This window comes from Pseudomonas sp. 478, from assembly GCF_003254125.1.
Lineage (GTDB): Bacteria > Pseudomonadota > Gammaproteobacteria > Pseudomonadales > Pseudomonadaceae > Aquipseudomonas.
Genome location: NZ_QKZG01000016.1, coordinates 57175 through 113087 on the forward strand (window position 1 = coordinate 57175; position 55913 = coordinate 113087).

Annotated in this window: 55 protein-coding genes and 1 pseudogene (2 of these 56 only partly in view); 28 read left to right on the plus strand and 28 right to left on the minus strand. The window is 60.4% G+C overall.

The genetic code is table 11. The annotated features are described in order from the left end of the window. The 4 genes in view from DFS28_RS26315 to DFS28_RS26330 are tightly spaced (at most 2 nt apart) and all read right to left on the minus strand, a layout consistent with a single transcriptional unit that may run on beyond the window. Nucleotides 1-622, minus strand: partial view of an N-formylglutamate amidohydrolase gene (locus tag DFS28_RS26315; RefSeq protein ID WP_111452081.1) — the 5' portion only. Its footprint begins 131 nt before the window's first position; only the first 622 of its 753 coding nucleotides appear in the window; it begins with the start codon at nt 620-622; its stop codon lies beyond the left edge, outside the window. Beyond that, nucleotides 606-1937 carry a glutamine synthetase family protein gene (locus DFS28_RS26320; RefSeq protein ID WP_111452082.1) on the minus strand — a complete coding sequence of 444 codons (1332 nt, stop codon included), beginning with the start codon at nt 1935-1937 and terminating at the stop codon, nt 606-608. Before DFS28_RS26320 ends, DFS28_RS26315 begins: the two co-directional genes overlap by 17 nt. Continuing rightward, a complete protein-coding gene (locus tag DFS28_RS26325; RefSeq protein WP_111452083.1) occupies nt 1934-2578 on the minus strand; it encodes an isochorismatase family cysteine hydrolase in 645 nt (214 codons plus the stop codon). Before DFS28_RS26325 ends, DFS28_RS26320 begins: the two co-directional genes overlap by 4 nt. 2 nt (nt 2579-2580) lie before the next feature. Next, the gene (locus tag DFS28_RS26330; protein ID WP_111452084.1) at nt 2581-3435 is read right to left on the minus strand and encodes a MurR/RpiR family transcriptional regulator; all 855 of its coding nucleotides are present in this window, start codon (nt 3433-3435) and stop codon (nt 2581-2583) included. A gap of 341 nt (nt 3436-3776) precedes the next feature. Between DFS28_RS26330 and DFS28_RS26335 the strand changes: the two genes are divergently transcribed. Continuing rightward, on the plus strand, nt 3777-4349 hold the full coding sequence (locus DFS28_RS26335; RefSeq protein WP_111452085.1) for a histidine phosphatase family protein: 573 nt from the start codon (nt 3777-3779) through the stop codon (nt 4347-4349). Beyond that, on the plus strand, nt 4349-5104 hold the full coding sequence (gene cobF / locus DFS28_RS26340) for a precorrin-6A synthase (deacetylating) (protein WP_111452086.1): 756 nt from the start codon (nt 4349-4351) through the stop codon (nt 5102-5104). The genes DFS28_RS26335 and cobF overlap by 1 nt, the downstream gene beginning before the upstream one ends. A gap of 124 nt (nt 5105-5228) precedes the next feature. On the opposite strand, the gene ftrA is transcribed toward cobF, so the two are convergent. Then, nucleotides 5229-6203 carry a transcriptional regulator FtrA gene (gene ftrA / locus DFS28_RS26345; protein WP_111452087.1) on the minus strand — a complete coding sequence of 325 codons (975 nt, stop codon included), beginning with the start codon at nt 6201-6203 and terminating at the stop codon, nt 5229-5231. A gap of 101 nt (nt 6204-6304) precedes the next feature. On the opposite strand from ftrA, the gene DFS28_RS26350 reads away from it, so the two are divergent. Continuing rightward, nucleotides 6305-6739, plus strand: coding sequence for a rhodanese-like domain-containing protein (locus DFS28_RS26350; RefSeq protein WP_111452088.1), 435 nt, complete (start codon nt 6305-6307; stop codon nt 6737-6739). Nucleotides 6740-6848: 109 nt separating this feature from the next. Here DFS28_RS26350 and DFS28_RS26355 read toward each other — a convergent pair whose 3' ends face one another. Beyond that, nucleotides 6849-7481 carry a type 1 glutamine amidotransferase gene (locus DFS28_RS26355; RefSeq protein ID WP_111452089.1) on the minus strand — a complete coding sequence of 211 codons (633 nt, stop codon included), beginning with the start codon at nt 7479-7481 and terminating at the stop codon, nt 6849-6851. A 235-nt stretch (nt 7482-7716) separates the two neighbouring features. On the opposite strand from DFS28_RS26355, the gene DFS28_RS26360 reads away from it, so the two are divergent. The 3 genes from DFS28_RS26360 to DFS28_RS26370 all read left to right on the plus strand — a co-directional run bounded on the left by DFS28_RS26360 (nt 7717) and on the right by DFS28_RS26370 (nt 10734). Further along, on the plus strand, nt 7717-8496 hold the full coding sequence (locus DFS28_RS26360; protein WP_111452090.1) for an ABC transporter substrate-binding protein: 780 nt from the start codon (nt 7717-7719) through the stop codon (nt 8494-8496). Nucleotides 8497-8714: 218 nt separating this feature from the next. Further along, a complete protein-coding gene (locus tag DFS28_RS26365) occupies nt 8715-9827 on the plus strand; it encodes a succinylglutamate desuccinylase/aspartoacylase family protein (RefSeq protein ID WP_111452091.1) in 1113 nt (370 codons plus the stop codon). A gap of 190 nt (nt 9828-10017) precedes the next feature. Next, nucleotides 10018-10734, plus strand: coding sequence for an alpha/beta hydrolase (locus DFS28_RS26370; RefSeq protein ID WP_111452092.1), 717 nt, complete (start codon nt 10018-10020; stop codon nt 10732-10734). Between the two features lie 3 nt (nt 10735-10737). Here the strand turns inward: DFS28_RS26370 and DFS28_RS26375 are convergent, their stop codons facing one another. From DFS28_RS26375 to DFS28_RS26385, 3 genes are all read right to left on the minus strand, one after another. Next, complete coding sequence (locus DFS28_RS26375; protein WP_111452093.1) at nt 10738-11325, minus strand: hypothetical protein; 588 nt, start codon at nt 11323-11325, stop codon at nt 10738-10740. A gap of 137 nt (nt 11326-11462) precedes the next feature. Next, nucleotides 11463-12260, minus strand: a complete 798-nt coding sequence (locus tag DFS28_RS26380; protein ID WP_111452094.1) for a hypothetical protein — start codon at nt 12258-12260, stop codon at nt 11463-11465. A 171-nt stretch (nt 12261-12431) separates the two neighbouring features. Next, complete coding sequence (locus DFS28_RS26385) at nt 12432-13328, minus strand: LysR family transcriptional regulator (RefSeq protein WP_111452095.1); 897 nt, start codon at nt 13326-13328, stop codon at nt 12432-12434. A gap of 111 nt (nt 13329-13439) precedes the next feature. Here DFS28_RS26385 and DFS28_RS26390 point away from each other — a divergent pair, with 111 nt between their 5' ends. Next, on the plus strand, nt 13440-14042 hold the full coding sequence (locus DFS28_RS26390; protein ID WP_111452096.1) for an NADPH-dependent F420 reductase: 603 nt from the start codon (nt 13440-13442) through the stop codon (nt 14040-14042). A 100-nt stretch (nt 14043-14142) separates the two neighbouring features. Here the strand turns inward: DFS28_RS26390 and DFS28_RS26395 are convergent, their stop codons facing one another. Genes DFS28_RS26395 through DFS28_RS26405 form a run of 3 tightly spaced genes read right to left on the minus strand, consistent with a single transcriptional unit; the run spans nt 14143 to nt 16736 of the window. Beyond that, the gene (locus DFS28_RS26395; protein WP_111452097.1) at nt 14143-15324 is read right to left on the minus strand and encodes an acetyl-CoA C-acetyltransferase; all 1182 of its coding nucleotides are present in this window, start codon (nt 15322-15324) and stop codon (nt 14143-14145) included. Nucleotides 15325-15335: 11 nt separating this feature from the next. Then, on the minus strand, nt 15336-16001 hold the full coding sequence (locus DFS28_RS26400) for a CoA transferase subunit B (RefSeq protein ID WP_054051104.1): 666 nt from the start codon (nt 15999-16001) through the stop codon (nt 15336-15338). A gap of 36 nt (nt 16002-16037) precedes the next feature. Further along, nucleotides 16038-16736, minus strand: a complete 699-nt coding sequence (locus tag DFS28_RS26405; RefSeq protein WP_033058258.1) for a CoA transferase subunit A — start codon at nt 16734-16736, stop codon at nt 16038-16040. Nucleotides 16737-16960: 224 nt separating this feature from the next. Between DFS28_RS26405 and DFS28_RS26410 the strand changes: the two genes are divergently transcribed. Then, nucleotides 16961-17875: a LysR family transcriptional regulator gene (locus DFS28_RS26410; protein WP_111452098.1), complete on the plus strand. Its 915-nt coding sequence runs from the start codon at nt 16961-16963 to the stop codon at nt 17873-17875. Nucleotides 17876-18026: 151 nt separating this feature from the next. On the opposite strand, the gene DFS28_RS26415 is transcribed toward DFS28_RS26410, so the two are convergent. Together DFS28_RS26415 and DFS28_RS26420 are read right to left on the minus strand one after the other, a co-directional pair. Continuing rightward, a complete protein-coding gene (locus tag DFS28_RS26415; protein ID WP_111452099.1) occupies nt 18027-18869 on the minus strand; it encodes an NAD-dependent protein deacetylase in 843 nt (280 codons plus the stop codon). Between the two features lie 148 nt (nt 18870-19017). Continuing rightward, nucleotides 19018-20064, minus strand: a complete 1047-nt coding sequence (locus tag DFS28_RS26420) for a class I SAM-dependent methyltransferase (protein WP_111452100.1) — start codon at nt 20062-20064, stop codon at nt 19018-19020. Between the two features lie 436 nt (nt 20065-20500). Here DFS28_RS26420 and DFS28_RS26430 point away from each other — a divergent pair, with 436 nt between their 5' ends. Together DFS28_RS26430 and DFS28_RS26435 are read left to right on the plus strand one after the other, a co-directional pair. After that, on the plus strand, nt 20501-21340 hold the full coding sequence (locus tag DFS28_RS26430; protein WP_111452101.1) for a DUF692 domain-containing protein: 840 nt from the start codon (nt 20501-20503) through the stop codon (nt 21338-21340). After that, complete coding sequence (locus DFS28_RS26435; RefSeq protein WP_111452102.1) at nt 21333-22085, plus strand: DUF2063 domain-containing protein; 753 nt, start codon at nt 21333-21335, stop codon at nt 22083-22085. The genes DFS28_RS26430 and DFS28_RS26435 overlap by 8 nt, the downstream gene beginning before the upstream one ends. Before the next feature lie 147 nt (nt 22086-22232). On the opposite strand, the gene DFS28_RS26440 is transcribed toward DFS28_RS26435, so the two are convergent. Both DFS28_RS26440 and DFS28_RS26445 read right to left on the minus strand, forming a co-directional pair. Further along, a complete protein-coding gene (locus DFS28_RS26440; RefSeq protein WP_111452103.1) occupies nt 22233-23627 on the minus strand; it encodes a HAMP domain-containing sensor histidine kinase in 1395 nt (464 codons plus the stop codon). Then, the gene (locus tag DFS28_RS26445; protein ID WP_008153872.1) at nt 23605-24288 is read right to left on the minus strand and encodes a response regulator transcription factor; all 684 of its coding nucleotides are present in this window, start codon (nt 24286-24288) and stop codon (nt 23605-23607) included. The genes DFS28_RS26440 and DFS28_RS26445 overlap by 23 nt, the downstream gene beginning before the upstream one ends. A 301-nt stretch (nt 24289-24589) precedes the next feature. Between DFS28_RS26445 and DFS28_RS26450 the strand changes: the two genes are divergently transcribed. Next, nucleotides 24590-25528: a hypothetical protein gene (locus DFS28_RS26450; RefSeq protein ID WP_111452104.1), complete on the plus strand. Its 939-nt coding sequence runs from the start codon at nt 24590-24592 to the stop codon at nt 25526-25528. Between the two features lie 309 nt (nt 25529-25837). Here DFS28_RS26450 and DFS28_RS26455 read toward each other — a convergent pair whose 3' ends face one another. Both DFS28_RS26455 and DFS28_RS26460 read right to left on the minus strand, forming a co-directional pair. After that, nucleotides 25838-26449, minus strand: coding sequence for a glutathione S-transferase N-terminal domain-containing protein (locus DFS28_RS26455; protein WP_111452106.1), 612 nt, complete (start codon nt 26447-26449; stop codon nt 25838-25840). Between the two features lie 76 nt (nt 26450-26525). After that, a complete protein-coding gene (locus DFS28_RS26460) occupies nt 26526-27446 on the minus strand; it encodes a MurR/RpiR family transcriptional regulator (RefSeq protein WP_008153867.1) in 921 nt (306 codons plus the stop codon). A 311-nt stretch (nt 27447-27757) separates the two neighbouring features. Here DFS28_RS26460 and iolC point away from each other — a divergent pair, with 311 nt between their 5' ends. The 13 genes from iolC (at nt 27758) to DFS28_RS26525 (ending at nt 44622) form a co-directional block, all read left to right on the plus strand. Then, a complete protein-coding gene (gene iolC, locus DFS28_RS26465) occupies nt 27758-29695 on the plus strand; it encodes a 5-dehydro-2-deoxygluconokinase (protein ID WP_111452107.1) in 1938 nt (645 codons plus the stop codon). A gap of 99 nt (nt 29696-29794) precedes the next feature. Further along, nucleotides 29795-30688 (plus strand): myo-inosose-2 dehydratase, encoded by an 894-nt coding sequence (gene iolE / locus DFS28_RS26470; protein WP_111452108.1) that lies wholly within the window; start codon nt 29795-29797, stop codon nt 30686-30688. Continuing rightward, complete coding sequence (iolB, locus tag DFS28_RS26475; protein ID WP_111452109.1) at nt 30685-31494, plus strand: 5-deoxy-glucuronate isomerase; 810 nt, start codon at nt 30685-30687, stop codon at nt 31492-31494. Before iolE ends, iolB begins: the two co-directional genes overlap by 4 nt. Before the next feature lie 43 nt (nt 31495-31537). Further along, nucleotides 31538-33040 (plus strand): CoA-acylating methylmalonate-semialdehyde dehydrogenase, encoded by a 1503-nt coding sequence (locus tag DFS28_RS26480; protein WP_111452110.1) that lies wholly within the window; start codon nt 31538-31540, stop codon nt 33038-33040. Nucleotides 33041-33064: 24 nt separating this feature from the next. Then, nucleotides 33065-33886, plus strand: coding sequence for a TIM barrel protein (locus DFS28_RS26485; RefSeq protein ID WP_111452111.1), 822 nt, complete (start codon nt 33065-33067; stop codon nt 33884-33886). Nucleotides 33887-34034: 148 nt separating this feature from the next. Then, nucleotides 34035-35966, plus strand: coding sequence for a 3D-(3,5/4)-trihydroxycyclohexane-1,2-dione acylhydrolase (decyclizing) (gene iolD / locus DFS28_RS26490; protein ID WP_111452112.1), 1932 nt, complete (start codon nt 34035-34037; stop codon nt 35964-35966). Nucleotides 35967-35999: 33 nt separating this feature from the next. After that, on the plus strand, nt 36000-37010 hold the full coding sequence (locus DFS28_RS26495) for a Gfo/Idh/MocA family protein (protein ID WP_111452114.1): 1011 nt from the start codon (nt 36000-36002) through the stop codon (nt 37008-37010). A gap of 132 nt (nt 37011-37142) precedes the next feature. Further along, complete coding sequence (locus tag DFS28_RS26500) at nt 37143-38195, plus strand: Gfo/Idh/MocA family protein (protein WP_111452188.1); 1053 nt, start codon at nt 37143-37145, stop codon at nt 38193-38195. Between the two features lie 156 nt (nt 38196-38351). Further along, nucleotides 38352-39278: a sugar ABC transporter substrate-binding protein gene (locus DFS28_RS26505; RefSeq protein WP_111452115.1), complete on the plus strand. Its 927-nt coding sequence runs from the start codon at nt 38352-38354 to the stop codon at nt 39276-39278. A gap of 70 nt (nt 39279-39348) precedes the next feature. Further along, the gene (locus DFS28_RS26510) at nt 39349-40914 is read left to right on the plus strand and encodes a sugar ABC transporter ATP-binding protein (protein WP_111452116.1); all 1566 of its coding nucleotides are present in this window, start codon (nt 39349-39351) and stop codon (nt 40912-40914) included. A gap of 146 nt (nt 40915-41060) precedes the next feature. Beyond that, on the plus strand, nt 41061-42083 hold the full coding sequence (locus tag DFS28_RS26515; RefSeq protein ID WP_008153855.1) for an ABC transporter permease: 1023 nt from the start codon (nt 41061-41063) through the stop codon (nt 42081-42083). 328 nt (nt 42084-42411) lie between these two features. Further along, nucleotides 42412-42816, plus strand: a complete 405-nt coding sequence (locus DFS28_RS26520) for a TraR/DksA family transcriptional regulator (RefSeq protein ID WP_007907888.1) — start codon at nt 42412-42414, stop codon at nt 42814-42816. A 201-nt stretch (nt 42817-43017) separates the two neighbouring features. Further along, nucleotides 43018-44622, plus strand: a complete 1605-nt coding sequence (locus DFS28_RS26525) for a methyl-accepting chemotaxis protein (RefSeq protein WP_111452189.1) — start codon at nt 43018-43020, stop codon at nt 44620-44622. Nucleotides 44623-44761: 139 nt separating this feature from the next. Here the strand turns inward: DFS28_RS26525 and DFS28_RS26530 are convergent, their stop codons facing one another. From DFS28_RS26530 to DFS28_RS26540, 3 genes are all read right to left on the minus strand, one after another. Next, a complete protein-coding gene (locus DFS28_RS26530; RefSeq protein WP_033057641.1) occupies nt 44762-45001 on the minus strand; it encodes a DUF2789 domain-containing protein in 240 nt (79 codons plus the stop codon). Between the two features lie 131 nt (nt 45002-45132). Further along, a complete protein-coding gene (locus DFS28_RS26535) occupies nt 45133-45363 on the minus strand; it encodes a hypothetical protein (RefSeq protein ID WP_008151675.1) in 231 nt (76 codons plus the stop codon). A gap of 158 nt (nt 45364-45521) precedes the next feature. Beyond that, complete coding sequence (locus DFS28_RS26540) at nt 45522-45770, minus strand: hypothetical protein (protein WP_111452117.1); 249 nt, start codon at nt 45768-45770, stop codon at nt 45522-45524. A gap of 411 nt (nt 45771-46181) precedes the next feature. On the opposite strand from DFS28_RS26540, the gene DFS28_RS26545 reads away from it, so the two are divergent. The 4 genes from DFS28_RS26545 to DFS28_RS26560 all read left to right on the plus strand — a co-directional run bounded on the left by DFS28_RS26545 (nt 46182) and on the right by DFS28_RS26560 (nt 48554). Continuing rightward, entirely contained in the window at nt 46182-46652 is a 471-nt protein-coding gene (locus DFS28_RS26545; protein ID WP_076031578.1) for a hypothetical protein, read from the plus strand. Then, complete coding sequence (locus DFS28_RS26550; RefSeq protein ID WP_111452118.1) at nt 46652-46855, plus strand: hypothetical protein; 204 nt, start codon at nt 46652-46654, stop codon at nt 46853-46855. The genes DFS28_RS26545 and DFS28_RS26550 overlap by 1 nt, the downstream gene beginning before the upstream one ends. 115 nt (nt 46856-46970) lie before the next feature. Then, complete coding sequence (locus tag DFS28_RS26555) at nt 46971-47987, plus strand: ABC transporter substrate-binding protein (protein ID WP_111452119.1); 1017 nt, start codon at nt 46971-46973, stop codon at nt 47985-47987. A 129-nt stretch (nt 47988-48116) separates the two neighbouring features. Beyond that, the gene (locus DFS28_RS26560) at nt 48117-48554 is read left to right on the plus strand and encodes a DUF3995 domain-containing protein (protein WP_111452120.1); all 438 of its coding nucleotides are present in this window, start codon (nt 48117-48119) and stop codon (nt 48552-48554) included. Nucleotides 48555-48696: 142 nt separating this feature from the next. On the opposite strand, the gene DFS28_RS26565 is transcribed toward DFS28_RS26560, so the two are convergent. The 7 genes and pseudogenes from DFS28_RS26565 to DFS28_RS26595 form a co-directional block, all read right to left on the minus strand. After that, the gene (locus DFS28_RS26565; RefSeq protein WP_111452121.1) at nt 48697-49059 is read right to left on the minus strand and encodes a Na+/H+ antiporter subunit G; all 363 of its coding nucleotides are present in this window, start codon (nt 49057-49059) and stop codon (nt 48697-48699) included. Then, a complete protein-coding gene (locus DFS28_RS26570; RefSeq protein ID WP_111452122.1) occupies nt 49056-49334 on the minus strand; it encodes a K+/H+ antiporter subunit F in 279 nt (92 codons plus the stop codon). The genes DFS28_RS26565 and DFS28_RS26570 overlap by 4 nt, the downstream gene beginning before the upstream one ends. Next, complete coding sequence (locus DFS28_RS26575) at nt 49331-49819, minus strand: Na+/H+ antiporter subunit E (RefSeq protein WP_111452123.1); 489 nt, start codon at nt 49817-49819, stop codon at nt 49331-49333. Before DFS28_RS26575 ends, DFS28_RS26570 begins: the two co-directional genes overlap by 4 nt. Beyond that, entirely contained in the window at nt 49816-51498 is a 1683-nt protein-coding gene (locus DFS28_RS26580; protein ID WP_111452124.1) for a monovalent cation/H+ antiporter subunit D, read from the minus strand. The genes DFS28_RS26575 and DFS28_RS26580 overlap by 4 nt, the downstream gene beginning before the upstream one ends. Beyond that, entirely contained in the window at nt 51495-51839 is a 345-nt protein-coding gene (locus DFS28_RS26585) for a Na+/H+ antiporter subunit C (RefSeq protein WP_007935994.1), read from the minus strand. Before DFS28_RS26585 ends, DFS28_RS26580 begins: the two co-directional genes overlap by 4 nt. Then, complete coding sequence (locus tag DFS28_RS26590; protein ID WP_111452125.1) at nt 51839-54757, minus strand: monovalent cation/H+ antiporter subunit A; 2919 nt, start codon at nt 54755-54757, stop codon at nt 51839-51841. The genes DFS28_RS26585 and DFS28_RS26590 overlap by 1 nt, the downstream gene beginning before the upstream one ends. A 244-nt stretch (nt 54758-55001) precedes the next feature. After that, nucleotides 55002-55913: pseudogene (locus DFS28_RS26595) on the minus strand (DMT family transporter) (it continues 115 nt past the right edge of the window).

The window sequence follows — 55913 nt, forward strand, 5'->3', positions numbered from 1 at the left end:
CCAGCGGGTTGATTTTGTACGGCTCATTACCGGCAACCTTCAATGGATGCTGGCTCAAGCCATCGATCAAACGCTGGGCATATTTCCCGCCCTCGCCAAACAACACGCCGACTTCCAGTGCCCGGGGCTGGCCGTGATAGATCGGCGTGAAGCTGTGAATCCCCACCACCCGCACCGGCCGGCCTTGAGCGACACGCACGTCGATCAAGTCTGTCAGACGCGAGTGAAACGGTTCGAACAGGGATTGCCGACGGTACTCGCGGGTGGCTTCGTCCAGGTCCCGATTCCCCGGCACCTGATAAATCTCGCTCTGCACCGGAATGCTGTCCGGGGCCTGGCGCGGTCGGTTGAGGTCGACCAACAGGCGCGAATAATTGGCCGCCAACAGGGTTGCGCCCAATGCGCGGGACAAGCCCTCGGCCAGCGCCAGGGCGCCGATGTCCCAGGCGATGTGCTCACGGGCCGCCTCGTGACTCAGGCCCAGGTCATTCAACCTGGCCGGAATAAAACGGCTGGCGTGTTCACACACCAGAATCAACGGGTGATCGGAGTCTTCCCGGCTCAGGGTGTACGCGGGCCCGGTGTAAAGACCGAGCTCAGCCGATTCAGTACAGGCGCGCATAGTGCTCACAGCGTTCGGCGGGCGACAGCTGTTCCGTCAGCGTCAGTTCCTCGGCTTTAAGGGCGAAGTAGGTGTCCAGCAACGCGCTCGGCAGGGCTTCAATCAGTGCCTCGCTGTTGCGCAGGCAATCCAGGGCCTGGGCAAGGGACGCGGGCAGGGCGACGATGCCGCGCGCCTGGCGTTGTTCTTCGTTCAGGGCGTCGGGGACTTCATCGGTGATTGCGTTTAAAGCCAGGCGTTGCTCGATGCCCAGCCGGCCGGCAATCAGCAGCGCGGCCATGGCCAGGTGCGGCGAGGACGTGGCGTCCATGGCGCGAAATTCCAGGTTGTATTGCGACGCCACCGTTTTGCCGCCAAGGCTTGTCGTCGGGCAGATTCGCAGCGCCGCTTCGCGGTTGCGTTGCCCGAGGCACGCGTAGGACGCGCTCCAGTGATGGGGCTGCAAACGCTCGTAGGACACCGGCGTCGGCGCGGTAAACGCACAAAGCGCGGGCAGGTGATGCAGGATGCCGGCGGCCCAGTGCTGGCCGAGGGTCGACAAACCATTGGTGGTGCCGGCGTCGTACATTACTGGCTGGCCAGCCAGGTCCAGCAGGCTGACGTGCAGGTGCACGCCGTTGCACACCGCATGCTCCGAGGTCTTGGGCGCGAAGCTCAACGCCAGGCCCATCTGCCGGGCGATCTCGCGGGTGATTTCACGCACGTTCACCGCGCGGTCGGCAGCCGCCACCCCAAGGGTCGGGCGACAGGTGATTTCGTATTGATGCTTGCCGTACTCGGGCAGGAACATTTCCGGCTCGACGCCAGCGGCACGCAGGGCGCTGAGCAGCCAACCGCCAAATTCGGCACCCTGACGCTGGGCTTGCAGGGAAAACGCCAGGTGTTCAATGTCGCCGGTGTTCAAGTTGAATTCATGCTCGAACGCTGCGTTGACCTGCAAGCCCAACTCGGCGCGATAACGTTCTACCTCATTGCGCAACACCGTACGCGGGCAGGCACCCCACGGGCGGCCATCGGTTTCGCAAATGTCACTGTGCATAAAATCCAGCGCTGGCGCATTGGCATCCGGGCCGTTACTGACCGTCACTCGGCTGTGCAGATCAGGCATCAGCCGCAAATCGCCATAAGCGCCCCACGGGTTAGCGTAGGCGATGATGTCTTGCGGGGTCAGCGCGCTGTTGGCCGGCACCCAGCCACACCCCATCCTTTGATAATGCTCGAGTTCGTCCGTGGGAAAGGAGCGTCCGCGTGTCACGCCGATCAGGTCGGTGGTGACGAGGGTGGTCATGGGAAGTGGTAACAGGCGCTCGCTCATGGCTGCATCTCCTGCAACCGGCCGAGTACCGTCTGGGTGTCGGTAATCCAGCAGTAACCCCTGATTGCATTCAGGCAGGCCTGGTGCCGCTCGGCTGTGTAGGTCGCGCAGGCATCTTCCACCAGCGTCACCAGATAACCGCGGTCGGCGGCATCACGCACGGCCATGTCCACGCACTGGTCGGTGACGATGCCGGCGATGATCAGGTGCCGCGTCCCGAGGTTGCGCAGCACGTAGTCGATGTTGGTGGAGTTGAAGACTCCGGACGAGGTCTTGGGCAGCACGATTTCGTTTTCTGCCGGGGTCAGGTCGTCAATGATCCGCGCAGGCAGGCTGCCTTTGGGCAAGTGCATGTCCGAGAGCTTGTGGTCCAGCGAGCGGTCGCGGCCATCGGCGGTGAGGCTTTCGATGATCGTGTGCAGCACGTTTTGCCGGGCGCTGCGAAAGGCGCTGAGCAGCCGGCGTTGATTGGGCACCACCTGCATGTGGGTGCGGGTCAGGAAGTACTCGGCGTCCGGTCCGTTGAGGTGCGGGTCGAACTGCGGCTCAAGCCAGGCGCGTTGCATGTCCACCAGCAACAGCGCGGTGTGATCGGTGACGAATGGCAAATCCCGAGGTGAGTGGTGGGGGAGCTTGAACATCCTTATTTTTCCTCCAGCAGGTGGGTGTCGAAGTCGGTCCGCAGGGCGTCGATGCCTTCCAGGCGATCGGCCAGGTCCGGACTGCGCAGGGTCAGGCAGGCGATCAGCGCCTCGACCTGGGCCAGCGCCGGAACCAGGGTGTCGAAGGCCGACACCGATTCCACTGGCGCACTGATGATCAGGTCGGCCATTTCCCGCAACGGTGAAGCATAGATGTCGGTAAACAACACCACGCGTGCATAGCGACTTTTCGCCGCATTGGCCACGCGCAGGGCCTGTGACTGATAGCGGCGATAGTCGAACACCAGCACCATGTCCTGACGTTGCACGTCGAACAAACGGTCGGGCAGTTGCGCGTTGTCTTCCAGGGCGAAACAGCCTGGACGCAGCAAGCGCAGGTGATTGAGTAAATAACTGGCGAGGAAACTGCTGAAGCGCCCGCCGAAGCAATGCACCTGATGGCGGGTGTCGAGCAGCCATTCCACCAGAATTCGCACATCTTCGGGTTGGGTCAACGCATGGGTGTCCACCAGTGCTCGATGGCTGTGCGCCAGATATTGGCTCCAGACGTCGCCTTTCTGAAGATTGGAGCGAGGTTGCAACAGGGTGCTGGGGGAGCGGAGGCGGTGGTCCATGTCGCTGAGCAGGGCATCCTGGAAATCGGCATAACCGCTGAAACCCAGTTTTTTGACCAGTCGCACGATGGTGGGATCGCTGACACCGGCATGTTCGGCCAAACGTGACATCGGGCCCAGTCCGTTACGCGGGTACTGGTCCAGCAAGGCACGGGTGACTTTGCGTTCCGACGGCGTAAGGTCCAGGCCGGGATCGGTGATCAGGTCTCTGAGAGAAGGCATCCGGGCTCCTGCTGGATGGATATGTCGGTTTCATTTCATAAATTGCTAAAACAGTATTTATGTAGCGGACTCAACATGTCTAGTGAATTTTTCGATGGTTTTTTAAAGCCCCAAAACAGGGCAAAAACCCCGTGGGCCTTGGGCTACATGGAAGTCGACAGAGCTTGTAGGCCATCGCCCATAGTGGTGTCGGATATCGCTGATTTTTTCAGGTGGGTGTGGATTGGAACCTGTGTTTGCCAGAACAAACGAAACGCCCTGGATCGCGCTTCTTGCGGCACAATTGGCCAATTGTTTGCGGCGTGTTGCCGTTTTCCATTCCATCGACAGAGTGATCCTTCGTGCAGGCAACCCGTTTGACTTTGATGTGCCACGCTCGAACCGTCGCACAAAAATTGGCGTGTTTTCCTACGAATGAGCCAATAGAAATGGATTGGCAATCGGCAAGGGGATCGCGTCGTGCTCAGTTCAAGGGGACGCCGCGACTGGTGTGTGGGCCTGAACTGAGAACCCGGCAAACCGCCGAGTTGTTCGGCAGTGACGTGGAGATTGTCGAGGCATTAAGGGATTGCGATTTCGGGCACTGGAAAGGCGCGCGGATCGACGATCTGCAAAAATCCTCAGCCCACGCGCTACAAATCTGGCTCGATGATCCGAATTCGGCGCCCCACGGTGGCGAGTCGGTGGTGCAACTCGGTGAGCGGGTGACCGCTTGGCTGAAAACGCTGGAGGCCACTCCGGGACACATCGTTGCCATCACCCATCCATTTGTGATTCGCGCCGCGCTGACGCAGGTGCTGCAAGGCACAGCGTTCAACCTGATCGATGTTGAACCGCTGTCGGCCGTTGAGTTGCGCTTTAACGGCCGCTGGCGCTTACGCTTGCTGGGCACGGACCCTGAGGGAACACGTTGATGAAAAAACTTCTGGTCATCGGCATCGGCGCCGGCAACCCCGACTACATCACGATGCAGGCCGTGAAAGCGCTGAACCTTGTCGACGTGTTTTTTCTCATGGACAAGGGGCAGAGCAAGGACAAGCTGATCGACCTGCGCCGCGAGATCTGCGAGCGCTACATCACCGATCGCGACTACCGCTTCGTCGAAGCCCACAGCCCGGAGCGTGAACGCGGTTATGTGGACTACAAGGCCAGCGTGGAAGACCTGAACCTGGCCAAGCAGCGGACGTTCGAACGGTTGATCAGCGAGGAAATGACTGACGAGCAGTGCGCCGGTTTTCTGGTGTGGGGCGATCCGGCGTTGTACGACAGCACCATTCGGATCTTGCAGGCGATTCTGGCCTCGGGCCGGTGTGTCTTCGAATTTGAAGTGATCCCCGGCATCACCAGTGTTCAGGCGCTGGCGGCGCAACATAAGGTGCCGCTGAACCGCATTGGCCGCTCGATTGAAATCACCACTGGCCGACGGCTGGCGGCGGGGCAGGTGAGCGATGCCGACAGCCTGGTGGTGATGCTCGATGCAGAAGATTCCTACCATCGGGTGGCGGATCAGGAGACGGAGATTTACTGGGGGGCTTACCTGGGGACGCCGGATGAGATTTTAATCAGCGGCAAGCTCAGGGAGGTGGCGGATGAGATTGAACGAGTGCGCAAGGCGGCCCGGTTGGCGAATGGGTGGATTATGGATACTTATCTGTTGCGTAAGCCTTGAGAAAACTGGTGTCTGGGCTGGCCTCATCGCGAGCAGGCTCGCTCCCACAGTTGACCGAGTTGTATTGGCGGACACGGTCTAATGTAGGAGCGAGCCTGCTCGCGATGAGGCCCTCAAACACACCTCAAATTATTGCTTTAACCTCCCGCCCAAACCGCTCCCGATACACCGACGGCGGCACCCCGACCACGTTGCGAAACGCCACCCGAAAACTCTCGACCGAGCGATAACCGCAGCGCTGGGCAATCTGGTCGGTGTTCTGGTGGGTGCTCTCAAGCAGCTCGCGGGCCCGGCCCAGTCGCTCATGCTGCAACCAGGCTTTGGGCGGCATGCCGGTGGCTTCAGTGAAGCGGCGCAGAAACGTCCGTTCGCTCATCGCCGCTTCACTCGCCAGCTCACGCACCTCCAGCGGTTCATGCAAACGCTCGCGTGCCCACTGCATGACGCGCGACAAATCGCTACGCGGCGTAGGACTGACCGGTGTCGGAATGAACTGCGCCTGGCCGCCGGTGCGTTGCGGCGACATCACCAGTCGCCGCGCCACCGAGTTGGCCACTTGCGTACCGAAGTCCCGCGCCACCAAGTGCAGGCAGGCATCGATACCGGCAGCGCTGCCGGCCGAGGTGATCAGTTGACCTGAATCGATATAGAGCACGTCCGGGTCCACCAGAATGTTCGGAAAACGCTCGGCCAACTCAGCGGCGTAACGCCAGTGCGTGGTGGCGCCACGACCGTCGAGCAAACCGGTGGCCGCCAGCACGAACACCCCCGAACAGATCGACAGCAGCCGCGCACCCCGTGCATGGGCCTGGCGCAGGGCCGCGATCAATGCCTCAGGCACCGAGGCGCTGCGGTCACGCCAGCCGGGAATGATGATGGTCCGGGCGTCCTCGAGCAGTTCCATGCCGCCATCGGCCAGCACCTGAATACCGCCCATGGCGCGCATCGGGCCCCTATCAACGGCGGCGATTCGGTGTTCGTACCAAGGGAAGTCGAACTCCGGACGGGCCAGGCCGAAGATCTCCACGGCGATGCCGAACTCGAACGTACAGAGGCCGTCGTAGGCCAGAATCGCGACCAATCCAGGGGTGGGCTGCATTTGGCGGAAAGTTCCCGGTGAGTGTCTTGTGCGCCACTGTAGCCGCAAGCGTCGGGCCGATAAAGTCTTCTCACACCCACCGAGACTTTGGAGTACAGCCCATGACCAGCCTGGTCCGCGAGATTCCCGCCGCCCCATCGGCCATCGCCCTGATGCATTTCAGCAACCGTCTGACCTTCGAAACCGACTGTTCCGACGTCCACGGCAGCCAACAGGCCGGCGAAGTGGATTTTGTCCTGGTAGACGTACGCGGCCCGCTCGCGTTCGAGCGTGGCCATGTGCCGGGAGCGATCAATATTCCGGGGCGACTGCTGAACGCTGAAGCTCTGGCGGCCTACCCGAAAACCAGCGTGTTCGTGGTGTATTGCGCCGGGCCCCACTGCAACGGTGCCAACAAGGCTGCCGTGAAACTGGCGGCGCTGGGTTACCCGGTCAAGGAAATGATCGGCGGGGTGACCGGGTGGCTGGATGAGGGGTTTGAGTTGAGTGTTGCTGTGCAACGGCCTGCCAGCACCGTGATCGGTTGCGAGTGTTGATGTAGTCGAAAAGAACGCAGCCTCGTTTCACTCGACAGCTGCTACAGGTCTACGCGATCACCTGTAGCAGCTGTCGAGTGAAACGAGGCTGCGATCTGTTGATCTTGCTCTAAACGGATGCCCACCACCCATCAAGCGTCGCCTGCAACCACTCAAACACGGCTGCATAGGCGACGCTGTCCTGTTGACCCCGGGGCAGCGGTGACTCGTCGCCAAAGTGTTCATTGAGCGTTGCCACCGATTCAGCCGTCCACTCCGGATGGAACTGCAAACCCACCCGCGTCGGCCCGACGCGATACATCTGCTGCTCGCACTGCTCACTGCTGGCCAGCAACTGCGCGTTTGGCGGCAGGTCGATGGCGTCTTCGTGCCATTCCAGCACCTGCAACGTCTGGCCATCGACAAAGGTCACGGGCGTCCAACCGGTTTCGGTTCGATCCATCCGCCGCACATTCCCGCCCAGGCTCAGCGCCAGTAACTGCGCCCCCAGACAAATCGCAAACACCGCCGCGCCTTGATCCAGGCTACCCGCCAACCACTGGCGTTCAACTTCTAGCCAGGCTGGCCCGGCATTGGATTCATAAGGCCCACCCAACAGGATCACGGGTGCGGCACTGACTGGCGGCAACTGGCCGAGGTCGGCGCGAAACACGTTCAGGGTCAAACCTCGGGACGCGGCCCACGTGTCAATGGCGCCGGGACCTTCGGCGGGGTGGTGCTGGATCAGGTTCAACGTGGGCATAGGGGCTCTCTTGTAGTTTTTGCTTGTAGGTTTTGTCTGAAAAAAGGGCTTGTCCTACAGTCTTTGCACCGGCTTGGCGCACGCTTCAAGGGACTTGAATCTGTCGGCTGCTTTTCTATAAGTATTTGTCGCTTAAACACAATTTACCCTCCTTGAGCCGCTCTAGACTGCCGGCCACTTCGGTCTTCACCTACCGAAAGCTGCCAATAAAAGCCTCCGCACACAGGAGTTATAAATGAAGAAGCTAGTGATGTTCGGTGCTCTGGCACTGTCGATGTTGTCTCTGACGGCTGTGGCCGAAGACGCCAAGCCGATCCGTCTCGGTATCGAAGCCGGTTATCCGCCATTCTCGATGAAAACCCCTGAAGGCAAACTCACCGGCTTCGACGTGGACATAGGCGACGCACTGTGCGAGCAGATGAAAGTGAAGTGCACCTGGGTCGAGCAAGAGTTCGACGGCCTGATCCCGGCGCTGAAGGTCAAGAAAATCGACGCGATCCTGTCGTCCATGACCATCACCGACGATCGCAAAAAGAACGTCGACTTCACCATCAAGTATTACCACACCCCGGCGCGCTTCGTGATGAAGGAAGGCACCGACATCAAAGACCCGCTGACCGAACTCAAAGGCAAGAAAGTCGGTGTGCTGCGCGCCAGTACCCACGACCGCTTCGCCACTGAAGTGCTGGTGCCGGCCGGTATCAATCTGGTTCGCTACGGCTCCCAGCAGGAAGCCAACCTGGACATGGTCGCCGGTCGTCTCGACGCGATGCTGGCCGACTCGGTCAACCTGGACGACGGTTTCCTGAAAACCGACGCCGGTAAAGGCTTCGCTTTCGTCGGCCCGACCTACGAAGACGCCAAGTACTTCGGCGGCGGCGCCGGTATTGCTGTGCGCAAGGGCGATACCGCCCTGGCAGAGAAATTCAACACCGCCATCAACGAAATCCGCGCCAACGGCAAGTACAAGCAAGTGCAAGACAAGTACTTCGACTTTGACGTTTACGGCCAGTAATCACGCCGTTCAAAAAAGTGGCAACCGTTGACGCGGTTGCCACTTTTTTTATGCGTTTTCTCTGTTGAAATAAGATCCCTGTGGGAACGGGCTTGCTCGCGAAAGCGGTGTGTCAGGCAAAAAACTTTCCACTGGAAAACCGCTTTCGCGAGCAAGTCGGATCGCCGCACCGCCGCTCCCACAGGTGATTTTCGCCGTTCAAATATTCAGGAGTTTCCATGCAACGCATCGACCATTCACTGCCCTGGAGTCACCTGGGCACCGAACGCACCCTCAGCGTGTTTCGTTATGGCGCGGGCACTCGCAAGGTCTACATCCAGGCCAGCCTGCACGCCGATGAACTGCCGGGCATGCGCACGGCGTGGGAACTGAAAAAGCGCTTGGCCGAACTCGAAACCCAGGGCCAGTTGCAGGGCGTGATTGAACTGGTCCCGGTGGCCAATCCGATTGGCCTCGATCAGCACCTGCAAGGCAGCCACATGGGCCGCTTCGAGCTGGGCAGTGGCAAGAACTTCAACCGCTCCTTCGTCGAACTCAGCGCACCGGTGGCCGAGTTGATCGGCGATCGCTTGGGCAGTGATGCGGCGGCCAACATTGCGCTGATTCGCCAGACCATGGGCCAGGTACTCGACGATTTGCCGGCACCGGCCTCGCAGCTTGAAGCCATGCACCGCTTGCTGCTGCGCCACGCCTGTGAGGCCGACATCACCCTGGATCTGCATTGTGATTTCGACGCGGCGATTCATCTGTATGCCTTGCCGCAACACTGGCCGCAGTGGCAATCCCTGGCGGCGAGTTTGAAGGCTGGGGTGGCGTTGCTTTGCGAAGATTCTGGCGGCAGCTCATTCGATGAGTCGTGTTCAACGCCGTGGTTGCGTCTGGCCAGGGCTTTCCCTGAGGCCGCGATCCCGCTGGCCAATCTGGCGACGACGCTGGAGCTGGGCAGCATGGGTGATACGCGAGTCGATCAGGCTCAAGCCAATTGCGAGGCGATTCTCGGGTTCCTCGCCGAACAGGGTTTCATCAAAGGTACTTGGCCAGCGGCCCCGAGCGAATGCTGTGAAGGCATGCCGTTCGAAGGCACCCAATACCTGTTCGCGCCGCATCACGGGGTCGTCAGTTTCTTGCGCGATTCGGGTGAATGGGTGGAGAAGGGTGATGCGCTGTTTGAAGTGGTCGATCCGCTGAATGATCGGGTCACGACTGTTTGCGCCGGGACCAGTGGGGTGTTGTTTGCCATTGATCGCGGGCGCTATACCCAGCCGGGCACGTGGCAGGCGAAGGTCGCGGGGCGCGAGCCGATTCGGGTCGGAAAACTCATCAACGATTGAGGAATATAGTCGTCTTCGAGGCCGCTTTCGCGAGCAAGTCGAATCGTCGCACCGCCGCTCCCACAGGAGTACGCGATCAACTGTGGGAGCGGGCTTGCTCGCGAAGGCGGCATCAGCAGCACCGAATATGCCCGGGCAGCTTCACAGTGTTAGGCTCTGCCCCGAATCCTGCACTTGTGAAGGAAGGTTTATGTTGAAGTTTCTCGCTCTGCTGACACTCCTGGCGTCCACCGCCGTCCATGCTCAAATCCCGTTGCAAACCGATCTGCCACTCAAGTACCTGCAGCAGGCCAACCCCGAGTCGCGCAATCAGCCCCTGGTGATTTTCCTCCACGGTTTTGGCAGTAACGAGGAGGATCTGTTCGACATCAAGGATGAACTGCCCGCGTCATACAACTACCTGTCGGTACGCGCACCGATGGTGATGGAGGAGGGCAGTTACAAGTGGTTTCGCGAGAAGGGCAACGCGGCCTACAACGGTGAGACCGATGATCTGAAGTCCAGCGGCCAGGTGCTGCAGGATTTCGTCGCACAAGCGGCGAAGAAATATCACACCGAACCGAACAAGGTGTTCCTGGTGGGTTTCAGCCAGGGCGCGATCATGTCCTACGAGGTGGCCCTGCGTCACCCCGAGGCGGTGGGCGGGATCGCGGTGTTGAGCGGGCGGATTCTGCCGGTGCTCAGGTCCGAACTGAAACCGGATGAAAAGCGCCAGGAGCTGGCGATTTTCATCGGTCATGGCACCGCGGACAAACGCCTTCCGTACATTGACGGCACGGACGCCGACAGCCTGTTGCAGAGCCTGTCACTCAAGCCTGAATTTCATGCCTACCCTGGCGTCGGTCACAGCATCAGTGCTGCCGAAATGCAGGACTTGAGCGCCTGGTTGCAGCGTCTCAATCCCTGACGCTCACTTACCGGTGACGATTTGTTTGACCAGCGTCTCGTGGCCAGCATTGTCGCTGAGGCGGGAAATCACCTGAATGATCGCCATGCGCGTGTTGGACGCGGCCATCAGCGTGGTGTCGAGGGTTTTGCCGCCGCCCTGGGTGGCGGTGCTGTCGATCTGCCGCAACCCCAGGCCGGTACCTTTTTGGGTCAGGCTTTTTTCGCTGAGCTTGGTGAAGTCCGGCAGCGCCATGGCTTGTTGGGTGGCGAAGTCAGACGCCACGGAGTCGAGGAACTGACCGTCGTTGTCTTTGACGTTGAGGCCGCCGGGGATGGTGTTTTCGGCGGCGATCACGACGGTTTTAGTCGCCTGATTGGTGTACATGGTGCCCGTTGCCCCGGCGGTGCCGGTGGTCGCGTCGCCGGCAGGCAGCGGGTTGGCGACGAAGCCTTTAGGCAGGCTGAACTTGAACTTGCCGCCGAGCATCGAGACGTTCTGTGCCGGCGCGGCATCGCTGGCAGTGGCCTTGGCGGCCTGCGCATTCAGCGCTCCCAGACTGGCAACCGCCGTCAACAACAGGACAACGGCTTTTTTACTCAACAATGACATTCAGAAACTCCAGTGGATGGTCGCGCGTTCGCCGCAATCATCCCATGGAATCCACTTTCTGGCAGCCCTCAGTCCTGTGGCAGGGACAGCGTTACGCCTGACTCTGAGACAAAAGAGTTCTCTTTAAGACCATGGTGTTACGTGTCGGCCTTCTGCAAGTTCTTTGATACGGTCGAACTGTCTTTTGAACCCATGACCAGTCTCTTCGTCACCAACAACATCCCCAACGAAACCACCATTCCCATCGCGAATCCCCACCAACCAAAATTCGGCAACGTCAGCGCCAACACCAGGCAAAATGCGGCGAACGAATACATCCCGGTCGCGGTGGCCCGCAACAACGCGGCAGTAAACGCCGGGCCGCGGGTTTGCTGGGAGAACACCGCCATCACGCTGCCCAGCACCGGGAACACCGCGAGCAGACCGCTCCAGCGTTCACCGACGGTGCTGGCCAACAACGTGACAGCGAGGGTGAGCAGGGCGCCGGCAATCATGCGCAACAGCAATTTGTCGGACTTCGGCGCCGGGCCCGAAACGATCGGCTGTACCGAGGGAAACAGATACGGCGCCGCCAGCAGAGCGGTCGCGGCAGCGATCACCGAGAACATTAGGGACGGCGGAATCAACGACAGCACAACGGCCGCCGTGGCCCAGACCAACAGCGAAATCACCAGCGCCCACGGCCACTTCGCGCGTTGTGCAACCTGAGCGTAGGTCACGCAAAAGGCAATCATCGCGAACATCGCCGACAGCGCTGCCGTCGCCGATTGAGCGGCGAACACTTGGCCCTGCTCGATGGCGAGAAAGAACAGAATCGGCCCGACCACCACCGGCAACCCCGACAGCCAACCGGCGACACTCGGTCCCCAGCGTTTACCGGCCAGGGAAATCAGCAAGAGAAATCCTGGGATGACCAGCAGTTTGAATAGCAGCACGCACGCACCTCCGACCTGAGTGAGGCGGCAACGTTAGCATTGCGCGGGTGGGATTGCTCTATAGATATCGTGATTTTGTATACAAAAATGAAGGTTTCAATCACGACACGCCTGTGTAGGAGCCGAGCTTGCTCCTACAGAGGGGTGATCGTTCCCACGCCGTGGGAACGATCAGTTGTGCTTAAACGCCTCGACCACAAACTCGATGAACACCCTAGTCTTGGCCGGCATCAACGTCCGGCTCGGGTAATACAGCGAAATCGGCCCCGCGTCGGCGTGCCAGTCGGGCAGCAGGCGGACCAGTTCGCCACGCTGGATATTCGCCAGCACATCCGGCAACACCAGCAGCGTCACGCCCAGGCCGAGTATCGCCGCTTCGCGCATGGCGGCCGGGTCATTGAACACAATGTGTTCATTCAGATTGGCCGGTGCTTCGTTGCCCGCGCCATCGCGCATCAGCCATTGGCGAATCCGCCCGGTGCGGGTGCCGCGCATTACAATGGCGGTGTGTTCGCACAGGTCAGCCGGACCCTCGGGCAGGCTGCGTCCTGCGAGGTAGGCGGGAGAGGCGACCGCCACCACATGCGCCGCCGCCAACGTCCGCGACACCACACCTGGCATTAACTCGAAACCGCCGCCAATGGCCGCGTCATACCCTTCGGCAATCAAATCCACGGGGCGGTTTTCGAAGTGCCATTCCGGGCGAATCAATGGGTAGCGCGCCAGAAACGCTGGCAGCAGCGGCAAGACATGACCGATGCCAAACGTCGGCGCCAGACTGACCTTGAGCACGCCCGTCGGCTCGCCTTGGTCGCTGCTCACCGCGCTGATTGCTGTCTGTAACGCTTCCAGATTGCCGCCGATGCTCGTCAGAAAGCGTTCCCCGGCTTCGGTCAGGGACAGCTTGCGGGTCGAGCGCTGGAACAGCCGCACGCCGATGTTGCGTTCGAGCATCGCCACGTTGCGGCTGACAGCGGCTGGGGTCAGCGCGAGTACCCGTGCGGCGGCGGAAAAACTGCCGGTCTCGGCGCTGCGGACGAAGGATTCGAGGTTGGCGAGGGTTTCCATGGGAATCACCTGCTAGTCATGCTTGAAGATCATTCAAGGCATTACCCGCTAATCAAGCGCTAATGGCAAGCGCAGTATTCACTCCAACGACAACCCTCGGAGTGAACAACCATGAGCACCATCGGAATCATCGGCGCCGGCGCAATCGGCGCAGCCTTTGCCAGAGCACTGTCGCGTCAAGGCATTGAAGTGGTTATCGCCAACAGCCGTGGCCCGCAAAGCCTGGCCTCGCTGGTGGAAGAACTCGGGCCAACGGCGCGTGCCGGAACCCGCGAGGAAGCCGCCGCGCAAGCCATCGTGCTGGTCGCGGTCAATTGGTCGAAGTTGCCGACCGCGCTCGCCGGCCTGCCGAATTTTGACGGACGGATTGTCATCGACGCCAACAACTCAATCGAGGCGCCGTCGTTCAAGGCCGTGGATTTGCAGGGGCGCACATCCAGCGAAGTGTTTGCCGAATGGGTGCCCGGTGCGCGGGTGGTGAAGGCGTTCAATCACCTTCAGGCGCGTTTTCTGGAAAGTGATCCAGCGGCGGAGGGCGGGCGGCGGGTGCTGTTTCTCTCGGGTGATGATGCCGATGCGAAAGCTCAAGTGGCGGCGCTGATCGAGCAGCTGGGCTTCTTCGGGATTGATCTTGGGGAATTGAGTGTCGGGGCGCGGCTGGTGCAGTTTCCAGGCGGTCCGCTGCCGGTGCTGAATCTGGTGAAATTTGCCTGACAGCCAGGCAAAAAGAACCCGGTGCGACGTGAGTCGCACCGGGTGTTTTGCCAGACGGCGAACGGATATTCGTGGGTCCCCGCGCCGTCTGTTGAACGCTTTACGCCCGTTCGATCGCCAGTGCCACGCCCTGACCACCACCGATGCACAGGGTGGCGAGGCCTTTCTTGGCGTCGCGCTTGATCATTTCATGCAGCAAAGTCACCAGCACTCGGCAACCCGACGCACCGATCGGGTGGCCCAAGGCGATAGCGCCGCCGTTGACGTTGACCTTGTTCAGGTCCCATTCCAGGTCCTTGGCCACCGCCAGCGATTGCGCAGCGAAGGCTTCGTTGGCTTCGATCAGGTCAAGTTGGTCAATGGACCAGCCGGCCTTGTCCAGGCAACGACGAGTCGCGCTGACCGGGCCGATGCCCATGATCGCCGGGTCTACGCCCGCGTTGGCGTAAGCCGCGATTTTCGCCAGCACGGGCAGGCCGAGGGCCTTGGCCTTTTCCGCGCTCATCAGGATCACGGCGGCAGCACCGTCGTTCAGGGACGAGGCGTTACCAGCGGTCACCGAACCGTCCTTTTTGAAGGCCGGTTTCAGTTTGCCCAGTGCTTCAGCGGTGGTGCCTGCTCGAGGTTGTTCGTCAACCTGGAAGGCGACCGGGTCGCCCTTGCGCTGAGGAATCAGGATCGGCGTGATCTCATCGGCAAAACGTCCGGCTTCGATGGCGGCCGTGGCTTTCTGCTGCGAGGCTGCGGCGAAGGCGTCTTGTTGCTCGCGAGTCAGGCTGTACTTCTCGGCCAGGTTCTCGGCGGTGATGCCCATGTGGTAATCGTTGAACGCATCCCACAGGCCGTCGCTGATCATGGTGTCGACGATTTGCGCGTGACCCATGCGCAGACCGGTGCGCGCACCGGGCATGACGTAATTGGACAGGCTCATGTTTTCCTGGCCGCCGGCAATGATCACATCGGCATCGCCGCAGCGAATCGCCTGAGTGGCCAGGTGCAGGGCTTTGAGGCCCGAGCCGCAGACCTTGTTCAGGGTCATCGCAGGCACGGTGAAGGGCAGGCCGGCCTTGATTGCCGACTGGCGCGCAGGGTTTTGTCCGGCGCCGGCGGTCAGCACCTGGCCCATGATCACTTCATCGACTTCAGCAACGTCCAGACCGGTTTGCGCCAGCAGCTGACGGATTACCGCAGCACCGAGATCAACCGCGGACACGTTGGCCAGGGCACCCTGGAAACTGCCGATGGCGGTGCGGGTGGCGGCGACAATGACGACTTCTTGCATGGAATGATTCCTCACTGGGCAGCGAACTGCATTTCCGGAACGTGATCCGGCACGATCAGTTTACCGGCGGTCTTGGCGACAATCTCCTCAACGCTGACGCCCGGTGCGCGTTCTTTGAGAATGAACGCGCCGTTTTCGATTTCCAGGTAAGCCAGGTCAGTCAGCACACGCTTGATGCACCCGGCACCGGTCAGCGGCAGGCTGCATTTGGACAGGAGCTTGGACTCACCGTCCTTGGACGCGTGGGTCATGATGACGATGATGTTGTCTGCGCCGGCCACCAGGTCCATGGCGCCGCCCATGCCCTTGACCAGTTTGCCGGGGATCATCCACGAGGCGATGTTGCCTTCCACGTCCACTTCAAACGCACCGAGTACGGTCAGGTCGACATGACCACCGCGGATCATCGCGAAGGACTCGGCGGAAGAAAAGATTGACGCGCCGATACGCGCAGTCACCGTTTGTTTGCCGGCGTTGATCATGTCGGCATCGATGGTTTCTTCAGTAGGAAATGGACCCATGCCCAGCAAGCCGTTTTCCGACTGCAGCATGACTTCCATGCCTTCAGGGATGTAGTTGGCGACCAGGGTCGGAATGCCGATGCCCAGGTTCACGTAGAAGCCGTCCTGCATTTCGCGGGCGACGCGTTGAGCCATTTGTTCGCGGGAAAGTGCCATTGTTGTTATTCCTTCATTCGGTCCGGGGGCAGGGGATCACTTACGCACGGTGCGCTGTTCGATGCGCTTCTCGAACGTGCCGCAAATGACCCGGTCGACGTAGATGCCAGGGGTGTGGATCTGCGCCGGGTCCAGCTCGCCGGGTTCGACGATTTCTTCGACTTCGACCACGGTGATCTTGCCCGCGGTGGCGGCCAGCGGGTTGAAGTTCTGGGCGGTGTGGCGATAGATGACGTTGCCGAAATGGTCGGCTTTCCAGCCTTTGACGATGGCGAAGTCACCGGTGATGGATTCTTCCATCAGGTACTTGCGGCCATGGAATTCGCGGACTTCCTTGCCGTCTGCAACGGGAGTGCCGACGCCGGTGGCGGTGAAGAACGCCGGGATGCCGGCACCGCCTGCGCGCATTTTTTCGGCGAGGGTGCCTTGGGGGGTCAGGACCACTTCGATTTCGCCTTTAAGCAGTTGGTCTTCGAACAGTTTGTTCTCGCCGACGTAGGAGGCCACCACCTTGCGGATCTGCCGGTCTTCCAGCAGCACGCCGAGGCCGAAACCGTCGACGCCGCAGTTGTTGGAAACCACGGTGAGGTCGCGTGTGCCTTTGCGCTTGATCTCGGCGATGAGGTTTTCCGGAATCCCGCACAGGCCGAAGCCGCCGGCGATCACGGTCATGCCGTCTTCAAGACCTGCCAGAGCTTCCTCGTAGGAACTCACGCGCTTGTCGAAACCTGCCATATGCACCTCTTTTATTCTTTGTGGGCGGCTGGCTAGCCGTATGGGGTAGGAGTGTCGCGCTGAAGGATTCATTTGTTAAGTTGATTTTTAAGGTTGATTGATAGATAAAACTCACCAATAACCCCTGTGGGAGCGAGCCTGCTCCGGGCGGCGATCCGACGATGGCGATTTCAAGGAAGCCATCGCGGGCAAGCCGTACTCTTAATTACTGGAGCAACTCGCACATGACAGTCAAGCAGATCCGCGCATTCCTGGCCGTGGCCCAGAGTCTGAGTTTTGCCGTGGCCTGCGAGCGGTTGCACCTGTCGCAATCGGCATTAAGCCTGACCATCAAGGCGCTGGAGGAGGGGCTGGGCGGGCGCCTGTTCACCCGCAACACACGCAATGTCGCGCTGACGGCTGAGGGAGAATCGCTGGTGCCACTGGCACGTCGCTTGATCGCCGACTGGGACAATGCCGAGGATGAGCTGCGGCAACGCTTCACCCTCCAGCGCGGGCGTGTGACGCTGGCGGCGATGCCCTCATTTGCCGGCAACCTGCTGCCGCCGATCCTGAAAACCTTCCGCGCGCGCTATCCCAAGGTCAACGTCACGGTGAATGACGTGATCAACGAGCAGGTGCTGGAGATGGTGCGTGATCGACAGGTTGAACTGGGGGTGGCGTTTGAGCCGAATCAGAGTTCATCGCTGGCATTCACGCCGTTGTACATGGACCGGTTTGTGGCCGTTGTGCCGAAGGATTCTCCTTTGGCGGAACTGGAAGACATCGATTGGCAGACCTTGCTCAAGGAACCGTTCATTACTTTGCAGCGACCGTCCACGGTGCGGGTGATGCTCGAAGAGCACTTGCAGGCGCGAGGGATGAAATTGCCGGTGGAGTTTGAAAGCCATCAGTTGGCGACGGTTGGGCGGATGGTGGCCAGCGGTTTGGGGGTGAGTGCAGTGCCGGCGTTGTGTGTCGGGCAGATGCTGGAACTGGGCGCGCGGTGCATTACCTTGCGCGATCCGGTGGTGGAGCGGGCGATTGGGGTGCTGACCAAGCCAGGGGTGGAACTGTCGGCGGCGGCGCAGGCGCTGTTCGACATTCTGAGAGAACCACCCCCTCACCCTAACCCTCTCCCCGAGGGGCGAGGGGACTGACCGAGTTGAATGGGCTAGGTACTGCGACCTGCGACTTCGAGTCGAACTCAGGATCTGAAAACCATGGAGATCTGCTCCCTTTCCCCTCTCCCCCCTGGGGAGAGGGCTGGGGTGAGGGGTGGATCTTCAGTCGAACACGGAGCTCAAGGCATCACCGCCCCAGCCCCTCCGCCAACAACGGCAAAAGCCGTTCACAAGACCCTTCAATCTTCAAATTGAGCAATTCATCCGCCCGAGTCTTCCCCAAATTAATCGCAATCAACGGTTTCCCCTGATCCGCCACCGCCCGGCATAACCGAAACGCCGAATACGCCATCAACGAAGACCCGACCACCAACAACCCCGCCGCCTTTTCGACCGCCGCCATCGCTTTGGTCGCCGTTATTTGCGCCACATTCTCGCCAAAAAACACCACGTCCGGCTTCATCCGCTCACCTGCGCAGTGCGGGCAATGCGGTACCTGAAAACGTGCCTCAAACGCCGCATCCAGTAGCGTGTCGCCATCCGGGGCTTGCACCGCATCCACGCCGGCCAGATACGGATTCTGCGCTTCCATCAATTGCTGGATCGAATCCCGTTCGCTGCGTTTTCCGCAGTCCAGGCACAACACGCGGTGCAGGCTGCCGTGGAGTTCGATGACGTCATGGCTGCCGGCCTGGTCGTGCAGGGTGTCGACGTTTTGAGTGATCAGCCCGCTGATCTGCTGCGAACTTTGCAAACGGGCCAAGGCCTCATGGGCCGCGTTCGGCTGGGCCTGGCGCACCCGCGGCCAACCGAGCATCGCCCGCGCCCAATAGCGACGCCGGGATTCGGGCGCCGAGAGAAACTCCTGATACATCATCGGTTGCCGGCCACGCCGCACGCCTTGATTATCGCGGTAGTCCGGAATGCCCGACGGAGTGCTGATACCGGCGCCGGTCAGGACCACAAACGGCTGCTCGGCCATTAACTGCTGAAGGCGGTCGAGTTGTTCGCGGATGAGGCTGTCGAGCATGTTCAACACTCCGGAGGGCCAGTAGGAGCTGCCGCAGGCTGCGATCTTTTGATCTTCAGCGATTTCAGCATTACCAAATCAAGATCAAAAGATTGCAGCCTGCGACAGCTCCTACAGTAGACCGTCAGCCGTCAGCCGTCAGCGGGGTTTACTTGCGCGCCTCCAGAATCAGGTTGAACGGCGTTTCCGTGGCCCGCCGGAACGTCTTGAACCCGGCCTCGGTGAAGACCTTGCGCAGCCGCGCCTCGCCAGCCTGGGCGCCGAGCCCGAGGCCGACCTCCTGGGACAGCGAGTTCGGGGTGCAGATGAAGGTCGAGGCGGCGTAGAACAAGCGGCCAACCGGGTTGGTGTTGTCATCGAGCGAGTCGTTGGCGAACGGCTCTACCAGCAGCACCGTGCCATCCGGTTTTAGCGCGTCATAAGCGTGCCGCGCCGCGCCTACCGGGTCGCCCATGTCGTGCAGGCAGTCGAAGTAGCAGACCAGGTCATAGTCGTCGCCGGGGAAGCTTTTTGCCGTGCCCTGGAAGAACCGCGCACGCCCGGCCACGCCACCTTCTTCGGCGCGCTGGGTGGCGACGGTGACGGAGGGCGCGTGGTAGTCGAAACCGACGAACCGCGATTCCGGAAACGACTGGGCCATGATCACGGTGGATGCGCCGTGGCCGCAGCCGATATCCGCCACCTTGGCGCCAGCCTCCAGTTTGGCGACCACGCCTTCGAGCGCCGGCAGCCATTCGGCGACCAGGTGCGCTTTATAACCTGGCCGGAAGAACCGCTCCGTGCCGCTGAACATGCACGGATGGTGATCGCCCCAGGCGAGGGCACCGTCGCCGCGCATGGCGTTGACCAGTTTGTCCTTGTCATGGAAAAACGATGCGACCACCCCGATGCCACCCGCCACATAGACCGGCGAGTCTTCGATTGCCAATGCCAGGGCTTGCTCTTCGGGCAGGCGGAACTGGCCGTCGCGGTGTTCCATGTAACCGGAAGCGGCGTGGGCGCTGAGCCATTCGCGCAGCAGGCGGGTGTTGCAGCCGGTTTTGTCGGCGAGGGCTTCAGGGGTGACTGGCTGACTGTCGGCCATGGCCCGGTACAGTCCGAGCTCTTCGCCGAGGATGACGTTGGCGAGCATCGCCGCCCCGCCCATGTCGTTCACCAGTTTGCCCATGAAATCATTGAGTCTTGCCTCGTCCATCACGTGTGCTCCTTCAGCAGGATCACAGTCCAGAGGCCTTGTTTTCCGAGGCGTTCACCTCTGAACGGTGGTCGTTGGAATGAACAGGACGATAAGCACGTCCTGCGTGCACTAAGTTTAGTCCGGGCCCCGTGCGCCGCTGCCTGGAGCGACGAAAGTTACATTTCCCTGACTGACACTGGACCCCTGTGGGAGCGGGCTTGCTCGCGAAGGCGGACCTCCAGTCGACAATGATGTTGCCTGACACACCGCCTTCGCGAGCAAGTCGGATCGCCGCACCGCCGCTCCCACAGGGGATTTGTGTTGTGTATTGCACTGTATCTGACAGGCTTCCCGATACAGTTCCCTGCACTACCAGGGCATTGCCGAACACAGATCCGATACATCCTTTCGGTTAACTGTGATTCCGTCCTGGCAATCATTGAGATCGACACCAATGCAGACCCCCATCACATCAGCGAAGGCGACCGTCGGGCTCGGTTTGCGTCGCGGTTTAATGAAGGACCTTCAGGCAGCCCGCGTGGGCGATTTCGATTTTCTGGAAGTCGCGCCGGAAAACTGGATCGGTATCGGTGGCGCTCATGGTCATGCGTTGCGTGCCCTGGCCGAGCGCTATCCGTTGTCCTGTCATGGCTTGTCACTGTCATTGGGCGGCCCGGCACCGCTGGACGTCGGGTTTCTGCAGGAAGTCCGGGTTTTCCTCGATCACTACAAGGTGCCGCTGTACAGCGAACACTTGAGCTACTGCGGCGATGACGGTCACCTTTACGACCTGCTGCCGCTGCCCTTTACCGAAGAAGCGGTGCGCCACGTCGCCGCGCGAATTCGTCAGGCCCAGGACATTCTTGGTCGGCGTCTGGCGGTGGAAAACGTCTCCTACTACGCCGCGCCACAACAGGACATGGACGAGCTGACCTTCACCAACGCGGTGCTGCGCGAGGCCGATTGCGACCTGCTGCTGGACGTCAACAACGTCTACGTCAACTCGATCAATCACGGTTTCGATCCGCAGACCTTTGTGGCCGGCATCGATTCGGGCCGGGTGGTGGCCATGCACGTGGCCGGGCATTTCGATGAGTCCGACACCTTGAAAATCGACACCCACGGCGCTTCGGTCAAACCGGTGGTCTGGTCGTTGCTGGCGGAGGCTTATGCTCGCTTCGGCGCGCAACCGACGCTGCTGGAACGGGATTTCAACTTTCCGGCATTTTCCGAACTGGTAGCCGAATTGCAGACCATCCGCCGTCTGCAAATCGAGGGGGTGAAGCGTGGATAAGCCGAGCCTGTTTCAACAGCAAAACACCTTGGGCCTTTACCTGCGCGATCCCGATCATTGCGTGCCACCGGCCGGGATGGACGTGACACGGGCGCAGGTTTACCGCGACCTGATTTTCGCGAACCTGTCATCGTTGCTCAGCGGGACGTTTCCGGTGCTGATCAAGATTCTCGGTGATGAACACTGGCGTTCACTGGTACGGATTTTCCTGCGCGACTACCGCGCGCACACGCCGAAATTCGGTGAGATCGCCAAGGAGTTCGTCGAGTTCCTGGCCTCGGAACCGCAAGCGTTGAGCGAAGGGTCGTGGCCGCCGTTCATGGTGGAGCTGGCGCATTACGAGTGGGTCGAGATGGCGTTGCAGCAGTCCGAGGCCGAACCGTTGCCGCTGAGCGATGCCGGGTTGTTGCTGGACCGACCGTTGCAGGTTTCGCCGCTGGCCTGGCCGTTGGCGTATGCCTGGCCGGTGCAATTGGTGGGGCCGGATTATCAACCGCAGACAGCGCCGGCTCAGCCGACATTGCTGTTGGTGCGTCGGGTGGAGGACTGGAGTGTGAAGTTTTCTGCACTGAGCCCGTTGGCGTGGCGGTTGTTGCAGCGGATTGAGGAATGTCCTCAACTGGACGGGCGTGAGCAGCTGGAAGGATTGGCGGTGGAAGCGGGGATGGCTGGGGCGTCGGAGTTTATGGAAAACGGGGCGGTGCTGTTGCGGCAGATGCATGAAGAAGGGGTGGTGGGCTACTGAAAACACCACCAATGATCGTTCCCACGCTCTGCGTGGGAATGCCTCAAGGGACGCTCCGCGTTCCAGCTCTCGAAAGGGACGCGGAGCGTCCCGGGCTGCATTCCCACGCAGAGCGTGGGAACGATCAACGCCTCGACTTGGGAGCGATCAAGCGGGGGGAATCAAGCGTTGCTGGCAATCCAGCACCAACCGCGCACCGCCGAGTTCACTGGTACCGACTTCAAGCGCAAACCCATGCAAGCTCACAATCGCCGCCACGATCGACAGCCCTAGCCCGAACCCGCTTTTCTGGTTGCCGCCCTCTGCACGATAGAACCGCTGGAACACGGCCTCCCGCTCTGCCTCCGGAATCCCTGCCCCCGAATCGAGCACTTCGATCCGCGTATGCCCACCCTCATTGACCCCCCGCAAAATCACCTCGCCACCCGGCGGTGTGAACTTGATCGAGTTGCTCAGCAGGTTCGCTACCGCTTCGAAGAGCAACGCGCGGTCGCCATTCAGTGGCGGCAAGATGTCAGGCAGTTGCAGCTTGAAAACCAGTTCGCCTTCTTCCGCCAACGGCAGATAAAAGTCGTGCAGCTCTTGCAACAACGGCACCGGATCCAGCTGCACAAAACCCGAACGGCGCTGACGATCTTCCAGCTCGGAAATCCGCAACAACCCTCGAAAGCGCGCCATCAAGGTGTCGGCCTCACCGAGCACTGAGTCCAGTTGCACCGCCAGCGTCGAACCCTCATCAGCCTGTTGCTGAATCCGGTACAGCTGCGCCCGCAGGCGCGTCAGCGGTGTGCGCAGGTCGTGGGCAATGTTGTCGCAGACGCCCTTGACCTCGTTCATCAAGCGTTCAATACGTTCGAGCATGGCGTTGACGATAGTGGCGAGCATGTCCAGTTCATCGCGGCGATTGGACAATGGCAGACGGCGGGTCAGGTCGCCGGCGACGATGGCCTCGGCACTGGCCTGAATCCCGCGTATGCGCCGCAAGGGGCGACGGCGCAACAAGTGCCAGCCGGCGATGCCCGGCAGGATTGTCAGGGTCACGCCCCAGAACAACGCGTGGAGGATGATCCGGGTCACGGCGAATAACGAACCGTTGTCGCGCACCAGCACCAGCCAGCGTCCATCCCGGGTCTGGGTCGCCACGGCGTCGCAGCTGTCAGCGGGCAGGGTCGGGTCGTCGGAGTCGGCGCAGTCGCTGAGCATGTGAATCTTGCCGTCCAGCGGCAGGTCTTCGGGAATGTGCTGCAGGGCGCCATTGAGGTAGCGATGCTGACTATCGAACAGGCCATAGGCGTCGATGCCGCGAATGTCGAAGGTCATGCTGACGGCGAGGGCGTCCATCAGTTGTTCGCCTTGAAAGCGCGAAAACAAATGCTGGCGCTGCATCAGCGAGTGTTTGGCCAGGTTGTCCAGGTAATCGGACACCTCGTAGTACATGACCCCCATGAGAATGCCGCTCCAGAGCACGAACAGCGAACTGTAGAGCGCCAGCAGGCGGCTGCTGGAGGAACGCCAGCCTTTAGACGGGTTCGGCAATGACATAACCCGAGCCTCGCACGGTCCGGATCAATGGGAGATTGCCGGGCGGGTCGATCTTCTTGCGCAACCGGCCGATGTGCACGTCGATCAGGTTGGTGCCGGGGTCGAAGTGGTAACCCCAGACCTCTTCGAAAATCATCATCCGCGACAGAATCTGCCCGGTGTTGCGCATCAGGAATTCCAGCAACTTGTACTCGGTGGGCAACAGCGTCAGCAGCTGACCGTCGCGGCTGGCTTCATGGCTGATCAGGTTGAGCTCCAGATCCGCCACCCGCAACGTGGTGGCCTGGGCGGTCACGGTGTTCTGCCGGCGCAGCAGTACTTCGACCCGGGCGGCCATTTCATCGGTGGCGAACGGTTTGGTCAGATAATCGTCACCGCCCGCGCGCAAGCCGCGCACACGCTCATCGACGTCGGAGAGGGCGCTGATCATCAGGATCGGCGTGGCCACGCCCATGGTCCGCAGCGTGGTCACAATCGCCAGACCATCGAGCTCGGGCAGCATGCGGTCGAGGGTGATCAGGTCGTAGTTGCCGCTGACTGCGCGCGCCAGACCTTCGCGGCCGTTGTCGACCCAATCCACGTCGAGGCCGTGGCTGCTCAATTCGGCAACGATTTCCCGGGCGGTCACGGCGTCGTCTTCGATGGTCAAGATGCGGGTCATAGGGCGGGCCTGATTAGGAGTACTCAACATTGAGCGGCATTTTGCCAAGAAATGATGGCAGGCTTTCTAAATAAAACTTCATGCGATTTTTTGATTTTTCCATTGAAAACGCCGCTCCCGGTCAATGCATAAAACCCGCCGCTACAGACGGCTCCTTGCAAATTGCAAGGCCATTGGAAGTTCAAACTTTATAACTTATTGAAAAACCGCGATTTATTTAAGGTTGGCGACTGGCACGGTGACTGCACTTCCTCCGTTGAAGAGTTGTATCACCATCTTTCCTGCCTGGAGCGATATAACAATGAATAGATCCTCTGATGGTTTCTATCCTGCCCTCGAAGAAACGAGCACGCTCTCTGGCGTGTCCTGGGGCGCGATCTTCGCGGGAGCCGCTGCGGCGGCAGCGTTGTCGCTGATTCTCGTGCTGCTCGGCTTTGGCCTGGGTTTTTCGGCGGTGTCGCCGTGGGCCAATGAAGGGGTCAGCGCCAAGGGCCTGGGTATTTCAACGATTGTCTGGTTGGCGGCTACGCAAATCGTGGCTTCCGGACTGGGCGGTTACATCGCCGGTCGTTTGCGGGTGAAGTGGGCGTACATGCACGGTGATGAAGTTTACTTCCGTGACACTGCCCACGGCTTTCTGGCCTGGTGCGTGGCAACGCTGGTGACGGCGACGCTGGTGGTCGGCTCGGTCAGCAGCATCGTCAGCGGTGGCGTGCAGGCCGGGGCGAGTGTGGTCGGTGGCGCCGCGAGTGCCGCGACTCAAGCCGCCGGTATGGCTGTCGGCAACACTGACAGTGACCCGTACGGTTACTTCGTCGACAGCCTGTTCCGCGATGATCGTCCGGCGGCGGTCAGTGATGACGCCGTTCGTGGCACCGTGACGCGCATCTTCGTGCGCAATCTGAGCAACGACGGTCAACTGGCTGCCGAAGACCGCATCTACTTGGCGCAACTGGTCGCCCAGCGGACCAACCTCACTCAAGCGGACGCGGAACGTCGCGTCGATGAAGTGTATGCCCGCACGCAAAAAGCCGTGGCCGACGCCAAACTCACCGCCCAACAAGCCGCCGACACCGCCGCCAAAGTCGCTGCCTGGACTTCGCTGTGGATGTTCATTGCGCTGCTGATCGGTGCGTTTTGCGCCAGCCTCGCTGCGACCTTTGGCGGCCGTCGTCGGGATGCCGTGGTGTATCTGGAATCCGACGCTTACGCGACCACCACTTCACTGCCTGTTCGCTAACCCAGGAGAACTACCATGCGCTCACTACTGCTGTTCTTTCTCGGCGTACCGATCCCGATCATCATCCTGATCGCCCTATTCATGCACTGATTTACGCTGGGGCACAGGCCTGTGCCGCTTCTACCTTGGGTGGAAGCGGCGTTTTGTGTAATCGGGACTGACCTTTACTTTGATGTCGACTGTCACTCCGCTATCGCGAGCAGGCTCGCTCCCACAGTGGATCTTCAGCGAACCCAAAGTGAGCGACACAGATCAAATGTGGGAGTGAGCCTGCTCGCGATGAGGGCATATCAGGCACAAAATATCCATCTACTCAATCGGCGTACTGACAAATTCCTCAAGCCTTTCGGCATATGCGGTAAACGCACTGATCTGTGGAAACCGATTCTCATCCACCTGATCCGGCACCACCAGACGGGTGAAACTCCATGCCACCGCCAACGTAATCCCGTCTTGAGCAATCGTCCCGTCAGTCTTCAGCGGCTGCATTTCCAGCTCCCGCTCCAGCGCCGAATAGGCGGCCGCCAATTGCCCTTCGACCCGCTCCACCCACGGCTCAAACTGAATCTCCGCTGGTCGCAGGTTGCGTTCGTAGTAGAGCTGTACGGACTTTTCGCACGCCGCCAACGCCAGGCCGATCAGGCGCAACGAGCGCAAGCGCTGCTTCAGGTCCCTGGGCATCAGGCTGTTGCTAGGGCCGGCCAAGGCTTCGAGGTAGTCGAGGATCAGCGTCGAGTCGATCAACACCTCACCGTCATCCAGCACCAGGGTGGGCGCCTTGACCACCGGGTTGATCTGCTGGAATTGCTCGAAATGCCGAAACACCGACACCGACTGGTGTTCCAGTGGGATGCCAAGGCGTTTGGCAGAGATGGCGACGCGCCGCACGTACGGTGAATCCAGCATGCCGATCAGCTTCATTGAACCGCTCCTTCAGATGTCCATTTCGGGATGGACAACCTTAGTTTAGCTTCAGCGAGCTGCAAACGGCGTGGCGCTAATCCTCGAAGCCGACCTGTTCGTGAATCTCATCGACCTTCAATTCCAGCCGATAGGCCACGGCGATAAACAGCGCCTGGCACAGGCACAGCGTTGCACTCAACGAACGGAAGGCAAACGAACTGCCTTCGTTGACCAGCAGCACGGTGTTGGCGCGCTTGGCCAAGGGCGAGAGGTTGCTGTCGGTGATGATCAGGGTTTTGGCCTGATGGTGCTGGGCAATGCGCAGGCAGTGCTGGGTTTCCTTGCCGTAGGGGGTGAAGCTGATGGCGATCACCAGGTCATTGGCGCGCACGCTGCGCATCTGCTCGCGGTAGCTGCCGCCGAGCCCCGAAACCAGATGGATACGCTTGTTGGTGTGTTGCAGGTTGTAGACCAGGTAGTCGGCCACCGCGAATGAACGGCGCACCCCGACCACGTAGATGTTGTCGGCATTCACCACCAGGTCGACGGCCTTGTCGAAAGCCTGATCATCGAGTTCCAGCCCCAGGCGTTCGATGCCCGACAAAGTCGCATCGATGCACTCGCGCGCCAGGTCGCCGCCGCTGGCCTTCTGCGACTTGTTGGCGATCATGCTGCGAATGCGCTGCTGGTAGTTCTGCACCGGCGTGGTCTTGTGGGTATAGGCCTCGCGGAACAGCGCCTGCATTTCGCTAAAGCCACTGAAGCCGAAACGCTGGGAAAAACGCACGATCGCCGACGGGTGCACTTCGCACTCGCGGGCGATGTCGCTGATGCGGTCGACCATGATCCGGTCGCTCTGCTGGCTCATGTAACTGGCGATGCGTTTGAGCTGGCGCGGCAGGCTTTCGTATTCGTTGGTGATCAGCTGCAGCAGACGCTCGGCGTTGATCGGGGGGCTGACGAGATCGCTGTCGGGCGTGCTCTCGGTCGTCGCCGGCTGATCGGTGCGGGTCATAAGGAATCCTTCTGGCTTGTTCTTATGGGGACGACAGAGAGCGTCATCCCCTGACAATAGGTTGGCTGTGCGCAGTCTACAGGGTAGGCCGGAATAAAATCTTGAGCGTGCGGTCAGTACGAGGTGTGCTGAAACGATGCACTGCCTCTGAAACGCCTGTGCCAAAGTTTATTGGAAAAAATATTCCACGTAAAAAATATTTAGAATAATTATTGATTGTTCGGCCCCGGACGTTTTAGTCTGCATCCACCAAGAGTGTTCGGCGCGGCCATCGCCCCGAACACAGGCTGATAAAAATAACAGGAGCCAGCATGGGCCAGACTCGTTTTGCCAGTGGGCGTCAATTGGATCTGATTTGCCTGGGGCGCCTAGGCGTCGACCTCTATGCGCAGCAAGTCGGGGCGCGGCTGGAGGATGTGAGCAGCTTCGCCAAATACCTCGGCGGATCGTCTGCCAACATCGCTTTTGGCACCGCTCGGCTGGGCCTTAAATCGGCGATGCTGAGCCGGGTAGGGGACGACCACATGGGCCGCTTCCTCGTTGAATCCCTGACCCGCGAAGGTTGCGATGTCCGCGGCATCAAGGTCGATCCGGAGCGCCTGACCGCCATGGTCCTGCTGGGCCTCAAGGATCGCGAAACCTTTCCCTTGGTCTTCTACCGCGAAAACTGCGCCGACATGGCGCTGCGGGCCGAAGACATCAGCGAAGCCTTTATCGCTTCCAGCAAAGCCTTGCTGATCACCGGCACCCATTTCTCCACCGACGGCGTCTACAAGGCGAGCATCCAGGCGCTGGATTACGCCGAGAAGCACAACGTCAAACGGGTGCTGGACATCGACTATCGCCCGGTACTCTGGGGCCTGGCCGGCAAGGCCGACGGCGAAACCCGTTTCGTCGCCGACCAGAACGTCAGCCAGCATGTGCAGAAAATCCTTCCGCGTTTCGACCTGATCGTCGGCACGGAAGAAGAGTTTTTGATTGCCGGCGGCTCCGAGGATTTGCTCACCGCGCTGCGTAACGTGCGCCGCCTGAGCGCGGCGACCCTGGTAGTCAAGCTCGGTCCACAAGGTTGCACGGTGATTCACGGAGTGATCCCGGAACGTCTTGAAGACGGCGCCATTTATCCCGGCGTTCGGGTGGAAGTGTTGAATGTGCTGGGGGCCGGCGATGCCTTCATGTCGGGCTTCCTCGCCGGTTGGCTGGAAGACGCGAGCGACGAGCGCTGCTGCCAGTTGGCCAATGCCTGTGGCGGTCTGGTGGTGTCGCGCCATGCCTGCGCGCCGGCCATGCCGACCCGCGCCGAACTCGACTATCTGTTTAACAGCCCGGTGCCGATTACCCGGCCGGATCAGGACGCGGTGTTGCAGCGTCTGCATCAGGTTAGCGTGCCGCGCAAGCAGTGGAAGCAACTGTTCATTTTTGCCTTCGACCATCGCGGGCAACTGGTGGAACTGGCGCACAAGGGCGGTCGCGACCTGAACGCCATCGGCGAACTCAAGCAACTGTTTATAAAGGCTGTGGAGCGGGTCGAAGCCGATTTGCGTGAGCAGGGCATCGAGGCCGATGTCGGGCTGCTGGCTGATCAACGCTTCGGCCAGGACTCGCTGAACGCCGCCACCGGCCGTGGCTGGTGGGTGGCGCGTCCGGTGGAAGTGCAGGGTTCGCGGCCATTGGCTTTCGAACATGGGCGCTCCATCGGCAGCAACCTGATCGCCTGGCCGCAGGAACAAATCATCAAGTGCCTGGTGCAATTCCACCCCGACGATGAACCGCTGCTGCGACTGGAGCAGGAAGCGCAGATCAAGGGTTTGTACCAGGCCTCCCAGGTCAGCGGTCATGAGCTGCTACTGGAAATCATCCCGCCCAAGGATCATCCGTCGACCCATCCGGACGTGCTGTATCGCGCGCTCAAACGCCTCTACAACCTGGGCATTTACCCGGCGTGGTGGAAGATCGAAGCGCAGAGCGCCGAGGAGTGGAAACAACTCGACGAATTGATTCAGGAACGTGATCCGTACTGCCGAGGCGTGGTGTTGCTGGGGCTGAATGCACCGGCAGCGGCATTGGCCGAAGGGTTTCAACAGGCCAGTCAGAGCCAGACGTGCCGCGGGTTTGCAGTCGGCCGGACGATTTTCCAAGAGCCGAGCCGCGCGTGGATGGCCGGTGAAATCGACGATGAAACGTTGATCCGCCAGGTGCAGGGCACGTTCGTTGAACTGATCGATGCCTGGCGCACAGCCCGCGCATGACGCAACACCGCAAAACCAATGTGGGAGCGAGCCTGCTCGCTCCCACAAGGGTCCAGCGTCGTTCTTACTGATTTGTGTAAAACAATAAAAGGTGCAGCCATGCCCGCTATTCGAATTGGCATCAACCCGATCTCCTGGAGCAACGACGACCTGCCGTCCCTCGGTGGCGAGACGCCGCTGAGCACCGCCCTGAGCGAAGGCAAGGAAATCGGCTACGAAGGTTTTGAACTCAACGGCAAATTCCCCAAGGACGCCAAGGGTGTCGGCGATGTACTGCGCCCTTACGACCTGGCGCTGGTGTCCGGCTGGTATTCCAGCCGTCTGGCCCGTCGCTCGGTGGCCGAAGAAATCGACGCCATCGGCAGCCATGTCGAGCTGTTGGCCAAAAACGGCGCCAAGGTGCTGGTGTATGGCGAAGTCGCCGACTCCATTCAAGGTCAGCGCATTCCTCTGGTTGAACGCCCGCGTTTCCACACCGAACACGCCTGGCAGGAATACGCCGACAAGCTCACCGAACTGGCGCGCTTCACCTTGTCCCAAGGCATGCGCCTGGCCTACCACCATCACATGGGCGCCTACATCGAATCCCCGGCGGACATCGACAAACTGATGGCGTTGACCGGCAGTGAAGTCGGTTTGCTGTTCGATTCGGGCCATTGCTACATGGGTGGCGGCGAACCGTTGCAGGTGCTGCGCAAACACATCGAACGCATCTGTCACGTGCATTTCAAGGACGTGCGCAAACCGGTGGTGCAACTGGCCCGCAACAATCTGTGGAGCTTCCCGGACTGCATCATCAACGGCACCTTCACCGTGCCCGGCGATGGCGATATCGATTTCGGCGCCTTGCTCGACGTGCTGCTGGCGGCCGGTTACCACGGCTGGCTGGTGGTCGAAGCGGAACAGGATCCGGCGGTGGCGCCCAGTTATGTCTACGCCAAAAAAGGCTACGACACCTTGCGTGCGCTGCTCGACGAGAGGATTGCATTATGAGCCTGCTGGTCAAAAGCAACGCCCGTGGCCGGACCATGGTCGAGCTGGGTAAAGGTGAGCTGGAATACGTCGGCTTTGCGGCTTACCGCTTGGGTCTGGGCGAGACCTTGCCGGTGTCGGCCGGTGATAAAGAGTTGTGCCTGGTGCTGCTCAGCGGCCGGGTCAGCATCAAGGGCGAAGCGCCGGGGCAGGGCGCGTTCGACTGGGACAACATCGGTGATCGTCAGTCGGTGTTCGAAGACAAATCACCCTTCGCCGCGTACTTGCCTCCCGGCAGTCAGGCGCAAGTGGTCGCGCTCAGCGATGTGCAAATCGCCGTGTGCGCCGCGCCCGGTTCGACCACCAACGGCCTCGGCCCACGGCTGATCAAACCCGACACCATGAAGCGCAGCGTACGCGGCAAAGGCGCCAACACCCGTTACGTCTGCGACATTCTGCCGGACACCGAGCCGGCCCATTCGCTGCTGGTGGTGGAAGTGCGCACGCCGTCGGGTCACTCGTCGAGCTACCCGCCGCACAAGCACGACACCGACGACCTACCGCACCAGAGTTTTCTCGAAGAAACCTATTACCACCAGATCAACCCGCCCCAGGGCTTCGTGTTCCAGCGGGTGTACACCGATGACCGCAGCATCGATCAGGCCATGGCCGTGGAAAACAGCGATCTCGTGGTTGTGCCCAAAGGCTATCACCCGGTCAGCGTGCCGTACGGCTACGAGTCGTACTACCTGAACGTGATGGCCGGACCCAAGCGCGTCTGGCAGTTCCATAACGATCCGCAGCACAGCTGGCTGCTTGATCTCTGAACTAAAAGCCTGAATTCCAACCTCTGCACGGAGAACACGATCAATGAGCAACGCCCCGATCATCGGCCATTACATCCACGGTCAAGTGCAAGACAGCAGCAGCGAACGGTTCAGCAACGTCTTCAACCCGGCCACCGGCAGCGTCCAGGCGCGCGTCGGGCTGGCCAGCCAGAAGACCGTCGACGAAGCCGTCGCCTCGGCCTTGAAAGCCTTTCCTGCCTGGTCCGAACAATCGTCCCTGCGCCGTTCGCGGGTGATGTTCAAGTTCAAGGAATTACTCGACCAACATCACGATGAACTGGCCGAAATCATCAGCCGCGAACACGGCAAGGTGTTTTCGGACGCCAAGGGCGAAGTCACCCGGGGCATCGAAATCGTCGAGTACGCCTGCGGTGCGCCGAACCTGCTGAAAACCGAGTTCAGCGACAACATCGGTGGCGGTATCGATAACTGGAACCTGCGTCAGCCACTGGGCGTGTGTGCCGGCGTCACGCCGTTCAACTTCCCGGTGATGGTGCCGCTGTGGATGATCCCGCTCGCGCTGATCACCGGTAACTGCTTCATCCTCAAACCGTCCGAGCGCGACCCGTCCGCCAGTGTGCTGATGGCCCGTCTGTTGAGCGAAGCCGGTTTGCCGGACGGTGTGTTCAACGTGGTTCAGGGCGACAAGACCGCCGTCGACGCGTTGTTGCAACACCCGGACATCGAGGCGATTTCCTTTGTCGGCTCGACGCCGATTGCCGAGTACATCCACCAGCAAGCCACCTCCCGCGGCAAGCGCGTGCAGGCGCTGGGCGGGGCGAAGAATCACATGATCGTCATGCCGGACGCGGATCTGGATCAAGCGGCGGATGCCTTGATCGGCGCCGCTTATGGCTCGGCCGGCGAGCGCTGCATGGCGATTTCGATTGCCGTGGCGGTGGGCGATGTCGGCGACCAGCTGATTGCCAAACTGTTGCCGCGTATCGATCAGCTCAAGGTCGGCAACGGTCTGAAGGGCGACAGCGACATGGGGCCGTTGGTGACTGCCGAACACAAGGCCAAAGTCGAAGGTTTCATCGACGAAGGCGTGACCCAGGGCGCGCAACTGATTGTCGATGGCCGCAATTTCAAGGTGCCGGGCGCCGAGAACGGTTTCTTCGTTGGCGCGACGCTGTTCGATAACGTCACGACTGAGATGAGCATCTACCAACAGGAAATTTTCGGCCCGGTACTGGGCATCGTGCGGGTGCCGGATTTCGCCAGCGCCGTCGCGTTGATCAACGCCCACGAATTCGGCAACGGCGTGTCCTGTTTCACCCGCGACGGCGGCATCGCCCGGGCCTTTGCCCGCACCATAAAAGTCGGCATGGTCGGCATCAACGTACCGATTCCGGTGCCGATGGCCTGGCACTCTTTCGGCGGCTGGAAACGCTCGCTGTTCGGCGATCACCACGCTTACGGCGAAGAAGGCATCCGCTTCTACAGCCGCTACAAAAGCGTGATGCAACGTTGGCCTGACAGCATTGCCAAGGGCCCCGAATTCAGCATGCCGACGGCCAACTGATTCACTGTGCGGAGAACAACAATAATGAGCAAACCCCTGCGTTTCGCCCTGAACCGTATGGTCGCCCCACGTTTGTCCCTGCCCGCGTTCATCGAGTTGGCGGTGACCCTCAAGGCCGACGCCATCGAAATTCGCAACGACCTTAAAGGCGTCGAGATTGAAGACGGCACCGCCCCCGAGCGCGTCCGGGAGTTGTGTGCCGCCAAAGGCATTACCGTGCTGTCGATCAACGCGCTGTATCCGTTTGATGTGTGGAATGACGAGCGCCGCGCACAGGCCTTGAAGCTGGCCGCTTATGCCCGTGATTGCGGCGCTCAAGGGTTGGTCATGTGCCCGCTCAATGACCGTGCCGACCCGCGTAACGAGGCTGCACGCGCTTCGGGTCTGCGCACGGCGTTGACTGAACTGGCGCCGATCCTGCGCGAACACGGCATTCTCGGTTTCATCGAACCGCTGGGTTTCGAAGAGTGCTCGCTGCGCCGCAAGCGCACGGCGGTGGACGCAATCAAGGCCATCGGCGGGCTGGATGTGTTCCGTCTGGTTCACGACACCTTCCACCATCACCTGGCCAGCGAACATGAGTTCTTCCCCGAGCTGACCGGGTTGGTACACATCTCCGGAGTCGAAGATGCCGAAGCACCGTTGGCGACCATTCGCGACGGCCATCGGGTGCTGGTGGGCGAGGGCGACATCCTCGGCAACGCGGCGCAAATCGACACCTTGCTCAGCAGCGGTTACAGCGGCTACCTGTCGTTCGAACCGTTTGCCGACAGCGTCCATGGCCTGGCGGATCTCCAGCAGGCGATCGGCGCGAGCATGGATCACCTGCAAAAATCCCTGGCCTGACACTGTTATCAGGTTGATGGAGATCCAGTGTGGGAGCGAGCCTGCTCGCGATTGCAGTGTGTCAGGCAACATCAATGTTGAATGTGCCGCCATCATCGCGAGCAGGCTCACTCCCACAAGGGTTTCTTCGTTTATTGAAGGATCGGTTATGACTACGACACGACTGACCATGGCCCAGGCCCTGGTGAAATTCCTCGATAACCAGTACATCGAGGTCGATGGGGTTCAAAGCAAATTCGTCGCCGGGGTCTTTACCATTTTCGGCCACGGCAACGTGTTGGGCCTGGGTCAGGCCCTGGAACAGGACAGTGGCGACCTGATCGTCCATCAGGGTCGCAACGAGCAAGGCATGGCCCATGCGGCCATCGGTTTCGCCAAGCAACACCTGCGGCGCAAGATCTACGGCTGCTCTTCATCCGTAGGCCCAGGCGCGGCGAACATGCTGACCGCCGCCGCGACGGCGACCGCCAACCGCATTCCCTTGCTGCTGTTGCCCGGCGATGTCTATGCCTGTCGCCAGCCGGACCCGGTGCTGCAACAGATCGAGCAGTTCCACGACCTGAGTATCAGCACCAACGACGCGTTCAAGGCCGTGAGCAAATACTGGGACCGCATCAACCGTCCCGAGCAACTCATGACGGCGGCGATCCACGCCATGCGCGTGCTCACCGACCCTGCCGAAACCGGCGCGGTGACCCTGGCCTTGCCGCAAGATGTGCAAGCCGAGGCCTACGACTACCCCGATTATTTCCTGCAAAAACGCGTGCACCGCATCGAACGTCGTCCGGCGACTGAAGCGATGCTCGGTGATGCGCTGGCGCTGTTCAAAGGCAAGCGCAAGCCGCTGATCATTTGCGGTGGCGGTGTCAGATACTCTGGCGCCAATGCCGCCTTGCAGGCGTTTGCCGAGCGCTTCGATATTCCCTTCGCCGAAACCCAGGCCGGCAAGAGTGCGGTGGTGTCCAGTCATCCGCTGAACGTTGGCGGGATTGGTGAAACCGGTTGCCTGGCGGCGAATCTGTTGGCCCGGGATGCGGATCTGATCATCGGTGTCGGCACCCGCTACAGCGATTTCACCACCGCGTCGAAATCCCTGTTCCAGCATCCGGACGTGCAATTTCTCAACCTGAACATCAGTCCGTGCGATGCCCTGAAGCTCGACGGCGTGCAACTGCTGGCGGATGCCAAAGTCGGCTTACAAGCCTTGGCTGAAGCCTTGGGCGATTACCGTTCTGCGTGGGGCGATCAACCGCGTCAGGCCAAGGCGCAACTGGACGAGGAAGTCGACCGTCTCTATCAGGTCGAATACCAGAGCAAAGACTTCATCCCGGAAATCAACGACCACATGGACCCAGCGGTGTTGCGCGAATTCATCGAGCTGACCGGTTCCTGCCTGACCCAGAGCCGCGTGCTCGGTGTGCTCAATGAAACCCTCGCCGATGACGCCGTGATCGTCGCCGCCGCCGGCAGCCTGCCCGGCGACTTGCAGCGCAGCTGGCGCAGCAAGGGCGTGAATACCTATCACGTCGAGTACGGCTATTCCTGCATGGGTTACGAGGTCAACGCCGCACTGGGCGTGAAACTCGCCGAGCCGGATCGCGAGGTCTATGCGCTGGTCGGCGACGGCTCTTACATGATGCTGCACTCGGAGCTGGCGACCTCGATTCAGGAGCGACGCAAGATCAACGTGGTGTTGCTGGACAACATGACCTTCGGTTGCATCAACAACCTGCAGATGGGCAACGGCATGGATAGCTTCGGCACCGAATTCCGGTTCCGCAATCCGGAAACCGGCAAGCTCGACGGTGGTTTCGTGCCGGTGGATTTCGCCATGAGCGCGGCGGCCTATGGCTGCAAGACCTACAAAGTGAACACGGTTGAGGAACTGCAAGCCGCATTGGCCGATGCGCGCTTGCAGACGGTGTCGACGCTGATCGACATCAAGGTTCTGCCCAAAACCATGATTCACGGCTACCTGTCGTGGTGGCGGGTCGGCGTGGCGCAAGTCTCCACCAGCGCCCGCACCGATGCAGTGGCCAAGACCCTGAATGAACGACTGGCCAAGGCCCGTCAGTACTGATTGCTCTACAAAAATTCCAACAGGAGAACAGACATGTCTTTGAAGCTTGGCGTCATCGGCACCGGGGCCATCGGCCAGGACCACATTCGTCGTTGCAGCCAGACCTTGCTCAATAGCCAGGTCGTTGCGGTGACCGACATCAACTTGCAGCAAGCGGCGAAGGTCGTTTCCGACTTGAAGCTGACCGCCGAGGTTTATCCCGACGGCCACGCGCTGATCAAGGCGCCGGAAGTCGAAGCGATCCTCGTTACCTCCTGGGGCCCGAGCCACGAAGCGTTCGTGCTGGCGGCGATTGCGGCGGGTAAGCCGGTGTTCTGCGAGAAGCCGCTGGCGGTCACCGCTGAAGGCTGTCGCAAAATCGTCGAAGCCGAAGTGGCCCACGGCAAGCGGCTGGTGCAGGTTGGCTTCATGCGTCCGTACGACGAAGGCTATCGGGCACTCAAAGCGGTGATCGACAGCGGTCAGATTGGTGAGCCATTGATGTTGCACTGCGCGCACCGCAACCCGACCGTGGGCGAGAACTACAAGACCGACATGGCGATTACCGACACGCTGATCCATGAACTGGATGTGCTGCGCTGGTTGCTCGACGACGATTACGTGTCGGTGCAAGTGGTGTTCCCACGCAAAAGCAGCAAGTCCCTCGCGCATTTGAAAGACCCGCAGATCGTGCTGCTGGAAACCGCCAAGGGCACGCGCATCGATGTGGAAGTGTTCGTTAATTGCCAATACGGCTACGACATCCAGTGCGAAGTGGTGGGGGAGACCGGCATCGCCAAACTGCCGGAGCCGTCGCAGGTTCAGTTGCGCAGCGGGGCGAAGTTGTCCAATGCGATTTTGATGGACTGGAAGGATCGGTTTATTGCCGCGTACGACGTTGAGTTGCAGGCGTTCATCGATGGTGTGCGGGCCGGGCAGGTCGGTGGCCCGTCAGCGTGGGATGGCTTCGCCGCTGCCGTCGCAGCAGACGCGTGCATCGAAGCACAGAACAGCGGGGCCATCGTCACAGTTGCCCTCCCTGACCGCCCACACTTCTACGGCTAACCCCCGGTAATGATCGTTCCCACGCTCTGCGTGGGAATGCAGCCCGGGACGCTCGGCGTCCCAAAAGCGGACGCAGAGCGTCCATTGATGCATTCCCACGCAGAGCGTGGGAACGATTATCAGGAGAACAATATGCGTATCGGACTTGTCGGTTACGGCCAAGGCGGCCGGTTTTTCCATGCTCCGCTGATCAGCAGTTTGCCGGCGGCGACGTTCGTGGGTGTGGTCACCCGTTCACCGGAACGCCGACAGTTGCTGGCGGCCGAGCACCCTGGGGTGCTGGCGTTCGACAGCATCGGCCAACTGGTGGAGGCCGGGATCGATGTGCTGGTGGTGTCCACCCCGCTCAAGGGGCGTCCGGCACTGGTGCTCGATGGTATCGAACACGGTGTGGCGGTGGTCAGCGACAAACCGTTCGCCGCCGATGCGCAGCAAGCTCAAACCCTGATCACCATGGCCGAGCGCCAGGGTGTGCAGCTCAGCGTCTACCAGAACCGTCGCTGGGATTCGGACTTCCTGACCGTGCGCAAACTCATCGAATCCGGTGCGCTGGGCCAGGTCACCCGTTTCGAATCGCGGATCGAGCGTTACTCACCGCAGGCGGTGAACAACGGCAGTGGCGGCGGCTTCCTGCGCGATCTGGGCAGCCATCTGGTGGATCAGGCGTTGCTGTTGTTCGGCCCGGTGACACGGGTCTACGCCGAGCTGGATTACCTGGAAAAAGGCCAGGCCTTCGATAACGGCTTCTTTATGTCCCTGACCCATGCCAGTGGCGTCACCTCCCACTTGGGTGGCAGTTGCCTGCAAAACACCCCCGGCCCGCGCTTTCGGGTGACCGGCAGCCAAGGCTGTTACAGCGTCGATGGCCTGGACGGGCAAGAAGCATCGGCGCTCGCCGGGCTCTCGCCGAAATCCGAAGGTGAACGCTGGGGCGTTGAAGAGCATCGCCGCTGGGGCTGGTTCGAACAGGGCGAAGTGCGCGAGCGGGTGCCCTCCGAGCGCGGTTGCTGGAATCAGTTCTATTTACAGCTACAAACCGCGTTGCAGAGCGGTGGCCCACTGCCTGTGGATGCCCGTGATGCACTGGCGACCACCCGCGTTCTAGACGCTGCGCGACTGAGCGCCGAGCGGCATCAAGTGGTGGAATTGAGCCCGCTCAAGAGCCATGGAATAAAATCAGAATAAAATTCTAAAATGAGTTGATATAGAAATTATATTCTAATAGAGTCATTTCCAGCGACCTGCCTCGCAACCTGTTTCAACCCTTTTCCCGCTTGCCTGCTTACTGAAATCGTCACGCCTCATCCATAAAACCAACAAGAATGTGGAGAAAGACTTTTCATGAAGACCAAGATCCGCTTCGCCTCGCTTGCCTTGTCCCTGATGTTCGCCAGTGGCGCGGCGCTCGCCGATATGAAGATCGGCGTCAGCATGTCCCAATTCGATGACACCTGGCTGACCTACCTGCGCGAATCCATGGACAAGAAAGCCAAGTCCTATCCCGAGGGCGTGCAGCTGCAATTCGAAGACGCCCGCAGCGACGTGGTCAAGCAGTTGAGCCAGGTCGAAAGCTTCATCAGCCAGAAGGTCGATGCCATCGTGGTCAACCCGGTGGATACCGCCGCCACCAAGAAAATCACTGAAGCCGCCGTCAAGGCCGGCATCCCGCTGGTCTACGTCAACCGCCGCCCCGATGACTTGAAGCTGCCCAAAGGCGTGGTCACTGTCGCCTCCAACGATCTGGAGGCCGGTGAAATGCAGATGCAATACCTGGCCGACAAGATGGGCGGCAAGGGTGACATCGTGATTCTGCTGGGCGACCTCGCGAACAACTCCACCACCAACCGCACCAAGGGCGTCAAAGACGTTCTGACCAAATACCCGAACATCAAGATCGAGCAAGAGCAGACCGGTATCTGGTTGCGGGACAAGGGCATGACCCTGGTCAACGACTGGCTGACCCAGGGCCGCAAGTTCGACGCGGTCATCGCCAACAACGACGAAATGGCCATTGGTGCTGCGATGGCCCTGCAACAGGCCGGCGTCGAGAAAGGCAGTGTGCTGATCGCCGGTGTCGACGGAACGCCGGACGGTCTGAATGCGATCAAGAAAGGCAACATGGCCGTCTCGGTGTTCCAGGACGCCAAGGGTCAGGCGGACGGTTCGATCGACACCGCCGTGAAAATGGCCAAAAACGAGCCGGTTGAACAGGCCGTGTGGGTGCCATACCGCTTGATCACCCCGCAAAACGTCGACACGTTCAAATAGCCCGTCCGTTCAATAACAACAATAAACACGCAAGGTTGCGACCGCGACCTTGCTGATGGAGTACCTGATCATGTTCGCTTCAGCGACTGCTTCGAGCACCCCGTTGGTGGGTATCCAGCCAGCTGCAACACCTGTCGATGAGCCGTACCTGCTGGAGATCATCAACGTCAGCAAGGGATTTCCCGGTGTGGTGGCCTTGTCCGATGTACAGCTTCGGGTACGCCCCGGTTCCGTGCTGGCCCTGATGGGCGAAAACGGCGCGGGCAAATCCACCCTGATGAAAATCATTGCCGGCATCTATCAGCCGGACGCCGGTGAATTGCGCCTGCGGGGCAAACCGGTGGTTTTCGAAACGCCACTGGCAGCACTCCAGGCCGGGATCGCGATGATCCACCAGGAACTCAACCTGATGCCGCACATGAGCATCGCCGAGAACATCTGGATCGGCCGTGAGCAGCTCAACGGTTTCCACATGATCGACCACCGTGAAATGCATCGCTGCACGGCGAAACTGCTGGAACGCCTGCGGATCAACCTCGATCCTGAAGAGCTGGTCGGCAACCTGAGCATCGCCGAACGGCAGATGGTCGAGATCGCCAAAGCTGTGTCCTACGATTCCGACATCCTGATCATGGATGAACCGACCTCGGCCATCACCGACAAGGAAGTCGCGCATCTGTTCTCGATCATTGCCGACCTCAAGAGTCAGGGCAAAGGCATCATCTACATCACCCATAAAATGAACGAAGTGTTCAGCATCGCCGATGAAGTGGCGGTGTTCCGTGACGGCGCCTACATCGGCCTGCAACGTGCCGACAGCATGGACGGCGACAGCCTGATTTCGATGATGGTCGGCCGCGAGCTGAGCCAGTTGTTCCCGGTGCGTGAAAAGCCGATTGGCGATCTGCTGCTGTCGGTGCGCGACCTCAAACTGGAGGGCATTTTCAAGGATGTGTCTTTCGATCTGCATGCCGGCGAGATCCTCGGCATCGCCGGGTTGATGGGCTCGGGGCGGACCAACGTGGCCGAAGCAATTTTCGGCATCACCCCGAGCGACGGTGGCGAAATGCGTCTCGACGGCGAAGTGGTGCGCATCAGCGATCCGCACATGGCGATCGAGAAGGGCTTCGCGCTACTGACCGAAGACCGCAAGCTCAGCGGCCTGTTTCCGTGTCTGTCGGTGCTGGAGAACATGGAAATGGCGGTGTTGCCACATTACGCCGGCCACGGTTTCATCCAGCAAAAAGCCCTGCGCGCCTTGTGCGAGGACATGTGCAAGAAGCTGCGGGTCAAAACCCCGTCGCTGGAGCAGTGCATCGACACCTTGTCCGGCGGTAATCAGCAGAAAGCCTTGCTGGCGCGCTGGCTGATGACCAATCCACGGGTCCTGATTCTCGACGAGCCGACCCGCGGTATCGACGTCGGCGCCAAGGCCGAGATCTACCGGCTCATTTCCTACCTGGCCAGCGAAGGCATGGCGGTGATCATGATTTCCTCGGAACTGCCGGAAGTGCTCGGCATGAGCGACCGGGTGATGGTCATGCACGAGGGCGACCTGATGGGCACCCTCGACCGCAGCGAAGCGACCCAGGAACGAGTGATGCAATTGGCCTCGGGCATGTCCGCGGTTCACTAAATCAAGGGTGGACGCAGTTTAGGGGTGAGTAGGAATTCTGTGGTGAGCAGGGATTCTGTGGTGAGGGGATAAATCCCCTCACCACAGCAGCTCCCTAGCCACAGGGTATGTATTCGATGCCGGATTTTTTAGAAGGGTGAGTGTTTATGAACGCGATACTGGAAAACAAGCCAGCAACCGCACCGGTCAAGAGTCGCCGGCGCTTTCCGACCGAGTTGAGTATTTTTCTGGTGCTGATTGGCATCGGCCTGGTTTTCGAAGTGTTTGGCTGGATCGTGCGCGACCAGAGCTTCCTGATGAACTCCCAGCGTCTGGTGCTAATGATTCTGCAGGTGTCGATCATCGGCCTGCTGGCGATCGGCGTGACCCAGGTCATCATCACCACGGGTATTGACCTGTCTTCCGGCTCGGTGCTGGCGCTGTCGGCGATGATCGCTGCCAGCCTGGCCCAGACGTCGGACTTCGCCCGGGCGGTGTTCCCGTCGCTGACTGACTTGCCAGTGTGGATCCCGGTAATTGCCGGGCTCGGGGTGGGGCTGCTGGCAGGGGCGATCAATGGCAGCATCATTGCCATCACCGGCATCCCGCCGTTCATTGCCACTCTCGGCATGATGGTCTCGGCCCGTGGCCTTGCGCGTTACTACACCGAAGGCCAACCGGTGAGCATGCTCTCGGATTCCTACACGGCAATCGGACACGGCGCGATGCCGGTGATCATTTTCCTGGTGGTCGCGGTGATCTTTCACATCGCCCTGCGTTACACCAAGTACGGCAAGTACACCTACGCCATCGGCGGCAACATGCAGGCGGCGCGTACCTCGGGGATCAACGTCAAGCGGCATCTGGTGATCGTCTACAGCATCGCCGGGTTGCTGGCAGGCCTGGCGGGTGTGGTGGCGTCGGCACGGGCCGCGACCGGGCAGGCCGGGATGGGCATGTCTTATGAGCTGGACGCGATTGCCGCGGCAGTGATCGGCGGCACCAGCCTGGCCGGCGGAGTAGGGCGCATCACCGGCACGGTCATCGGGGCACTGATCCTCGGGGTCATGGCCAGCGGTTTCACCTTCGTCGGCGTCGATGCCTACATTCAGGACATCATCAAAGGCCTGATCATCGTGGTGGCAGTGGTCATCGATCAGTACCGCAACAAGCGCAAACTCAAGCGCTGAGCCACAGATAAAGCAGCCAATGCGCCACGCCTGACCCGCGTGGCGTAACCATTTGTCTTCTATATACAGCCGCTCGATTGAATTTCTTGCTATAAACGCACTCCGATAACCACTGCAAAGACTGCCATAGAGTACTTTCAGGGCTTTGTCGGACGAATTCGCTGTCTTTTCAGTTGCTGAGGCCTCAAGTCGGCCTTAGACTGCCGCCCCTCGTAAATTGAGTGCCGGGTGGCGCTTGGAATTAAACGGCGCCGTTCCAATGGCCGACCCAGGTCCGCCGGAACGCTCCCTAATTCGCCTTAATGCACGTTTTTTTATAGAGATATCAATGACAAAGGACAAGTTGCTGGCCATGCCGGCGGATGACTACATGAATGCCGAGCAACATGCTTTTTTCTCTGAGCTGTTGCAGAACATGAAAGTCGAAACCCATGAGCGCATCGAACAGAACCGCATCGCCATCGAAAGCCTGGACACCCCGGCCGATCCGGCCGACGCTGCTTCTGTTGAAGAAGAGCGCACCTGGCTGGTGAACGCGATCGATCGCGACCAGCGCATGCTGCCTCAGTTGGAACAGGCTCTGGAACGCATCAAGGAAGACAGCTTCGGCTGGTGCGACGACAGCGGCGAGGCCATTGGCCTGAAGCGCCTGCTGATCAGCCCGACCACCAAGTACTGCATCGAAGCTCAAGAGCGTCACGAACAGATCGACAAGCACCAGCGTCAGGCCTGATTTCGTAACGCCCCGCATCGCGGGCAAGCCTCACTCCTGTCAGGAGCAAGGCTTGCCCGCGATGCTTTTTTTCGTCTGCGAAAAACCCGCGTGCTTCTATTGATCTGCTGCAATACCCACTACTAATGGACCATAGATAATGGCCTTGTAGTGGCGTTTAATGCCGATACAACAATTAGAATTATGGGTGGGGTGACGAAGATGACGCGTGACGGATCTCTGGTTGCAGCAGCGTCTGCACCCGTGCTTTTGCCGAAAAACCTTTGGCTGACGCCGACCCTGCAAAGCATCGCCCTGATGCTCTTGTTGTGCGGCATGACGCTGGGCGGCTGGTCGCTTTACCTTGGCCTGCCATTGGCGGTGCTGGTGATCTGGCTACCTCGCTTACGCTCGCGCGCCATCCCTGAGGCAACGCCCATCGACAGCGCCAGCGCGATTGCCGAGTTGACTCGCGATCTTTCCTACACCACCAGTCATAACGCGTTGTCTGCCGCCGGTGTGGCCTTTTCGGTCAAGCAACTGGCCGACAAACTGCAGTCGCAGCTCGGTGCCGCGGCGCAGATTGTCAGCAACGCCGAAGTGATGATCGCGACCGAACAAGCCACCTCGACACTCAGCCGGGAAGCGCTCAGTGCGGCCAGTGAGGCTCATCGGAGCAGCGCGGCGGGACGTACGGAGCTGATCGAGTCCATCGCCCGTATGCATCAACTCAGTCAGCGCGCCAGTAACAGCCGTGAACTGATCGAAGCCCTGAGCCTGCGCAGTGATGATATCCAACGGGTCACCCTGGTAATCCAGTCCATCGCCAGCCAGACCAATCTGCTGGCATTGAACGCGGCTATCGAGGCGGCGCGGGCCGGCGAGCATGGTCGCGGATTTGCGGTGGTGGCCGATGAGGTTCGCGGTCTTGCCGCGCGCACGGCGACGGCCACCGGCGAAGTCGGGGAAATGGTCGCTGATATTCAGCACCGTACCGCGCAAGTGGTGGAGCAGATCCGTGAACTGTCCAGCGACCTCGACACCGGTGTCGAGCAGGTCGAGCACACCGGTCAGCACTTGGAGAACATTGCGCGTCTGGCTGCCGGCGTCGAAAGCCAGGTCGGGGAAATCGCCAGGGGCGCCGACACCAACCGCGAACAACTCGATAGCCTGTTTCATGCCATCGAACAAATGCGCAGCGATCTGGCGATCAGTGATCAACAGACCCAGCGCCTGGCCCAAGCCGCCGTGCAAATGGAAGGTCAGGCCGAAACCATCAGCGAACGCCTCGCCGAAGTCGGGCTGGATGACTATCACCAGCGGGTTTATGACCTGGCCCGTGAAGGCGCGAGTCAGATCGCAGCGCGTTTCGAAGCGGATATCGATGAGGGTCGCGTCAGCCTCGATGACCTGTTTGACCGCAATTACCAAACCATTCCCGGCACCAGCCCCGCCAAGTACCAGACCCGCTTCGATCGCTACGCCGATCAGGTCTTGCCGGCGATCCAGGAGCCGTTGTTGCCGCGTCATGAAGGCCTGGTGTTCGCCATCGCCTGTACGCAGCAGGGCTATGTGCCGACCCACAACAAGGTCTTCAGCCAACCCCTGACCGGTGATGCGCAGGTCGATACCTTGCAGAACCGCACCAAACGCAAATTCGCCGATCGCACCGGGATTCGCTGTGGCAGCCATCAACAGGCCGTACTGCTGCAAACCTATACCCGCGACACTGGTGAACTGATGCACGACCTTTCGGTGCCCATCATGCTCAAGGGCCGGCATTGGGGTGGTTTGCGGTTGGGCTATAAACCCGAAAATCCTCGCTAGACGCGCGATGCCGGCTTTTGTGGCGAGGGGATTTATCCCCGTTGGGTCGCGAAGCGGCCCCAAAACATGGGCCTGCTACGCAGTCCAACGGGGATAAATCCCCTCGCCACAGGTTTTTCGTTGACTCAAGATATGTGGGCTAGTGGATCTGATGCATTCGCAGGTTCAGGTCGTCGACCACCCGCGCCCAATCCGCGTCTTCACGCAATTGTTCTTTCAGGAAGCCGGCTTGCTGCGGGGTCCAGAACTCGGCATCGATGAGTTTCTTGTCATCGGCCAGGGGTGAATGGCTGGCAATGAAATCGTCGATGGCCTTCTCGCTGGAGTCCAGGCCGAGTTGGTCGAACAAACCTTTCAAGTCGTGTGTCGGTGAATCCATGTTCATCTCCTTGCGAGTCGCGTCGAGTGCGAGATCTGAGGGGCGGCTTCAATACATCTGAGAGAGCCGCGCTTCAGGAGTTCGATGGCAATGTTCAAAAGCAGAGGTGAGCATAGACTGCAAACCGACTATCAGGCTTTCAATGCCCCTTCATCGACGGCAACCTTCAGCGCCTTGGCGGCGTCCTGGGCGGCAACGGCGGCGACGTCCGAGGTCTTGAACCAGCGATCCTTCTCGACCTGGTGATAGGTCACGGTGGTCAGCGGTGGTTTGGCGCGCATGATAATGACTGCCTGGAATTCGCCTTCGACTTCTCTGGCTTCGCCCCGGATAAAAAATTCACCGATATCAAATTCCGTCACGTAGCCGCCTTCCCTTGAAAATATTCTGATGTTTTGAACGCCGCCCGCCCTGTGGACGGGTTTCATTGGTCGGGCAGTATGGCAGTAGTTGCATGCTGGCGGCTGAGTTAAGTCGCCGGCATGACGAAGCGTCTATGGAAATGAACGTGGCGGAACCGTCAATCGCGTAACTCGAGCGAGCGCGCAAGAGCACAGGCTTCGTTATGATTGCCGCGGAAACCTCTGACGCGACCGGTGGAAGTTTCCTTGATATGAAAAAAGGCATTGCCGGCCAGAATGACCTGAAAGCGTGGCCGGGCGGGCTCTTCAGGGTAGTATTCATGCGGTTGAAACATCCCGGGGGGCAGTGTTGTCGAGCTGTTCGTGTTAGGCGCCTGAGGGTGAGCAAAATGTGTCAGCGTGCACATATGAAGTCCTTTTCGTTGTTTTACCGACGTGCGTACGTGGTTTTGGGTAGTCTCGATGAGCATCGCTGCTCTAGAATCACCGTCAGTGTTTGGCGATCGATGTTCATCTAAAGCAATTTTTTGCTGGCGATATGTCGGAAAAGTGCTTTTGTTAAAGAGATTTTTCCCTAAAGTTGGTAGTCCCGTTTTTCTGGCCGTCGGAAGGGCTTTTTCCTTCAACCTCTGACGAACGCCAGGCAAGACGACGTGAGTGCTGTTCCAGTAGTCTTCTCAAGCCTCGCGATGGATGAGCCCTCTGCTCGTTTCAGGATTTCAACCCGGGTCTTTTTGCGACACCTTCGGCATTGCCGCTTTTTTCTGCTGTGCGCTGTTTTAGCGTGCAGCATCATTTTCATATGTGGGGATGTTTCCTTGGCAGTAAGTAATCTCGATATGCATGCTTTGTTCGTGCTGGGTGATTTGCGCGCAAAGCTGGTTAAACAGTTCCAGTCACGTTTTGTTTACATCACCGAACAGAACGCTGAAGGCATTTATATTGCCGAGATCGACACCGAAGAGGCGCTGGTGGTTGATGACAAACCGGGGCTTAAACTCAAGGTCGGCGATCATTTCAGCGCCTCTGTATTGCCCAGTCGCGAAGGCGGCAAGCTGGACATCAAGTTCCGTGAAATCAAACTGACGGTGTACGGCCTGGGTGATTACGCGTTCGTCACCACCGCTGATGGCCACGGGATTGTGTTCAAGGAAGGTCATGGCGTGGTGATGGTGTTCGCCGCTCACCAGCAGTTGCAGGAAGGCCTGACCAAAACCCTGAAGGCCGTGACGGCCAAGGCGGCCAAGTGGCGCAAAGGGGAACTGGTCACCTTCAAGGCCAGCGAGTAATGACCCTGACCCGCGCCGACTTCCACGAACAGAACCAGGCCAGTGCGCAAGCCGAAGCCCAGCGGATGTTCGACCAGAAGGCTATTTTGCAAGGTGCATGGCTGGGTTGGGTGGCGTCACAGATCTATACGTTGCGTCCGGCGGAGTACGCCAGCATGGTACGAAGAGCGTTGGCGCACTTGCAGGAACTTTCCGAAAATTGATTGACCTCCCTCGAAAGCAGGAACCTCTACTACAGTCAGTGGACTGAGTATTCAGAGGCTTTGCGGTCTTCTGCCAAGCCATCCTATTGCTGTGAACAGCACGAGGTGCAAAAGCATGAACGGATTTCGACGGTTGCTGGCCGCTACCCTGGCCACTTTCGGATTGTTGGCTTCACCCGTTCCGGTGTTCGCTGCCCAGGCGCCGATCCACTTCGCCGACTTGAACTGGGAAAGCGGCAGCCTGATCACCGATATCCTGCGGATCATCGTCGAGAAGGGCTACGGGCTGCCGACCGATACCTTGCCGGGGACGACCATCACCCTGGAGACCGCGCTGGCCAACAATGACATTCAGGTGATTGGCGAAGAATGGGCCGGTCGCAGTCCGGTCTGGGTCAAGGCGGAGGCAGAAGGCAAAGTCGCGAGTCTCGGCGATACGGTCAAGGGCGCCACCGAAGGCTGGTGGGTACCCGAATATGTGATCAAAGGCGACCCGGCGAAAGGCATCAAGCCGCTGGCGCCGGGCCTGCGCAGTGTCAGCGACCTGCCGAAATACAAAGGCGTGTTCAGCGATCCGGAAACCCCGGGCAAGGGGCGCTTCCTCAACAGCCCGATCGGCTGGACGTCGGAAGTGGTCAACAAACAGAAACTCAAGGCGTATGGGCTGGACGACAGCTATGTGAATTTCCGCAGCGGTTCAGGGGCAGCACTGGATGCGGAGATCAGTTCTTCGATTCGACGCGGCAAACCGGTGCTGTTCTATTACTGGTCGCCAACACCTTTGCTCGGCCGCTTCAAACTGATTCAGCTCGAAGAGCCGCCGTTCGACGCCGATGCCTGGAAAACCCTGACCGACGCCGACAACCCGAATCCGAAACCGACGCGCTCACTGCCCTCGAAGCTGTCCGTCGGCGTGTCCACGCCATTCCAGAAACAGTATCCGCAGATTGCCGAGTTCTTCACCAAGGTCGACTTGCCCATCGATCCACTGAACAAGGCGCTGGCCGAGATGAGCGAAAAACACACTCCGCCACGGCAGGCGGCGCAGGCGTTCATGAAGGCGCACCCGGAAGTGTGGCAGGCCTGGGTGCCCAAGGATGTGGCCGACAAGGTGTCTGCAGAATTGAAGTAAAAAGTGGGCCATGGCGGAACAAAGTCAGCGAACAGTGCTGGTGGCCGTCCGCCATTGCTGACGAATACCCTTACAAAATCGTGCAAGTAAGTTCATCCTGCTGCGACATTTCACGCTGGAAGTCCGAACATGAGCCTATTGATCGCGCAATGGATGGCTGCCATCTTCCTGTTGATCAGCCTGATCCACCTGTACTGGGCGGCAGGTGGCAAGTTGGGTAGCGAGGCGGCGGTCCCGCGAATATCCGCAGAGGGCGGCGGGGAATCCAGGCCGGCCTTCAAGCCTTCAGGCTTTGCCACGTTGCTGGTGGCGGTCGGGTTGCTGCTGATTGCGATGCTGGTGTGCTTGCGGGTCGGGCTGTATCTGCCGACGGTGCAGCACTGGTCGCTGCAATGGGTGATCAGCGCCATTGCGATGCTGATGTTCGCCAGGGCGATCGGCGATTCGCATCTGATGGGATTCTTCAAGCAGGTGAAGGATTCGAAGTTTGCCCGGCTCGACACCTGGGCGTATTCGCCGTTGTGTGTGGTGTTGGGGGCGGGGTTGTTGGCAGTCGCCTGGATTTGAGTCAACCGGACTATCGCCTTCGCGAGCAAGCCCGCTCCCACATTTGATCTCCGTCGGACACAATTCTGTGTTCACTGAAAATCTACTGTGGGAGCGGGCTCGCTCGCGAAGAGGCCCTTACAATCAATACAAATCTGCGAACTTAACTCCCGCTCTCCGTGCGCCGACTGCTCACCTCAGCCGGCACATCGTCCCCCGCCATACGCTTGCGAAACAGCGCCGCCCGCGCCAGCAGCAACGTGGTCACCGGCACCGTAATCGACAACAGAATCGGAATCAGCCAGGCATGCAGCACCGGCCCGGATTTGAGTGCCGAAAAGTAAATGATCGAGGCCAGCGCCACGCACCAGGCGCCCAAGGTCGATGCCAGCGCCGGCGGGTGCATGCGCTGGAAGTAGTCCTTCATCCGCACCAGGCCAATGGCGCCGATCAGCGCAAACAGACTGCTGAACACCAGCAGGATCGCCACCGGGATTTCAACCCACAGAGACAGTTCAGCGCTCATTCGATCACCTCGCCACGCAGCAGGAATTTCGCCAGGGCAAACGAGCCGACGAAGCCGAACAGCGCAATCAGCAGCGCCGCCTCGAAGTAAGTGTCACTGGCATAACGAATGCCCAGCGCCAGCATCATCAGCATCGCGATGATGTACAGGTAGTCCAGCGCCAGAACCCGGTCCTGGGCCGACGGTCCCTTGAACAGCCGGATCAGGGTCAGAATCATCGCCAGCGAAAAGATGAACAGGCTCACCAGGATTGCGTTCGACAGCAAGGCGCTCATTCGAAGATCTCCATCAAGGGACGCTCGTAGGTCGCCTTGAAGTGCTGGATGAACAGCGCTTCGTTATCCAGATCGAAGACGTGCAGCAACAAAATGCTGCGGTCCAGCGCCAGTTCCGACCACACGGTGCCGGGAATCACCGTGCAGATCATCGACAGCGCCGCCAGGCCGTTGGCGTCGCGCAAGTCCAGCGGCACCTTGATGAACTGCGAGCGCGGTGGACGGCGACCGGCGTTGAGCACGCCCCAGGCCACGGCGAGGTTGGACACCACCACATCGCGACCGACCAGAAAGAACAAACGCACAATCACCCCCGGCCGACGAATGCGGATCGGCAGCGGTCGCAGCTTGCGCATCATCAACGGCGCACAGAACCCCAGCACTGCGCCCAGCAGCAGATTGCCGGGACTCATCGACAGGTTCAACACCAGCCACAGCAACCACAGGGCCAGCGACAACCACGGAGCAGGAAACAGACGCTTCATGGTGTGACCTCCGCTACCGCGGCTTTGGCTTCCGGGCTTGGAATCGTACGGGTGCCGAGCACCGCCATCACGTATTGCTGCGGATTGTTCAAGGCTTGAGCGGCCGCCTGGGTGTAGCGCAGCAGCGGTTCAGCCTTGAAGGTCAGCGCAATGCTCAAGCCCAACAGCGCAATGATCGGCACGCATTCGAAACGTCGCAGCAACGGCGACGGCCGTTCCTCGGGCGTCCAGAAACGCTGGATGCCCAAGCGCGAGAAGGCGATCAACGACGCCAGCCCGGAGAGGATCAGCAACGCCAGCAAGCCCCACGCAGCATTTGAAATCGGCTCATCGCCGCCATTGCCCAGGCCCAACGGATTGAGCAGGGCGCTGAGCAAGCCGAGTTTGCCCATGAATCCCGAGAGCGGCGGCATGCCGATGATCAACAGCGAGCAGGCAATGAAGCTCAACCCGAGGAACGCCATGGTCCAGGGAATCACCTGGCCGACCACGGCTTTCTGCTCGTCATCGAGGTTGATGCCTTTGGGCGGCTGCAAGGATTCCATCGGTCGCGGCAGATCGCCGTCATCGAAAAGCGGCATTTCATTGGCCGAACGCGAACGCTCGATCAACTCGGCCAACAGGAACAACGCGCTCAACGCCAGGGTCGAGCTGACCAGGTAGAACAGCGCCGCGCCGATCAGGTTGGGCTGGGCGAAACCGATGGCCGACAGCAGAATCCCGGCGGACACCAGAATGCTCAGGCTGGCCAGGCGCTCCAGTCGTTGTGCGGCGAGAATCGCCACGGCGGCGCAGACGATGGTCGCCATGCCGCCGTAGATCAGCCAGTCGCCGCCAAAGTACGCCGACGCGCCAGCCTGACCAGAGAACAGCAGGGTCCACAGACGTAGCAAGGTGTAGACGCCGACCTTGGTCATGATCGCGAACATTGCCGCCACCGGTGCGCTGGCTGCGGAGTAGGCCGGCACCAGCCAGAAGTTCAGCGGCCACATCCCGGCCTTGGCCAGGAACGCCACGGCCAGAATCCCCGCGCCGGCATGCAGCAGGCCGCGATCGGCTTCCGGCACCAGCGGAATTTTCAGCGCCAGGTCGGCCATGTTCAGGGTGCCGGTGACGCCGTAGATCAACGCCGCGCCGATCAAAAACAGCGACGAGGCCAGCAGGTTGATCGAGATGTAATGCAGCCCCGATGACACCCGCGACCGACCCGAACCGTGGAGCATCAGGCCATAAGAGGCCGCCAGCAACACTTCAAAAAACACAAACAGGTTGAACAGGTCCGCCGTCAGGAATGCGCCGTACAGGCCCATCATCTGAATCTGGAACAGCGCGTGGAAACTCGAACCGGCGCCGTCCCAACGGGCCATGGCGAACAGCAAGGCGCTGACGCCGATGATCCCGGTCAGCACCAGCATCAGCGCCGAGAGTCGATCGACCACCAGCACGATACCGAACGGCACCTGCCAGTTGCCCGGCAAGTACACGCCGATGGAGCCGGGGACGCCCGTCTCCTGAGTCCATTGCAGCAACAGCACGGCAATGCCCAGCCCCACCAGGCTGGAAAACAGGTTGATCTTGGCCTTCAGCGGACGGTGTTTCTCCCCCAGCATCAGCATCATGGCGGCGGTCAGCAGCGGCAGCAGAATCGGTGCAGCGATCAAATGCGGCATCAGATTCATTCTTTAGGCTCCCGGCCATCCACATGGTCGGTACCGGTCAGGCCCCGGGAAGCCAGCAGCACCACCAGAAACAACGCAGTCATGGCGAAACTGATCACGATGGCGGTCAATACCAGCGCTTGCGGCAGCGGGTCGGTGTAGTGCAACAGGTCCTGAGGCACGCCGTCCTTGATGTTCGGTTCCTTGCCGATGAACAGACTGCCCATGCTGAAGATGAACAGGTTGACGCCGTAGGACAGCAGGCACAGGCCCATCACCACCTGAAACGTCCGTGGCCGCAGGATCAGCCAGACGCCGGACGCGGCCAGCACGCCGATGGCGATTGCGATGACTTCTTCCATCAGACGGTTCCTTGCATGGCGACGGATCGAGGCAGGGCAGCGGTCTTGTGACCCCGTACCGATTGGTGGGCGAGGGCGGTGAGAATCAACAGGGTCGAACCGACCACCACGGCGTACACGCCAATGTCGAAGAACAGCGCACTGGCGATGTGAATGTCACCGAACACCGGCAGTCCGAAATGCCAGGTGTGGGTGGTCAGGAACGGATAACCGACGGCCATCGCCCCGAGCCCGGTGACCGTGGCAAACAGCAGGCCCGTGCCCATCCAGCGCAACGGTCGCAGGCTCATTTGCGCTTCGACCCACTGGGTGCCGGCGACCATGTATTGCAGGATGAACGCCACCGACATCACCAGACCCGCGACAAAGCCGCCGCCCGGCTGATTGTGGCCGCGCATGAACAGGTAGACCGACACCACGAACGCGATCGGCAGCAGCAGGCGCACCAGCACCGCCGGCACCATCATGAAACCGAGTGCGGTGTCGCTGGCGTGACGCGGGTTGACCAGGTCGGTGACCACGTCCGGTGCCAGCAGACGCTGCTGGGCGGGCAACTGCAGGCTTTCTTTTGGCGGGCGGAAGCGTCGCAGCAGGGCAAACACGGTCAGCGCCACGGCCACCAGCACGGTAATTTCACCGAGGGTATCGAAGCCGCGGAAGTCCACCAGCATCACGTTGACCACGTTGCTGCCGCCGCCTTCGGGCAGGGCACGGCTGAGGTAGAACGAGGAAATATCATTCGGCGTCTGACGCGTCAGCATCGCGTAGGCCAGCAACGCCATGCCGCCACCGACCACGGTCGACAACAGCAAGTCGCGGATACGGCGGATGCGCGCCTTGCGCAGGGTGCTCGGCAACGGTGACACCTCTTCGATCCGTCGAGGTAGCCAGCGCAGCCCGAGGAGGATCAACACCGTGGTCACCACTTCCACGGCCAATTGCGTTAGCGCCAGGTCCGGCGCCGAGAACCAGACGAAGGTGATGCAGGTCATCAGGCCGCAGACGCTGACCATGGTCAGGGCCGCGAGCCGGTGATACTTGGCCTGCCATGCCGCGCCGAGGGCGCAGGCAATCGCCAGCAGCCAGAGGGTCACGAACACGATCGAACCCGGAATCTTCGGCCGGTCGCCCCAGCTCAGGCTGCTGTGGAGCATCGGGATCAACCCGGCCAATACGGCCGCGAGCACCACCAGGAACAATTGGGTTTGCAGGCGCTTGGTGCTGATCCGTCGCTCGAAACGACGGGCCAGGCGCATCATGATCACCAGGCTGCGTTCGAACAGGCGCTTGCCGTTGAACCGGCCAATGATCGGCGGGTGCTTGAAACGCCCGTGTTTGAGCTGATTGCGCAACAGCAGATAAAGCACGATGCCGCAGGACATGGCGATCAGGCTCATGATCATCGGCGCGTTCCAGCCATGCCAGATCGCCAGGCTGTATTCGGGCAAGGTGCCGCCTACCACCGGCAGGGCAGCCGCGGCCAGCAACGGACCGACCACCTGCGCCGGGAAAATCCCCACGACCAGGCAGGCGAACACCAACAACTCCACCGGCGCGCGCATCCAGCGTGGCGGCTCGTGTGGGGTGTGTGGCAAGTCGGTGGCGGTCGGGCCGAAGAACACGTCGACGGTAAAGCGCAGCGAGTAGGCGACGCTGAAGGTTCCCGCGATGGTCGCGACGATCGGCAGCGTCATCTCGATCCAGGCTGTGGCATTGATGAACACGGTTTCGGCGAAGAACATCTCTTTGGAGAGGAAACCGTTGAGCAGCGGGACACCGGCCATGGAAGCGCTGGCGACCATGGCCAGGGTGGCGGTGAACGGGATCAGCTTGACCAGGCCGCTGAGCTTGCGAATGTCCCGGGTGCCGCTTTCATGGTCGATGATCCCGGCGGCCATGAACAGCGAGGCCTTGAAGGTCGCATGGTTGAGAATGTGGAACACCGCGGCCACAGCGGCCAGCGGACTGTTCAGGCCCAGCAGCAAGGTGATCAGACCGAGGTGGCTGATGGTCGAGTAGGCCAGCAAACCTTTGAGGTCGTTCTGGAACATCGCGCAGTACGCGCCGAGCAACAGGGTGCAGGCACCGGCGCCGCTGACGATGTAGAACCATTGTTCACTGCCGGACAGCGACGGCCACAGTCGTGCGAGGAGAAACACCCCGGCCTTGACCATGGTCGCCGAGTGCAGATAGGCCGAAACCGGTGTCGGCGCCGCCATGGCGTGGGGCAGCCAGAAGTGGAAGGGGAATTGCGCGCTTTTGCTCAGGGCGCCGATCAGGATCAGGGGCAGCAGAATAGGGTAGAGGGCGTGTGCGCGAATCAGGTCGCCGGCGGCCAGGACCTTGTCCAGGTCATAGCTGCCGACCACATGGCCGAGCAGCATGACCCCCGCCAGCAGACACAAACCGCCTGCGCCGGTGACCATCAGCGCCATGTAAGCACCGCGTCGCGCATCGGCGCGGTGGTGCCAGTAGCCGATCAACAGGAATGAAAAGAGGCTGGTCAGCTCCCAGAAAAACACGATCTGGATCAGGTTGCCGGAGATCACCAGCCCGAGCATGGCGCCCATGAACGCCAGGAAAAACGCGAAGAACCGCGGCACCGGATCGTCCGGCGACATGTAGTAGCGGGCGTACAACGAAACCAGCGTGCCGATGCCCAGGACCAGCATCGAGAACAGCCAGGCGAACCCGTCCATGCGCAGGACGAAGTTCAGGCCCAGGCTGGGCAACCAGAAAAACTCTTCGCGGATCACGCCGCCATCGGCGATTTGCGGGTACAGCAGGGCGACCTGGACGGTGCCTATCAAGGCAACCAGGCCCGCCAACAAAGATTCGGTGTTACGCGCGTTGTGCGGCAGCAAGGCTGCCAGACAGCTGCCGATAAAAGGCAGAAGCAGTAGAACTATCAAGGACATAGGCTTCTAATCTGCGGAAGTTTGTGAAGCATCATACGTGCCAGCTCCCGGATCACCAAACGCCAAGCTGTCTCAGAATCCTACAAGGTAGACGGAAAAAACCTGATTCACATTGTTTCAAAGTTCTGTATGCCGCAGGTCTGGCCCCTTCGCGAGCAAGCCCGCTCCCACAGGGATTGCGCTAACCCTGTGGGAGCGGGCTTGCTCGCGAAGGCTATCTATCAGGCGCCACACATATTGCGGTTTAACCCTGTGTTTCCCGCTCCAACTCTTCCTCAGCCGCCGCATTTTTCCCCTTGGTCTTCAACTCACTGACAATCACCGCCGCCACAATCAATCCCGCACCCACCAGCGCAATCGCCGGCAACCGCTCCCCGGCAATCCTTCCGACAATCCCGGCCCACACCGGCTCACCGGCATAGATCAGCGTCGCCCGGGTCGGCGAAACGCTCTTCTGCGCCCAGTTCATCGCCACTTGAATCGCCGCACTGGCCGCGCCCAAGCCCAACGCGCTGCATAACAGCAGCCAGGAGAAGTCCGGAATCCTTTCCTGAGTCGGCACCACCATCAAAAACGCCAGCACCGAGGTGACCGCCAATTGCACCACTGTCACCCGTCGCACATCGACCTGGCCGGCATAGGTGCTGATCAGAATGATCTCCGCCGCAATCGCCACGGCGCTGATCAACGTGGCGATTTCGCCAGGGCTGAAATTGAACGAGGCACCAGCCGGTCCCGACAGCAACATCAACCCGGTAAACGCCAACATGATCCCGACGCTCGGCATCAACCCCGGACGCCGCCCCAGCACCAGCCATTGCAGCAGCGGCACGAAGGGTACGTACAACGCGGTAATAAACGCCGACTGACTACTTGGAATGCTCTGTAACCCGACGGTCTGCAATCCATAACCGAGCATGATCGCCACGCCGATAAAGGCCCCGGCCTTCAATTCGAACAGGGTCAGATCACGCAGGTGTCGCCAGGAAAACAGCGCAACAATGATCGCCGCCGCGGCAAAGCGCAGGCCAACGAAGAACATCGGCCCGCTGACGGTCGTCGCATGTTGCACCAGCAAGAAGGTGCCGCCCCAGACCATGGTGATCAGCACCAGCACGCACTCGGCCTTGCTGAACCGCGAGAAACGGGAGGAAGT

Coding starts and splice junctions, on each gene's coding strand:
- DFS28_RS26320 (WP_111452082.1), bottom strand. CDS start 1,937: ATGAGCGAGCGCCTGTTACCACTTCCCATGACCACCCTCGTCACCACC.
- DFS28_RS26325 (WP_111452083.1), bottom strand. CDS start 2,578: ATGTTCAAGCTCCCCCACCACTCACCTCGGGATTTGCCATTCGTCACC.
- DFS28_RS26330 (WP_111452084.1), bottom strand. CDS start 3,435: ATGCCTTCTCTCAGAGACCTGATCACCGATCCCGGCCTGGACCTTACG.
- cobF (WP_111452086.1), top strand. CDS start 4,349: ATGAAAAAACTTCTGGTCATCGGCATCGGCGCCGGCAACCCCGACTAC.
- ftrA (WP_111452087.1), bottom strand. CDS start 6,203: ATGCAGCCCACCCCTGGATTGGTCGCGATTCTGGCCTACGACGGCCTC.
- DFS28_RS26350 (WP_111452088.1), top strand. CDS start 6,305: ATGACCAGCCTGGTCCGCGAGATTCCCGCCGCCCCATCGGCCATCGCC.
- DFS28_RS26355 (WP_111452089.1), bottom strand. CDS start 7,481: ATGCCCACGTTGAACCTGATCCAGCACCACCCCGCCGAAGGTCCCGGC.
- DFS28_RS26360 (WP_111452090.1), top strand. CDS start 7,717: ATGAAGAAGCTAGTGATGTTCGGTGCTCTGGCACTGTCGATGTTGTCT.
- DFS28_RS26365 (WP_111452091.1), top strand. CDS start 8,715: ATGCAACGCATCGACCATTCACTGCCCTGGAGTCACCTGGGCACCGAA.
- DFS28_RS26370 (WP_111452092.1), top strand. CDS start 10,018: ATGTTGAAGTTTCTCGCTCTGCTGACACTCCTGGCGTCCACCGCCGTC.
- DFS28_RS26375 (WP_111452093.1), bottom strand. CDS start 11,325: ATGTCATTGTTGAGTAAAAAAGCCGTTGTCCTGTTGTTGACGGCGGTT.
- DFS28_RS26385 (WP_111452095.1), bottom strand. CDS start 13,328: ATGGAAACCCTCGCCAACCTCGAATCCTTCGTCCGCAGCGCCGAGACC.
- DFS28_RS26390 (WP_111452096.1), top strand. CDS start 13,440: ATGAGCACCATCGGAATCATCGGCGCCGGCGCAATCGGCGCAGCCTTT.
- DFS28_RS26395 (WP_111452097.1), bottom strand. CDS start 15,324: ATGCAAGAAGTCGTCATTGTCGCCGCCACCCGCACCGCCATCGGCAGT.
- DFS28_RS26400 (WP_054051104.1), bottom strand. CDS start 16,001: ATGGCACTTTCCCGCGAACAAATGGCTCAACGCGTCGCCCGCGAAATG.
- DFS28_RS26405 (WP_033058258.1), bottom strand. CDS start 16,736: ATGGCAGGTTTCGACAAGCGCGTGAGTTCCTACGAGGAAGCTCTGGCA.
- DFS28_RS26410 (WP_111452098.1), top strand. CDS start 16,961: ATGACAGTCAAGCAGATCCGCGCATTCCTGGCCGTGGCCCAGAGTCTG.
- DFS28_RS26415 (WP_111452099.1), bottom strand. CDS start 18,869: ATGCTCGACAGCCTCATCCGCGAACAACTCGACCGCCTTCAGCAGTTA.
- DFS28_RS26420 (WP_111452100.1), bottom strand. CDS start 20,064: ATGGACGAGGCAAGACTCAATGATTTCATGGGCAAACTGGTGAACGAC.
- DFS28_RS26430 (WP_111452101.1), top strand. CDS start 20,501: ATGCAGACCCCCATCACATCAGCGAAGGCGACCGTCGGGCTCGGTTTG.
- DFS28_RS26440 (WP_111452103.1), bottom strand. CDS start 23,627: ATGTCATTGCCGAACCCGTCTAAAGGCTGGCGTTCCTCCAGCAGCCGC.
- DFS28_RS26445 (WP_008153872.1), bottom strand. CDS start 24,288: ATGACCCGCATCTTGACCATCGAAGACGACGCCGTGACCGCCCGGGAA.
- DFS28_RS26450 (WP_111452104.1), top strand. CDS start 24,590: ATGAATAGATCCTCTGATGGTTTCTATCCTGCCCTCGAAGAAACGAGC.
- DFS28_RS26455 (WP_111452106.1), bottom strand. CDS start 26,449: ATGAAGCTGATCGGCATGCTGGATTCACCGTACGTGCGGCGCGTCGCC.
- DFS28_RS26460 (WP_008153867.1), bottom strand. CDS start 27,446: ATGACCCGCACCGATCAGCCGGCGACGACCGAGAGCACGCCCGACAGC.
- iolC (WP_111452107.1), top strand. CDS start 27,758: ATGGGCCAGACTCGTTTTGCCAGTGGGCGTCAATTGGATCTGATTTGC.
- iolE (WP_111452108.1), top strand. CDS start 29,795: ATGCCCGCTATTCGAATTGGCATCAACCCGATCTCCTGGAGCAACGAC.
- iolB (WP_111452109.1), top strand. CDS start 30,685: ATGAGCCTGCTGGTCAAAAGCAACGCCCGTGGCCGGACCATGGTCGAG.
- DFS28_RS26480 (WP_111452110.1), top strand. CDS start 31,538: ATGAGCAACGCCCCGATCATCGGCCATTACATCCACGGTCAAGTGCAA.
- DFS28_RS26485 (WP_111452111.1), top strand. CDS start 33,065: ATGAGCAAACCCCTGCGTTTCGCCCTGAACCGTATGGTCGCCCCACGT.
- iolD (WP_111452112.1), top strand. CDS start 34,035: ATGACTACGACACGACTGACCATGGCCCAGGCCCTGGTGAAATTCCTC.
- DFS28_RS26495 (WP_111452114.1), top strand. CDS start 36,000: ATGTCTTTGAAGCTTGGCGTCATCGGCACCGGGGCCATCGGCCAGGAC.
- DFS28_RS26500 (WP_111452188.1), top strand. CDS start 37,143: ATGCGTATCGGACTTGTCGGTTACGGCCAAGGCGGCCGGTTTTTCCAT.
- DFS28_RS26505 (WP_111452115.1), top strand. CDS start 38,352: ATGAAGACCAAGATCCGCTTCGCCTCGCTTGCCTTGTCCCTGATGTTC.
- DFS28_RS26510 (WP_111452116.1), top strand. CDS start 39,349: ATGTTCGCTTCAGCGACTGCTTCGAGCACCCCGTTGGTGGGTATCCAG.
- DFS28_RS26515 (WP_008153855.1), top strand. CDS start 41,061: ATGAACGCGATACTGGAAAACAAGCCAGCAACCGCACCGGTCAAGAGT.
- DFS28_RS26520 (WP_007907888.1), top strand. CDS start 42,412: ATGACAAAGGACAAGTTGCTGGCCATGCCGGCGGATGACTACATGAAT.
- DFS28_RS26525 (WP_111452189.1), top strand. CDS start 43,018: ATGACGCGTGACGGATCTCTGGTTGCAGCAGCGTCTGCACCCGTGCTT.
- DFS28_RS26530 (WP_033057641.1), bottom strand. CDS start 45,001: ATGGATTCACCGACACACGACTTGAAAGGTTTGTTCGACCAACTCGGC.
- DFS28_RS26540 (WP_111452117.1), bottom strand. CDS start 45,770: ATGTGCACGCTGACACATTTTGCTCACCCTCAGGCGCCTAACACGAAC.
- DFS28_RS26550 (WP_111452118.1), top strand. CDS start 46,652: ATGACCCTGACCCGCGCCGACTTCCACGAACAGAACCAGGCCAGTGCG.
- DFS28_RS26555 (WP_111452119.1), top strand. CDS start 46,971: ATGAACGGATTTCGACGGTTGCTGGCCGCTACCCTGGCCACTTTCGGA.
- DFS28_RS26560 (WP_111452120.1), top strand. CDS start 48,117: ATGAGCCTATTGATCGCGCAATGGATGGCTGCCATCTTCCTGTTGATC.
- DFS28_RS26565 (WP_111452121.1), bottom strand. CDS start 49,059: ATGAGCGCTGAACTGTCTCTGTGGGTTGAAATCCCGGTGGCGATCCTG.
- DFS28_RS26570 (WP_111452122.1), bottom strand. CDS start 49,334: ATGAGCGCCTTGCTGTCGAACGCAATCCTGGTGAGCCTGTTCATCTTT.
- DFS28_RS26575 (WP_111452123.1), bottom strand. CDS start 49,819: ATGAAGCGTCTGTTTCCTGCTCCGTGGTTGTCGCTGGCCCTGTGGTTG.
- DFS28_RS26580 (WP_111452124.1), bottom strand. CDS start 51,498: ATGAATCTGATGCCGCATTTGATCGCTGCACCGATTCTGCTGCCGCTG.
- DFS28_RS26585 (WP_007935994.1), bottom strand. CDS start 51,839: ATGGAAGAAGTCATCGCAATCGCCATCGGCGTGCTGGCCGCGTCCGGC.
- DFS28_RS26590 (WP_111452125.1), bottom strand. CDS start 54,757: ATGTCCTTGATAGTTCTACTGCTTCTGCCTTTTATCGGCAGCTGTCTG.